Source organism: Armatimonadota bacterium (genome assembly GCA_028871815.1).
Taxonomy (GTDB): Bacteria; Armatimonadota; Chthonomonadetes; order Chthonomonadales; family Chthonomonadaceae; genus REEB205.
Window position 1 is genome coordinate 230,686 of record JAGWMJ010000003.1, and the last position, 57,671, is coordinate 288,356.

The following is a 57,671-nucleotide window of genomic DNA, read 5'->3' on the forward strand; positions in this document are numbered from 1 at the left end:
ACCACCGCCTGGCCTGGAGCGGTCAACGGCTCTGCAGTGCCCTCCGTGATCGGCGCCACAGGCACCGGCGCCTGCTTCCCGAACCCAGGCAGCGATGCTGGCGCTTCCACGGGCGCCGTTTCGATGCCGAGGTGACTCAGCCACGTCTTGGCGTGACCGGTAGTCACCGCCCACCAGGCGCCGTATACGATTCCTCCAACAGAGACCAGCGCCACCAGTGTACGCACGAAGGAGAGAAGCTCGTTATTCCCGCCACTCTCGGCCGGGGCCGGGATGCTGGTGTTGGCCACTTTGGCCACAACGTGGGCTCCGGGCGACAGCGTCTGCACATCGGACCAGGTGACTTCGATCGGCCCCAAAACCTTGGCGGCGGCCGGATGGTCCAGCCCGATTGTCTCGGTCAGGCTGACCGGTGAGTTCGAGCCATACTCCACGGTCACGGTAACCGGCACATTCAGCGGCACATTCCGGAATCGGGCGATACCGTCGTCGGAAGCTGTGAGCACCGTGCTCTCACGGACTTTTGGGCTGGACGTACTCAAGGTTACGCGAGGGCCAGCTACCGGAACACCGCCTTCCTGAACGGAGGCCAATACGGACCGGCACTCCTTGAACGCCGACTCCGCTAGAACCACGTTCGCGCCGGCCAACACCTGCATCCGCGCCACATTCCCGCGGGTCACATCGCAAACCTCCAGGTCGGCCGCTTTGTGCGGCATCGAGAGCACGATATTGCTTGACGAGGAGGCCGGCAGTGGCAGAGAGGCGGGCGCGGTTCCGGCATCCGATGCGCCGCGCACGAACCGGTATGTAAACTGTCCGGGTACATCCACCTTGACGTGCAGCGGGTATTTGCCGCCGGCAGAGGCCGCGACCTGGGCACGAACAGGGCCGGGCACGTTGACCAGGATGCCAGCTACGAAGGCAGCCGCACTCAACTGCATCTTGATGGTTCGGTTCATAGGCTCGATCTCATTCGCGCGATGGCACAGCCGATAGAAGCCGTGATATCCTCCGGAGTCATTGACGTTTCACCATACGATTCTGACGCGATATCGCCCGCAAGGCCGTGCAGATAACAGCCCAGGGCCGCTGCGGCCGCCATGCGTGCGTTTGATGCCTCAGAGCTTCCGCTCATCTCGGCCTGCGCCAGCAGCGCCACGATCATCCCGGTCAATGTGTCGCCCGAACCTCCCCTGGCCATACCAGGGTTCCCCGTGACGTTCACAGACAGCGATCCTTCCGGCTCCGCGATTATCGTATATCGCCCCTTTAGCAGCACCACGGCGCCGTATTCCCTGGCAAGCTGCGCAGCGGCGGCAAAACGATCTGCCTCCACAACCGATATCGTGCTGTCCAGCAAGCGCGCAGCCTCGCCGGGATGTGGCGTCAAGAGCGTAGAACCGGCGCGCCGCGGCAGCGGCGACCGACCTTCGCGGTGCATCTGTGCCAGGCAGTTCAGCCCGTCGGCATCCAACACGATCGAGCCCGACCACTCCGTCAGCAGACGCTCCGTCACCGCGTTCGCGCCGGGTCCGGTGCCGATGCCGGGGCCGAGCGCCAACACGGCGCTGGGCCGCATTGCACCGAGAACTGCGTCGGCTGCCTCTGCCGCCAACTGCCCTTCGGCCTCGGCGAGCGGCACCGTAAGCGCGGCCTCGAGCCCAGCAGCGACCACCTGCTGGATGGAACTGGGTGCGAATACGGTCACGAGCCCCGCGCCGGTCCTTAGCGCCGCGCGCCCCGCCAGACGCGGAGCGCCAATCATCCCCGCGCTCCCGGCAACGATAGCCGCCCGGCCATAATCTCCCTTGTTTGTGTTGGCGTGCCGGTCAAAGAGGCATTGCTGCGCCCAGGCGAACGCAGGCGCTGCAAACTCGCCTATGTCGAGACTTCGTACCCCAGTCTCCGGAACGAGCCGGTCCCAGCAAATACCGATCGGATCAACCAGCACGCGGCCGGCGTGGTCGGCCCCGGGAAAGAGAAACATGCACCGCTTCTTGAATGCAAAGGTAATCGTAGTGTCAGCACTCACAGCGGCGCCCGGGGTGTATCCGGTATCACACTCCACACCGGATGGAATATCGACCGACAGAATGGGACAATCCAAAGCCGTGACGCAACGGATCGCGTGGGCGATCTCGTCCCGCGGCGCGCCTACCGCTCCCGTGCCGAGGAGCGCGTCCACAGCGAGATCGCACCGAGAGAGCTCAGCGCCGGCGCATACTTGAACGCCGCAGGCATGCGCCGCCTGGTACTGCCGCGCGGCGTCGCCGCGCGGTCGACCAACGTCCGCAGCAAGCACTATCCGAACCCCGAACCCGGCGGCCGCAAGATGCCGCGCAGCCGCAAGGCCATCGCCCCCATTATTGCCTGGTCCGCAGAATACGGCGATTTGTTGACCGCGCTTGACGGAGACCATGTCGCGTGCAGCGCGCGCAACAGCAGCACCGGCGTTCTCCATCAGGATCGCGCTGCTCATGCCCTGTAGTTGCGCAGCCGCCGCGTCGGCATCGCGCATCTGCTGCGCCGTAGCGACCTTCACAGTGAGGTAACTCCACCAATGCGATAGCGCAGGTACAGTTCGCTGCCATCCGCATACACAGACAGCAGGTCGAGCGACACTACCCGCCCGGGTGGCAGGCCGGCGCCAGCCATAATCGAAGGAATGCCGGAACCTCCCTTGAGTTTGGGCGAGATCGTCAAGAACAGTTCGTCTGCCAGCCCAGCCATAATCAGCGCGCTGTTCAGGGTTGGGCCGCCCTCGCACAGCAATAAGCGGCGGCCATATGTCTGGCGGAGTATACCGAGTAGTTGGGTGAGATCCACCTCCCCGGAGCCAACCTCCAGGACATCTGCACCATTGCCGACGCACTGCCGTACCGCGGCAGCCGCCTCCTCGGGCGCAGCCACCAACGCCAGCGCGGATCGCCGCGTGAAGAAGGGGTTGCCGGCCGGCAGGTTTGCTGATCGCGTCACGGTAACGCGCAGCAGCTCCGGCGGATAGAGAACGGGACCGGCGCGCAGCGTGGAGGCGCCCACCAGCACCGCATCGCACTGCCGTTGGAGGCGCCGAAACAAAAGCTGGTCGGTGGGCCCACCAACGCCCTTCGCGGTTCCACCGGGCTCGCCAATAACGATCTTGCCGTCCACTGTGGCGGCCATGTTGATGAAAACCGCCGGACGACCTTTTGCCGGCTCACCAAAATCCAGTGCCTCATAGAGTGCGTCCGGCGAGCCGGCCGGCCGGGTAACGTCGAGCAGGCGTGCGATACTCACGGCGCGCACCGTAGTGCAATTGGCGCAAACGGCCTATGCAGAGGCGAGCGCGTGACTTCGCGAAGCCTGCAGCTGGCCGGCCGACCCCAGGTATTCGTTGCGGCTGGCGATGAACTTTGCATATTCGCCCATGAATATCTTTCCCGGATCTCGCAGGTCGAAGCCGGCGGGCTTATCGCGGAAATACTCGCGATGAACGCGCGTCCACACCAGCCGGCCATCTGTATCGATATTCACCTTACAAACACCGAGCTTGGCGGCAGGCAGGTACTGGTTTGGATCAACACCCCGCGAGCCATGGATCGCCCCGCCGGCTGCGTTGATGCGATCCACTTCCTCCTGAGGCACGGAACTGGAGCCGTGCATCACCAGCGGCACGCCGGGCAGCCTCTGCTGGATCGCCCGAACGCGGTCAAAGTGGATGGCCTGGCTGCCGCTGAACTTGTATGCGCCGTGGCTGGTGCCGATCGCGCAGGCCAGTGAGTCGCAGCCGGTCAGCTTTACGAACTCCTCGGCCTCGGCGGGATCGGTAAGCAGCGAGTTCTTCTCGTCCACGTGGATATCTTCTTCCACGCCACCCAGCATACCGAGTTCCGCCTCCACCGATATGCCTCGCGCATGCGCCGCCTCAACCACGCGCCGGGTTATGGCCACGTTCTCGGCAAACTCCTCGTGAGAGGCATCAATCATCACCGACGAATAGAAGCCGCTGGCGATGCAATCCATGGCGCTTGCCTCATCACCGTGATCGAGGTGTACGGCGAAGAGTGCATCCGGCCAGATCACCTCCGACGTGCGTATGATCGACTCAAGCAGCATCTTGTTGGTGTACGAGCGCGCACCGCGGGATATCTGTATGATGAACGGAGCCTGCGATTGGATGGCGCCCTCGAAAAGACCGACGGTCTGCTCCAGATTGTTGATATTGTAGGCGCCTAGAGCATAGTTGCCATACGCGTGTTCAAATAGCGTATGGGTGGGAACAATCACGATATTCTCCTTACAGAGCCGAAGCCGGAGCGGTGCAACCGACCGGAATGCGGCGGACAAGCGCGCGAACAAAACCTTCGCGCGCACAACATTATAGCCGATGGCGTGCGGTGCGAACGCCCGCAGGTCAGTACTGCGGCACGGAGGGATCGATCTCTTCGCTCCAGGCGAGGATGCCGCCCCTGAGGTTTTTGAGCCGCTCGAAGCCGAGCGCTTTCAGGCGGAACAGTGCGTCGGCGCTGCGCTTTCCGGAGCGACACTGAAGGATGATCTCGGCGTTCCTGTCCAACTCACCGGCGCGTTCCTCAATCTCGCCCAGTGGTATCAGGATGGAGCCTGGAATACTGGCAATCTCTACCTCATACGGTTCGCGTACGTCCACAAGCGTGAACGGCTCATTTCGATCCATTTTCGCCTTCAGCTCGGTTACCGAGATCTCCTCCGCCACGTCGGTTTCCAACGCAGGTGACTCCTCTCCACGGATTCCACAGAACGCTTCGTAGTCGATCAATTCGGTGATGCTGGCATTGTCACCGCAGATCGGGCAAGCCGGATCCTTTCGGAGTCTCAACGTTCGAAACTCCATGGCCAGCGCCTGAAACAGCAACAGGCGACCGATCATCGGCTCACCCATGCCGACTATGAGTTTGATGGCTTCATTCGCCTGCAGGCATCCCACGATACCTGGAAGCACGCCCAGCACCCCACCCTCCGCGCAAGACGGCACCATCCCAGGTGGCGGCGGTTCTGCGTAGAGGCATCGGTAACATGGCCCACGCGATGCCCAGAATACCGACACCTGGCCCTCGAAACGAAAGATGGAGCCGTAGACGTTTGGTTTATCCAGCAGGACACAGACATCATTGGTCAAATAGCGCGTAGCGAAGTTATCCGTGCCATCCACGACGATATCGTAGTCGCTGACAATTGCCATCGCGTTGGCAGACTCAAACCGTGCATTGTGGTGCACGACGCGCACATTTGGGTTTATTCTATGGAGCGCATCGGCGGCGGATGCCAGCTTCGACCGACCAATGTCTTCGGTAGAGTGTAGAATCTGGCGCTGCAGGTTGGTAAGATCGACCACGTCGAAGTCGACAATGCCTATTGTCCCAACTCCCGCGGCGGCAAGGTACAGCGCAACGGGCGATCCGAGGCCACCCGCGCCGATACACAGTACGCGCGCAGCTTTCAGCTTTCGTTGCCCGGCGATCGTTACCTCGGGCAGGATGAGATGCCGACTGTAGCGAAGCAGCTCCTCCTGGGAGAACGAAACCGATGCAGCTCTCTCGGGTGAGATCACCGGTGGTGAATCGGAGAGTTCTTCGGCTCTCAAGTCGGCCGGTTCCGCGTTCGGTCCGGCGCCTGCGGTAAGTGTTGCGGTCTTCGGCATCTTATCCCTCACCCGGATCCGGGTTCTGCGGCGGGCTGCCGCTTACAATGGCTTCCTCCACAAACTGTCCGGCGTCGTCCAGCTTCCAGGCCGACAGCTTCTCACTCGCTCCGCGCGCCACGGCCACAATCGCGTAGGTGTACCATGGCGCCGCGTGTACGCGGTCGTACTCCGACGGCTGGGAAGGATGGTCGGGATGGGAGTGGTAGAACCCTATTATGGACCATGCCGCCTGAACTTCTTCCTCCAGCAACGCACGCAACTGCTCCGGGTCGACCAGGTATCGCCGAGCGTGGCCGTCTTCGTGCACGTTGCGGAGCCGGCGCGTATCGCTCACCCGATCTCCGGTGGGCAGGCTTTTGCCCAACAAGGCGCCACAGCACTCGTTGGGGTACTCGGTCTCCGCGTGCTGGCGGATCGCCGCCTCCATCTCGGTGGGCACAACCAGCATAACGGCTACTCCTCCTGCCAGAAGCGGTCGGAAAGGTACCGCGCCCCGCCGTCAGCCAGCACGGTCACGACTACGCCGGCTCGCAGCTCCAGCGCCAGCTGCACGGCAGCGGCCAGATTGGCGCCGCCGGAGGGACCGACCAGGACGCCTTCGGTGTGAGCCAGGCGGCGCGCCATCGAGCGCGCCTCCTCGGTTGAGACGGACCGCTCCTGCGTTACCAGAGTTGGGTCATAGATACCCGGAACGATCGATGACGGCAGGTGCTTTATACCTTCCAGGCCATGGAGCGGCGAATCGGGCTGCACGGCCACAAGCTCGATCGCCGGATTCAGCTCACGCAGGCGCCGCCCCGTACCCGTAAAGGTACCCGTGGTACCCAGACCGGCAACAAAGTGCGTGATCCGCCCGGCGGTTTGTCGCCAGATCTCAGGAGCCGTGGTGCGGTAGTGCGCTTGCCAGTTCGCCGGATTGTTGTACTGATCCGGATAGAAGTACCGGTCCGGATCCGAGGTCGCCATCGCCCGGGCCCGCAGCATGGCGCCATCCGTTCCCTCTCCGGGATCCGTAAGGATCACCTCGGCGCCATATGCGCGCAGCAGGCTCTTGCGTTCCTCGTTCGCATTCGCCGGCAGACACATCGTGACCCGGTAGCCGCGCGCAGCCCCAATCAGGGCATATGCGATGCCGGTATTGCCCGATGTTGCATCCAGAATAGTCTTGCCTGGCGTCAGTTCGCCATCACGCTCGCCCTGGAGAATAATGCTCCAGGCTGCGCGATCTTTGATGGAACCGCCGGGGTTGAACCACTCAGCCTTGGCGTATACGGCCGCCTGGCAGTCCGGCGGCAGAAGCGACTGAAACCGGAGCAGCGGCGTGTTGCCGATCAGGGCGGTGATCGGCGCCCCGAGCTCCATCGGTTCGGACGGCATGCGCTCGCAACGGATGCCGTGGCTCGTAGTCGTGTTTGTGGTGGGCCGATGCAATGTTTGGGCAGCTGCCATAGGGCCTCGCTCTGCAATTCTGACTAATATTATGACATTAGTCTGGTTTATTACGGAACAGGCCGAAGCGGAGTTCCGTGATCGTCGGCTCCGCACCGATCATGTCATCTTGACTTGAGGCAAGCGCCGTGACTATAATGGGCAGTTCGGCGGGGTGTAGCTCAGTGGTAGAGTGCTCGTCTGGGGGGCGAGTGGTCGCTGGTTCAAATCCAGTCACCCCGACTTTTTATTCCTCACATCGTTCGTTTTGTCGCTCGTTACGGGGGCTTAGCCGGTTCAGCCCGGTTCAATCGGCAAGTCGAGCTTTCGCTATCCCCAGCCTGCGGCGCCAGGTCTGCCTTCGACCTGACACGTTGACAAACTCAGATCTCGTCGCTCCTTTCGTCGCGGCCAACCCTGACCCGATAGTTTGTTCGGACGATCTATGCCGGAACGGCCACTCGACCGACCCGATCGGAGACTACTGCGGAGGTGTGAGGAAGTGGGAAGACTTGTGTTCGGAATGATGCAATCGCTGGACGGCTATGTTGCCGGCGCGGCGGGCGGGCCTGGATCGGATGGCTACGCGGCGGGTCTTGCCGCTCGTCTGGAGTTGCCGCCACCCGGCGAGTCTCTCTTTCGGCACCTCAACGATCAATTCCGTGCTGTTGCCGGCTGTTTGTTCGGTCGTCGTATGTATGAAGTGATGCGGTACTGGGACGACGACCAGCCGGAGTGGGACACACTCGAGCTTGACTTCGCGGCGGCATGGCGGGCGAAGCCGAAATGGGTGGTATCACGGTCGCTGAAGTCGGTTGGCAGAAACGCTGCGCTCGTGGCGGGCGATCTCGAAGCGTTCGCGCGCCGGCTGAAGACGGACGTTGAAGGCGACATCGATGTCGCAGGGCCCGAACTTGCGGCGAGCCTTACGGATCTCGGCCTCATCGACGAGTACCGTCTCTACTTCCGTCCGTTTGTACTGGGCCGCGGCAAGCCGTACTTCGCACGCACCACGCCGCCCCTCCGGCTCGTCACGGCCGATACCGCCGGCGAGGATGCGGTCAGGCTGACATACGTCCCTGTTTGATCCCGCTCCCTGGTAGACACATGGACAGGCTGCGAGCACGGAAATGTGCAGCTGCACCAGCATGAGTGATGCCCATGCGGTAAGCATGTCGGTTCCACAAACCTCCATCCGGCCGCCTGCGAAACGGGCAAGAGCCCTCTTGACGCTCCGAAATGAGCTGCCACGCTTACCAGAGCTCACGAACGTGATTTCAGGAGGTGGCCGTCGCAAAACAGATCCCTACGACACAGTGCGATAGCTTCAAGGAGCAGTGCGTTTCGACCAGCGGCGAACCGAGTTTAGATGCCGTCCGCGCCGTCATTACCACCGTATCCAACTGTTCCACACAAGCCGAGCAATACCCGGAGGCAGCACGGCAGTTGTCGGTAGCTGAAGGAGAATGCGTACAGCGGCTGGAAGATGCAGTCCGCAGACGCCGAGCCGCAAGAGGAGACACCCAATCGGAACCAGGAGTTCCGTCTTTCGATGCGCGTCCGGCGGCAGGTCTGCAAGACCTGGACGCGCGCTGGGACAAGTTCTGGTGTTAACCAGTCGCCACAACTTTTTGTGAGAGACCCGCGGTGGCGACGCGCTGCGTAGGCCGGCCGGCGAGCCGGCCAACAGCCACGTACTGACCGGTGTTCACCGACTTTGCGGCATAGAGGGGAGGGTCTGCGGAGATGGCAGCCACTCAGAGCGTCTTTCCAGCATTGGCAGCCGGCGACCTCTCGGCAGTCCGTCACCTGCTGGAAGAGGACCCGGGGCTGGTTTGGGTCCGTTATTCCGCGCAGGACGGGGACCTCATGACACCGCTGCAGTATGCAGCCTCAAACGGGCAGGTGGATGCTTGCCGTTTGTTGGTGGAGTTTGGCGCAGAGGTATATACCAATCCGATGAACACCTACCCGCCCGTAATGCTGGCGGCGTGGAACAAGCAGCCCGATGTTGTACGGTACTTTCTTGAGGAGATCCCGGACAAAGCCGAAGGCACGAATGGTTTGGGGGTTGCGATCAACCTCGCCGCCCGCCAGGGCTGGATCGAGCTCGTCAAGGAGCATATTCAACGCGACCCGCTTTCGGTCCATCAGCGCGGCTGGATCGGCGACTCTCCACTCCACTGGCCATCGCACAACAACTATCCGGAGATTGTGTCGGTGCTTTTGGATGCTGGAGCAGATATTGAAGCCGATGAGATCAATTGCTACGGCGGTAAACCGCTTCACTGGGCTAGTGAGCACGCGCCGGACTCGGTTCGTGTGCTCCTGGGCCGTGGAGCTGCGCCAAACAGCCGCAACCAGAAGGCCGACTCAGGCTTCTTCGGGATGACGCCGCTGATCATGAACGCCACGCAGCGCGATGACTGCGCCGAAGTCACCGAGTTGCTGATCGACGCCGGCGCGGACATTGCAGCCGTGGACGCGAAGGGCAAGACGGCACTCGAGCATGCTCGGGAGCGCGGGCTGCAGCGGATCACTGCCGTACTTCTGGCCCACGGCGCGGCCTGAGGCGGCGTTATCCGGCACGCAACTGGTTGAGCCGGAGCGACCCGGCCCGCCAATGGCAGCGGCGTCCGCGCCGCGAACGCGGCCATGCTCCCACCGTTTTGCCGGACCGATACGCCACACATACGTTGGACCTGTGGGACCGGTGCGACCTATGGCCCGGAGGCAGACCCGGAGGGACCCGCGTCTGCCCGATGGTAGTTGGCTAATCAGCGGTGGATGGTTCCGGGCCAGTTCCCTACTTCGGTACGCGCGCTACAACCGCATCGGTCGGGTCCTTGCCGACGTTTGTGGTCACCTGCAGGTTCAGCAGTCCACCTGCCGTCACGTCGTAGGTTGAGACGGTATTGGACGCGGTGTTGGTACCAAATGCCAGGGTATCGCTGGGTTCTATAACGAGCGAGTTGGTACCACTTCCACCAGCCAGAGTGGCCGGCTTCAGCGCAAGCAAGGCTCCAGTGGCCGGTAAGCCGTACTGGTAGAAGTTGTTGCCTGCCGGATTAGCCACGAAAACGAGAATGCCGGTCGTGTCGATCTCGATATTGGTCGGATTTGTGCTGGCGGGCAGCGTGGTGACGTTTGACACGCCCAACGTACCGGTCGCCAGCCCGTACAGCGACACAGACCGGTCGCCGCCGTTCAATACCAGTACGTGCGCGCCGTTGGGATCCACCACCACCTGGGTTGGCCCCACGCCGGTCGGCATCGAATTGATCGCCGTCACGCTGCCGTCGGCGTGAACGGTCCAGGTCGATACCGTATTCGCACCCGTGGCCACCGTGACCAGATAGTTTCCGCCGGGATCCAGAGCGAGGCTCGATGAAGCCACACCTGTCAACGTTACGGCCGGACCAAGCACTCCACCCGTTTGGATGCTGTAGACCAGCGTGGCGCCGCCGGCGGATGCGAATACAAAGCGGTCCTGAGGATCGACCGCCAGGCCGGTAACGGCGCCCTGCGCCACGGATGTTGTAACGCCGGCAGAAAGCACGCCTTTCGCGCCAACCGTATAAGCGGTAATCCCTGATGCGCCGCCACAGAAGAGGTATTTGCCGGCCACGTCGGTTGCCAGAACCGTGCTCCCGGCGGAAGCCGGAAGCGTTGCCGGCGTGTTTGCCGTCAGCGAACCATCGCCGTTGATGGTAAATTGAGAAATCGTCATGTCACCGGAGTTCAGGACGTACAGATACTCCAGACCGGTAAGGCTGCTGGTGCTGCCGCCGCAACCGGCAAGACCTACCAGTACAGCCAGCGCCATCCAACCTGCTAATCGCCGCATGCCTTACCTCCGTAGAAATCTGTAATTCAATGGGTGCGTGCCGGATTATACCCGTCCGGCATCGCGCCGCCCTGAACTGAGAGGATATCCCCGATGTCACAGAACCACGAACTGGAACTCACCGACGAGGAGTGGCGCCGCCGGCTCACTCCGGAACAGTATCATATCCTGCGCGAGCGTGGCACCGAGCTGCCAGGCACCGGAGCCTACGTGAAGCTTACGGATCACGGCGACTACACCTGCGCCGGCTGCGGGGCCGTGCTGTTTTCCTCCAGAGAGAAGTTCGATGCGCACTGCGGTTGGCCCAGCTTCTTTGACACCGTAAATCCCGATCTGCTCGATTTCGTGGAAGATTCCAGCGCGGGGATGCTGCGTACGGAGGTGCGCTGCCACCGCTGCGGTGGTCACCTGGGCCACGTGTTTGAGGATGGCCCGGAGCCGACCGGCCAGCGCTACTGCATCAACTCGGTGAGTCTCTCATTCACAAAACGCGAGGAGTAGGCGCTGCGCGTCAGGCGTACTACTCCGGCGGGATCCACGCTCCGCCACGACACTGCTTGAGGTAGTTGAGCGCGTGCACCTGACCTGTAATCTCGAGTTCGTCACGGTAGACGGGGTCGTGCCAGCCCTCGATGTCGATGCTGCCCATGTACCCGCCCATGCGAAGAATGGAGATCACGTCGGTCCAGTTTGTATCGCCAAATCCCGGCGTTCGATGCCACACGTACTCCACGCCGGACCGTATTCCCTGGTCGCGCACAATATCCCAGGCTACGGTAGCGTCCTTTCCGTGAATGTGGTAGATGCGGTGCACCCATTTGCGCAGTTGCGGTAGAGGATCGATGAGCGACGCCATCTGATGGCACGGCTCCCACTCCAGTCCGATAGCCTCGGACGGCACCTCATTGAAAAGCATCTCCCAGGCACGCGGCGCGTGGGCAATGTTCCAGCGCGGACGCTCCCAGGATCCGCCCATGTCGCAGTTTTCGAACGCGATCCGAACGCCCTCGCCCTCGGCCACACGCGCCAGGTGGCCCCACACCTCCTTGTACTTCGGCACGCTTTCGGGCAGGGGCCGATCTTCCAGAGCGCCGGCAAAGCCGCAGACCATGCTGCAGTTGAAGCTGCGCGCAGCGCGGATACATGTCTCCCAATCGCGCGCTGCCTCCTCTTTCTGCAGCGGATTGCCGAACATGCCGATGCTGCTGATTACCGCCTGATCGCCCACGGCGTCGAGCGCAGCCGGCGCACACGCAGCGAGGTCCAGACCGCGCAACACGTCCCAGACCGTCAGCTGGAATGACTCAAAGCCGTGCGGAATCAAACTCTTGATGTACGCCGGATCGGGTGTCATGCGCGCCAGGGTGCCGATCCGGATATCTTTGTGGTCTGCGCGACTCATCATCTCTCCTTTGGAACCGAACGGGAAGCTGTGGCCACCAGTTCGCCCATTCGCAACCGGGTTTCCTGCCGATGCACGTGGTGGTGCGCAGGGAATTATCGTGCCAACGCGGAACAGGGCTGAGGCTGAACCAGCAAGCGAAGGGAACGAAAATGGGCATTCTCAAGGCGCACACCGGCAACGGCAAGGTCCATCTCGGCGAGATCGATCCTGGCTTTCATGACGGATTGGACCGTGCGTCATGCGCGGCTGCAACCGCCGTACTGCACGCTGAATTGACCGAGATCCAGGAGTTGATGTACGCTGCCGGGCTTACGGGAATGCTGATCGTGCTGCAGGGTCTCGACTCTGCCGGCAAAGACGGCACGATTGCGCATGTGATGAGCGCGGTGAACCCGCAAGGCTGCCGCGTTGCCGGGTTCAAGGTGCCCACTCCGGAAGAGGCCTCGCATGACTTTCTGTGGCGGGTTCATCCGCATGCGCCGCCCCGCGGCGTCATCGCGATCTTCAACCGGTCACACTACGAAGATGTGCTGGCCGTGCGCGTGCACAACCTGGTGCCAACGGAAGTCTGGCGCGCACGCTACGCACAGATCAACCATTTCGAGAACCTGCTCGTCGACTCGCAAACGGTCATCCTCAAGTTCTTTTTGCATATCAGTAAAGAGGAGCAGAAGGAGCGGCTGCTGGAGCGTGAAAAGACGACCGAAACTGCCTGGAAGCTCTCTGCCGGCGACTGGCACGAGCGAACGTTTTGGAGCGACTACCACCGAGCGTATGAGGAGGCGATTGAGACATGCTCAACGCCGCACGCGCCCTGGTTCATCGTGCCTGCGGATCACAAGTGGTTTCGTAACTATGTGATTACGGAAGCAATTGTCGAGGCGTTGAGGCCTTACCGCCCGTCATGGGAGAAGCACCTGAAACAGGTGGGAGTCGCGGCGCGCGAGGAGCTCCAAAAGATGCGACTTGCCGGTGGGGCGGACGCCGACGGCATCGCTCCGGACAGCGGAAAGAGAAAGACGGAGTAGCCCTCCGGGCCGCTATCCGGCGTCATCGTTCAGCAGGCGGCGGCGCCAGATATCGAGCTGAGTCAGCGCCTCCATTGGCGTCATGGTGCCGGGATCCAGCGCCTTCATCTCTTCCAGGATCGGATGCGGCTCGGCCTCAAACAGTGTAAGCTGAACGCGCCTTGGCGCAGGCTGTGGCGCCTGTGCCCCATTGCTTCCAGCGCCCGGTTTGCTCTTCTCCAGCCAGCGCAGCACCTCGCGCGCTCGCTCGATCGCCTCCATGGGAAGGCCCGCCATGCGCGCCACCTGGATGCCGTAGGAGCGGTCGGTGCCACCTTCTACCACGCGGTGCAGCCAGATGATCATGTCACCTTTCTCTTTTACGGCAACCCGGTAGTTTCGCACCCCGCTGTTCTGGGCGGCGAGCTCGTTGAGATGGTGGTAGTGTGTGGCAAACAGAGTTTTGCAGCCGACGCGGAGCAGATACTCCGCAACCGCCCAGGCGATGGAGAGACCGTCGTACGTGCTGGTGCCGCGCCCAATCTCATCCAGCACCACCAGGCTCCGACCCGTGGCGTTGTTCAGGATGTTGGCCGTCTCATTCATCTCCACCATGAAGGTGGATTGGCCCGACGCAAGCTCATCGTGCGCCCCAACGCGAGTAAAAATGCGGTCGACAATTCCGATCCTGGCGCTATCCGCCGGCACAAACGAGCCGCACTGGGCAAGCAGAACGATGAGCGCAGTCTGGCGCAGATAACTGCTCTTACCGCTCATATTTGGGCCCGTGATGATAAACATCCGTTGATCCGGCTGCATCAGGCAGTCGTTGGGTATAAACGAGCCCTGTTCAGCCAGCTGCTCAATAACCGGATGGCGCCCGGCCTTGATGTCGACCGACTCCGATTCGTCGACCTCCGGCATCACCCACCGTCGACGCACAGCCGCCTCCGCGAAGCAGGCGGTCACATCCACCGCCGCCACAGCGCGCGCAAGTCCGAGTACCTGCTCTGAGCTCCGAGCAACGGAGTCGCGAACAGATGCGAACAGCAGCGCCTCCAGCTCCACGCTTTTCTCCTCGGCGCCCAATACGTGCGCTTCGTACTCCTTCAGCTCCGGAGTGATATAGCGCTCGCCACCGGCGGTTGTCTGCTTTCGGATGTATTCGGCTGGCACCTTTGCAAGGTTGGCGCGCGTAACCTCGATGTAGTAGCCGAAGACGGCGTTGTAGCCAACCTTCAGCGAGCCAATCCCGGTTCGTTGACGCTCGGTTGTCTCCAGGTTGGCAATCCAGATGCGCGCATCCTGACCGCCTGTTCGCAGCCTGTCGAGTTCGGCATCGTATCCCGGCCGGATAATCCCACCCTCCCGAAGGCCCGCAGGCGGCGACTCCACAATCGCGCGGGCAATCAACGCCTCGGCTTCAGTCGGGCGCAAAAGCAGCTCGCGCTGTGCGGCCAGCAGAGGCTCAATCGGATCGGCAAGCAGCGCGCCAATGTCGGGCAGGCGTGCCAGACCGTCGTGCAGGGCAATGAGGTCGCGGGCATCGGCGAGGCAGGCCGAGGTGCGGCTCATCAGCCGCTCCAGATCGCCAACGCCTCGCAACAACCGGCGGATTTCCGTTCGAAGCAGTTCGTTTCGTGCCAGGTGATTGACGGCGGCATGGCGCCGGCGTATCGCGGCAACGTCCAGGAGCGGCTCGTCGAGCCAGCGGCGCAGCATACGCCCACCCATCGGGGTAAGCGTCTCGTCCATGACGCCGATCAGTGTGGCCGCGCGCCCACCGTCGCCCATTGGAGCTGTGATCTCCAGGTGCCGCCGCGCGGCGCCGTCCAGCACCATGTAGTCGCGCGTGGAATACGTGCCCAGGTTCCTGATATGCGCCAGAGCCGCAGCCTGTGTTTCGCGCAAGTAGCGCAGCACCAGGGCACAGGCGTCCAAACCGGCCGTAAACTCTTCGCAGCCGAATCCGCGCAGCGAGGTCGTGCCAAAGTGGTTGAGCAGCTGCTGCCGGCTGCTGTTACCTGGCGCTGTCGCGCGGTCTCCACCTGTAAGCTGCAGGCTTGCGTCGCTAGTTCGCCGTATCGCATCGAGCACGGCCTCCGGCGTCTCAGCCGGAACCAGGATTTCGGCTGGACCCAGGCGGGCGATTTCGTCCAGGAGTCGCGTCTCGCGTTCGCCGCCGGTGAGCTCCGTGGCCAAAAACTCACCGGTCGAAACATCCACAACACCAATGCCGGCAACCGGATCGCCGACGACGGCGGCCACGAGATAGTTGTTCGACCGCGCCTCAAGCATCGAGTCTTCAAGAACGGTGCCGGGCGTTACAATCCTGGTGACTTTGCGTTTGACGAGGCCCTTGGCGTATCGCGGGTCCTCCATCTGCTCCATAATCGCAACGCGGCGACCTGCGCGGATCAAGCGGGCGAGATAGCGTTCGACGGCATGGTAAGGCACACCGGCCATGGGAACGCGCGTGCCACCGTCTTCGCGCCCGGTGAGCGTAATCTGCAGATCGGCGGCAATCAGCACGGCGTCTGGACCGTAGGCCTCGTAGAAGTCACCAACCCGCATCAAAAGCAGAATGGAAGCATTTTCGGCACGGGTAGCAAAATACTGCCGCATCAGCGGCGTGTTGCCGCAATAGTTTTCCGGCAGCTCTTCCGGCGCCGCATTCGGCTTTTGGGTCATGGCTGCAGTATACGTTTGCCGTGCCGGGGCGTCAAGGCGAGCCAAACTCATGCGCAGCAAGGGCCGATCAGGAAAGCCCTGGTCGGCCCTTGTCGATCTGCGCACTACTCTGAAACGTCACGCTTAACGGCTTGTGTGGACTCTGCCCCCTTCGAGATTCTGTTCGATAAGTAACACCGAACGAAGATATCGACCTTGTGCTGTTCACCGTATATTTGCCCGGGGGCGCCTGCATTGCTGCCGGCGCTGATCCCCCGGACTGTTTGGTGAGACAGTCCTTTAGAAAGGAGGTGATCCAGCCGCACCTTCCGATACGGCTACCTTGTTACGACTTCGTCCCCCTCGCTCCCCACACCTTCGGCGGCTGGCTCCTTGCGGTTACCCCACCGACTTCGGGTGCAGACAACTCAGGTGACGTGACGGGCGGTGTGTACAAGGCCCGGGAACGTATTCACCGCAGTTTCGCTGACCTGCGGTTACTAGCGATTCCGACTTCACGCAGGCGAGTTGCAGCCTGCGATCCGAACTGAGAACGGATTTTTGAGATTGCCTCCACCTCACGGCTTCGGATCCCTTTGTGTACCGTCCATTGTAGCATGTTTGTAGCCCAGGGCGTAAGGGCCATGCTGACTTGACCTCGTCCTCACCTTCCTCCGAGTTACCCCGGCAGTTTCCCAATAGTTCCCGGCATTACCCGCTGGCAAAATGGGATGAGGGTTGCGCTCGTTGCGGGACTTAACCCAACATCTCACGACACGAGCTGACGACAGCCATGCAACACCTGTCTCTCTGTCTCCTTGCGGAGAAGGCCACTTTCATGGCATGTCAGAGGATGTCAAACCCTGGTAAGGTTCTACGGTTATTGACGTATTAAACAACATGCTCCACCGCTTGTGCGGGCCCCCGTCAATTCCTTTGAGTTTCAACCTTGCGGCCGTACTCCCCAGGCGGGATACTTAATGCGTTAGCTGCGGCGCCAGAGGAGTCGATACCCCTGACACCTAGTATCCATCGTTTAGGGCTGGGACTACCGGGGTATCTAATCCCGTTCGCTCCCCCAGCTTTCGCGCCTCAGCGTCAAGAGTGCCCCAGGAGACCGCCTTCGCCAGTGGTGTTCCTACCGATATCTACGCATTTCACCGCTACACCGGTAATTCCATCTCCCCCTTGCACCTTCAAGACTGCCAGTATCCACCGACCCTCCGGAGTTGAGCTCCGGGCTTTCACAGCAGACTTGGCAACCCGCCTACGCGCGCTTTACGCCCAGTAACTTCGGACAACGCTCGCCCCCCACGTATTACCGCGGCTGCTGGCACGTAGTTAGCCGGGGCTTATTCATGTGGTACCGTCATTTGTTTCTTTCCACATAAAAGAGGTTTACATTCCGAAAAACTTCATCCCTCACGCGGCGTCGCTGCGTCAGGCTTTCGCCCATTGCGCAAGATTCCTAATTGCTGCCCCCCGTAGGAGTCTGGGCCGTATCTCAGTCCCAGTCCGGCTGACCATCCTCTCAGACCAGCTACCCGTCGAAGCCATGGTAGGCCGTTACCCCACCATCAAGCTGATAGGACGCAGGCCCATCTGAAAGCCGATTGCTCGATTTATTCACAGTGGCATGAGCCACCGTGGACACATCCGGTATTAGCAGCTCTTTCGAACTGTTGTCCCGGTCTTTCAGGCAGGTTGCCTACGCGTTACGCGACCGTTCGCCGCTAGATTACACTCCGCCTTGCGTTGGAATATAATCCCGCTCGACTTGCATTTCTTAGGCACGCCGCAAGCGTTCGTCCTGAGCCAGGATCAAACTCTCCAATAGATTATCGTGAAACACGATACGGCGCCGTGGCGCCACATCGCGAATCGCTATCGTACGTTTGGATCCCCGCTCGGTTTTTTGAAGTTACTTATATTTGCAGATTCTGTCGTTGAACAGAGTCCACACAAAGCGTCAAACGTGACTTTTCAAAGTTCGATCAAACCGCTGGAGGTACTGTGACCGCCCCACCGGCAAGAGAAGAGGATACCGGATGGAAACGGCTATGTCAATGCCTTGAGCCACTTTCTTTGAGAAAATCCGAAAATAGTTTGCCGCGAACCCTCCGGGAGCCGACATGGCGGGCCGCTAGCGGCGTTGCTTCACGCCCCCCGGCCGGGATTGAACCGGGTCATAGCCAGCTCAAAGCCATGCTGAATCGCAAACTCCACGGCGTCGGCAGCCAGCTCACACGCTATGTCCATCTCTGCCTGCTCTTCTTTGCGGAACCGGGAGAGCACGTGCTGAACCAGGTCCGCCGACCGGCTGCCCCCTACGCCGATGCGGATCCGCGGCACACTTTGCGTATCGAGTCGCTCCATCACATTCTGAAGCCCGTTGTGCCCGCCGGCAGAGCCCTGGCTTCGGAGCCGCAGCTTGCCGAGCGGCAAGTTCACGTCGTCCATCACCACAACAATATGGCTGAGCTCCACGTGGTGGTACCGCACGGCTGCAGCCACGCTGGTTCCGGAGAGGTTCATAAATGTAAGGGGCCGCAGTAGAACCACCCGGGCGTCACCGATCCGTCCAACGCCGACAGCGCCCTGAAACTGGCGGCGCGCCACCGCAATGCCGTGCCGCGCGGCAAGCTGCTCGATCACCTGAAAGCCGACGTTGTGACGCGTGCCGGCATATTCCCGCCCCGGATTGCCGAGACCGACCACCAGGAACAGTGGCGTCGCATCGGCGGAGGGGACCGGCGCCTTTTGGAATCGTTGAAAGATGGATGGCATTGCGGGGTTGAAGCGATAGCGGCGCCACGCGAAACATGGTACCCGCCGGCCAGATGGCGGCCACCGGATGGAGATGCGCTAAGCGCGGAGCCCGGAATCATCGAGAGCAACAGCCGATATCGGCGAGCGGAATCCGTCGAGCCCGGCGCCGAACCGGACGGCGGGACTCAAGGCATGGCCGAGCGAGCAAAACCGCGGTAAAGACCGCACGCCGGACGCGAACCGGAGCCGCTTGCGAGATTGGACACGGCCTTTGATGAACGAAATCATGCCGAGGCAACTATGCCGATGGCACAACGGCGCGATATCTGGCACTAATCGTGAGTGACCGGTGGGAGATGCCCAATGAATTCAGTACTGGAAACGGAACACCGTTGCGTGCGATGATCCCCTACCGAGCGGGCCGCTCCGCCGCGCTGCAGCTGCTTCTTGCCAGCGCTGCGGCGGCCGTTTTCTCCCTGGCGACCTGGAGCAGCATCCGCCATGCCGATCGGCTGAGGGACGAGATGCGCGCCACCAGCTCAGCGCGCGACGCGCTTCAGCAAGTCACTTCAGCGGTGGATGACGCCGAGAAGGGCGAACGCGGGTACCTGCTGACGGGCAGGCCGATATTCCTTAATGCCTACTACGACAGTGTAAGCCAGGTCGAGCGACAGCTTCAGAGGGTTCGGCTGCTCGTGCGCGGCGACCGGAGCTTCGCGCGCTTGACCGCGGCCATCAGCGGTCTCGCTGCGGATCGGCTGCGGGAGCTCCACCAGACCATACAGATCAGCCGATCCGGCGACCGCGCGGCCGCGGCGGCCGTGGTGAATGGCGGCGCGGACAACGGGACGATGGATGCGCTCCGGTCGCAAGTGACAGCTGCGCGCGACTATCTGCAGAATTCAATTTCGGACCAGTCCACAGCCGCCGGCCTGCAGATCCGTGTGGCCGGCGCCATAGCGCTCGCCGTAACCCTGCTGACGGTCCTGATGTTTACCGCCGCCTCGATTCGGTTGATGGGCAGTCGGCGACGTGAAGTGCGGGCGATCGCCAACCTGGCTGCCCTGGAACTGCGCGCCGAGGCGATGCTTCGGAGCATCGGTGATGCCGTTATAGCCGCAGATGCTTCCGGCCGCGTCACGCTGATGAATGCCGCCGCCGAACGTCTGACCGGATGGAGCATGGAGGAAGCAGCCGGCCGCTCCATTACGGACGTTTTTGTAGCAACGGATGATCAGAACAACCTTCCGGCTGAGTCGGCATTTGACCGTATCCAGCGCGCAGGAACGGTGATCGGCGTCTGCAACCACACGGTTCTGCACACAAGAACGGGAAACCGGATACCCATCGACAATAGCGGCGCGCCAATTCGCGATGAGGACGGAAAGCCCAGCGGCGTGATCCTGTGTTTCCGTGACTGCAGCGAACGTGGCCTCGCGGAGCTGGCTCTGCGCCGCTCCGAAGAGCGGTACCGGGCCATGTTCGAGAGGAACCCAACACCGATGTGGGCGTACGACCGCGAAACGATGGCGTTTCTGGAGGTCAACGACGCAGCGATCCGCCAATACGGATACTCTCGCGACGAGTTCCTCGCGATGCACGTCAACAACCTGTGGCCCTCCGAAGTTGCCGAACAGTTCGCCAGGATGGCCCGCGAAGAGCCGGCCGGCTTTCGAGCCTCCGAGTTCTGCAGGCACCGACGCAAGAACGGTGAGGTCTTCCACGTGGAGATCTGGTCGGATAAGATGGTACACGCAGGACGGCAGGCGGTTCTGGTGTTGGCAATTGACCGAAGCGAAACCGCCAGGGCACAGGCGGCGATGGAGGAGCTCAACCGAACGCTGGAGCAGCGCGTCGCATCACGCACCCGGGAACTTGAAGCCGCGAACGCCGAGCTCAGTGTGTTTATTGATGCGACAGCGCACGATCTGCGCGCGCCGGTGCGTTGGGTTCGTGGCTATGCACATGCCCTTTGCGCCGATTTTGGTGACGTACTGCCCGACGAGGTGATCAGCATCGTCAAGCGCATTGATCGTGCAGGCGGGCTCCTGGGCGAACTGGTCGACGGATTGTACCGGCTCTCTTTTGCCGCACGGGCGCCTATTCAGCCGCGGGTTGTGGATGTGAGCGGCATCGCACGCTCGCTCCTGAGCCAACTGCAGCTCGCCGAGCCGGAACGCCGTGTGGAGTTTCACGTCCAGCCCAACATCGAGGCGTATGCCGATGAGGAGATGCTCACCGTGGCATTGACCAACCTGATCGGAAACGCATGGAAGTTCAGTCGCGATTCCAACCCCGCAATCATCGAAGTGCAGTCGCTGCAGACGCGCGACGATATGGACGTTATCGTTGTGCGCGACAATGGAATTGGCTTTGAAAGCGCCAAGGCGTCGGAGGCGTTCGAGCCGTTCAAGCTGGTTCATCATGGCGGCTTTGACGGTAGCGGCCTGGGCCTGGCCACGGTAAAGCGCATTGTGGAGCGCCACAACGGCGCCGTGGATGTGGTGGCGTCTCCCGGCAGTGGAGCGGTTTTCCAGATCACGCTGCCGAAATCACCGGTGGTACCGGCGGAGCTTCAGGTAGCGTAGTCAAACCGTCTAGCTCTGCGTGGTCAGGTTTTTGACTCGATAGCCTGCCACCAGCGCTGCAAGCATAACGGTGAATATGCCCTGCACCACCAGGTAGGTTCCCCACGACCCGGGGGCGGGAATGCCCATCTTCAGCCACGCCAGCGCGGTCGTCCATGCCGCCACGACCACAAAAAGCGCTGCCGGGCGCCGGCAGGTTGCGGCAACGTGGACCGCGGCGGCAATTGCTGCCGCCAACAGCACCGCCGATCCCACGCCGGCGCTGAGCAGGTGGTGCTCCTTCACCCAGTAGCTCTTTACGTTCCAGATGGTAAGCACTATCGGCATCACGGCGCCAATTGCCAGGGTCAAAGCACGCCGCCGGTACGAGATCAGTAACAGAAATGGCGCGGTGAATATGAAGGGCGCGGCGCCGATAAACCCTGGCAGGTTATCCATGCCGTCGGTCACCATATAGAACACCAGCAGATCGAGCATCAGCAGAACCATCAGCCAGGCGACCGGCGTGGTGTGATCCTGCTCCACTTCGGGAGCGGCGATCTCCTCCTGCGGGCAGCTCCACCAGGCCCAGCCCAGTACGATGCCGGCGATCAAGCCGAAGCCGCACTCCGCGACTTTCCACCAGTCCCACCATCCCGAGGTCAGCGTGCCCAGGTGCGCCTGACCAAAGTTGTAGGCCAGCACCCCAATCAAGAAGCCGGCGCCTCCGCCGATGGCGCCAAACACGCCAAGCCTTACGGTAACTTGATCTCGGCAGCGAGCTGCCAGCGCCAGCAGTACTACAAACACGCAGCTGATACCCGCCCAGCCTTCGTCGCGCGGCCGGCTGCCCGCGTGGCCGCTGAAGTAGATCAGTTTCGGCTCATTGATGAAATGGTACAGAATCATCCCGAGAATCAGCGCCAGGTTGAAGCCCAGCAGGAGTTCTCGCATCTTGTACTTGCGGCTGCTCAACGACATCCCGATAAACAGCCCACCGAGCCCGCCCCACTCGGCGCCCTTGATGAGAATACCGAGGCAGCCCCACAGCATCGACCCGGGATGCGTGGCGACTGCAACCGTCTGCATATAGGTCTCTTCGCCGCCGATACCAAATCCCAGCGCCCCGGCGGCGGCAATCGCCCAGAACTGCGTTGCCCCGTACCGGCGGCGCGAGGCAAGCGCCAGTGCCATGGCAACCAGCGCGCCGGGCACCATCGCGCCCCGCGGTCCGCCGTACTGGCCGCGAAGCCCCCACCCCAGCGACATGGCGATGCCGGGCAGCAGCACCGCCAGCCAGCGATTCACCGATCCAGCAGGCTTATCCATGTTCATGGTGGCCTCCATGCTTCTGCGCGGTCCTACTGCCGACTGTGTGGACCGAATGTCCATTGGAAACCGACATAGGCCATCAGGTCGGCGCTGCCGCGGATGCTGCGCCCCGCAGAGAAGAGAAGGTGATGGCCGTCATCAAAGTTGTACTGGCCGCCAAGATTGAAATCGAATTGCGACTGCTGTCCGGTCCCGCTGGATGTTGAAGCAAACAGCTCACCGCCAAGCGTAAGGCGTCGATTCAGATCCTTCTGCAAGAGCCAGCCGCCAAACCACCAGTTGCGATTTCCCGCACCGGGATTGATCCAGTATCCGCCGCCGCCGTAACTGGTCCAGGCGCCCCAGCTTTTCTGGAACCAGATCGGCAGATATATCTGCAGGTGGCCGCTCCCTAATCCGCGGACCTGGTTCCCGGTGGGGACCTCCACCAATGGAAAGATGCCCGCCATTGGGCGCCGGCGGCCTTCCTGCATGAAGCGGTACTTCACGCCAACTTCGGTATCTCCGTAACCCCAGGCCATGGGCGCGGAGGGCGCCTGTGCGAACGCCATAGGCAGAATAATGTGTAGCTGGGTGTTCGGAGCCACACCGTTATTGATCTCGATGTGAGGCAGCGTTCCGAAACTCCCAGGCGGTCCGTGCTGGTACATCATCGAAACATACGCCTCCCAATGGTGGAGGCTGACCGGCTCGGGGTCGTCCGTAACAAACGGCGGTCCGTCAGCGGCGGCGCGCAGGCCAAACGCGCATGCGAACAGCGCCACCAGCGCCGCGGCTGCCAACCCACGATGAAACCTGGACTTCACGAAGATACCTCGGTCCGGCCAGCCGGGCGTTGTCTTGCCCGCTCGCCCGCAGATTCGCGGCAGCGGGCTGCGGTTCCTGCCGTGGGATCGAAGCGTTACTCGCCCGGTACCTGTGCCGCGAGCCGCTTCGGAGCCAACAAACGGTAGCTGCTTCTCATCAGGGCCGCCACCTCCTCCCAATCGGTTTCGCCAACATCCAGCCTTACGCCAACCCAGCCGTTGGGACCCACGTAGGGCGGAACAAAGAACACGGCAGGATCGGCGGCGACGAGCAATTGCTGTTCACCGGGCGCCGCTTTGAGCCATAGAGCGTACTTGCCGTCGTTATGGTGATTATCGCACAGCCACGCAAACGTTTTGCCGCGCACGCGGTAGGTGATATGCTGACCTGGGACAACGTCGGCCTCCGGCAGTAACTCACACGTACGCGCTAGCCTGGCCCGCGTTTCATCCTTGTCAATCATCACCGCCGGACGCCGTTACCGCCGGGCATCCAGACCACGCCAGCTGTGGGTCCATCCGCCGGGCGCTGTGCTCTCCACCATGAAGCGGTCGTCCTCCAGGCGCGATGTCAGCGGCGCGCCATTTTCGTCCACCGTATACCGGTCACCCAGAATGCCGCTGGCGATCAGGGCGGGAAGGGAGCTCGGAAGGCTGTTATATGCAAGACGGTACGCGTACACCGCCCGTCCGATCGCAAGGCGTACAAAGTGCGCCTCGTTTTCACCGCGATGTTCGCGAACGGCCTCCGGCGGCAGCCTCAGCCACCGTATCTCCTCCACCTGCAGCGAACCGCTCGCGCTGCCCAATGCCGTAAATGCGACCGTGTGGTCGCCGGGCGCCAGTTCCATCGTGCCCAGGAGTAGATCGACCTCGCCCTCCTCCTCGGAGTTAAGGTTAAGTTCCATCACCGGTGACGGATGTGCGCCGGTGATAACTGCCTCCCAGCGGCCTCCCGACGGCGCCGTGAAGGCTGTGAGGCGCACCGCGCAGCGGCCTCCCTGGGCAACATGAAACGGCAGTTCCAGCCTCTCACCAGGCTGTACCGGCTGCCAGCGTAACGACGGGCGTCCGCCAAAGAAGCCGGCCGTCTCCACGGTCGGCCCTTCTTCACCGCTAGCGACAGCCCCGCTCCACGATCGCACCAGGTGGTGGCTCTCCCAGGGGACCCTGCGTTCGGCCCAGGACGGCACTCCGCCAAAGCTGCGCGCCGGGCCGGTCTGGTACCAGAATGCCACGCTGGAGTAGAAATCGGGCCGCTCGATGTACCACGCTTCTTCGGGATCCTCCCGGTTCCCCTTGTGCTCGATCGTCACCTTCAGAGACTTTGTGAAGTGGACCGGATCCAGAACATGCCATCGGTAACAGACGCCGCTGTCGCCTGCAGACCAACCCTGCCAACGCGGTTGGCCAAACCAGGCGCCCGTGCGCGGCCGGAAGCCCCAGGCATCGTTGAAGTAGTCTTCCGTACCGGTGCCCTGGAGGCTCGGCACCTCCTCGCCATCAATATAGAAGAAGTCATCTCCCTCGCCAAACCAGCCATCCTGGGCCAGAGTCACCGAGAGCACCGTCCCCACGTATTGCCCGGCTCCCTCGATATCGGCCAGCAGGTAGTCGCGCCCCATAACGGCAGGATACTCCTGACGATAACGCGCATGGAAGCGCGGCGTGCCGGGCGGCAGCTCCGGTAGTTCCACCCAATCCACCTGCCAGTAAAGGCCCGACGACCGATCCGGATTATCGTTGGAGATCACGATTCTTGCCGATTTCTCGAACGGCATCCGCCAGTAGCAGGTGAGGCTGCCGCTTGGCGACACCTGGACCGGCACGCTCTCCACCGAAGCGGGCGTACCCTGCCCCACGGCGAAGAAGTCGGCAAGCGGCGCCTCCACACTCGGCTCCGCGGCTCCATCCCAATAGATGCGGAGCGTTATCGCATTCAGTTCGTTCATGCCGCCGGAGTGGCTCGTCATCCATATATGGGTGATCATGCCCGGCCCATTGAGAATGGGAAATTCGAAAACCTCGCCCGGCGCGAGGCGCGTCATGTCGAAATTGCCGTCGTTCCAATTCGGCTGTTCGTTGCTGGAGATACGCCGGTTGCGGCCCGATGAGGGCGCGGCAAGCTGGCCGAGAAGATCGTTAAAAAGGGTCATGGTGGGTCGCCGCGCCGAAAGTAAAACGCCGAGAGAAGTGCATGACAATTCGGCGCCGCCGGCGGCCATCCCTGCGCGCGGCGAGTGGGCGGTGGGTGAGGTCCACGCTCCGACGACGCCTCAATAATCTACAGCCTCGGAGGTTGCCCGCCCGACGCGCCGGCCTAGTCAGCTATTAACCGTGAATCAAAACATTCCCGGCGCACCAGACTTCTCGGATGCGCCGGGAATGTAACTCCCAACTCAACGGCCTGGCCGGGCGGCGGGCCTAGCGCACAAAGCCTCGCATCGCCCGGACAACGGCGATCTGGACGGCACGCTCCTCGTGAGGGGTCTTCGGTCCGCCGCTTACGGCGGTAACCAGCGGTGTGAAGAGCAGATCGGCGCCAGCCTTGACGGCGTTGAACTTTTCGTCGCTCCGCCCGGTAACGCCCTTGCGCACGTACGCAAAGCGCCCGGTGGAAGCGTTGGCGATCACAATATTGATAATCGCCGTGGAGACCGTTCGCGGACCGAGATCGACCCACATACTGCGAGAGTGAAAGTTAAAGGCAGGCGCCACAACATACCGGGCGCCAACCGCCCGGCCCAGCCTGGTAAGCTCCCTCAATGTCGCAGGATGCGCCGAGGTCGGCCGCGGCATCCCAAGGCGCCGCCACGCCTCGGCGGCCCGCGTGCGGGATACGAGCGTGAAGCCGCCACGCTGCATCATCTCATCCACCGAGCGTACCGCGACAACGCGAGAGCCGTGAGCGCCGCTGTTGCGACTGAAAACGATGGGATATACAACAGCCGTACCCCGATTTGGCTGCGCGCCGGCGACCGACAGGATAATGAAAGTCATCGCTGCCGCGAAGGCGCCGACGTAGACCATGTGCCTGGTTGTTCTGTTCATATCGCTCCCCATTTCTGCCCGCGCTCGTAACCGAACCGCGCCGCCACGCTTTGTGCCGGCGCCTGTCACAAGCGCCTCGGCATACTGTTTTCATCGGACAACACCCGTGTATTGACGCTCGGTGGTTTCCGTTGGTTCCTGCCCACGCACGGCAGGTCCGGTTGAGACCTACCAGCGATGGCCGCGTTTAAACACGCATCATTGGGATTTGTTCGCACGGTACATTGGCACAGGAATCGATGGCGGCTATGGGTAATTGCACCGTGTTGTATCCGTGGGCTCGAGGTGCTATCGAACCAGGAGTTCTATGATGTTTTTCGCGAGACTCGGACGCGTCCTTGTAATCCGGCTGATTATCTTCGCGGTGGTGGGTTTAGTAATCCTCGTCGTAAGAGAGTGCAGTCACCAGCCGGCGGGCTATTCAAATCAGTCTTATCAGACTACCGGCGCCGGCGGCCCGTAGTCACGAAGAGGCAGCTAAGCCCTCCAGGGAACGGAGGGCTTAAATGCGTCGGATTGGTGGACCACGCCCGGTGGTGATGAGCACGATGTCACCACCATCGCCCTTTAGCTCGCCCGTGGTTTGCTCGATTCCGGCCGATCTGGAGCGAGCGGCGTTGGCCGGACGATTTCCACCGGTGGCGCAGTAGGTAAGATGGTTGCGCCATGAAGTTCTCCGCGCCCATCTTCTTGAAGGCCGTGGTGGCCGCGTTTCCTCGGGATAGGCGGCCATCGGCTACCGAAGCCGCGAACCTGCTTTTGCCGTTCGTGGATCAGAACTTTCGCCAACACTCCATTAAGATGGATGTCTGCAACAACACGATCCGTATCCCAAGGCGCGTCCACTTCATCGGACTTAGTGAGGCAGAACTGGGACAAGAGCTTGCGCTGCTGCCGACAGTGCAATGCCTCCGCACACGAAGTACTGACGGATACGAACGGCAGGCCGCCTTGCAGCATATCCTGACCCTGAACGAACCCTGATCGATCCCTTTCGTGGTGCTTCTTGCGGGAGATTATGTCGTTGAGATCATCGACGACATCATGGCCTCGCTGCCGCTGTTAGACGCTGAGGCATACGTAGAATTCGTCCGGGAGAATCGAGGCGTGATGCGCCTGCTGCGGAGAAAGGCGACCAGTTATTGGGATTGCTACTACCGCACCGCCCATCCCAATCGACACACCTATCCGGGCCTCGCCTTCCTGGATCAACTCGCAGTCTGGGCGAGTTAGACCCGAAACCGGGGCGGCCGGAGGACGGCGAGGGCACAGCGCGGCCATCCGGGCCTCGCTGTGGATTGGAGTGATCGCGTTTTTTATCTGCTACCACAATCAACACTCTGGTTGCGATTCTCGAACTTCCCGTGATCAAGGCCCCTGGATGCTCCGGCTGTACCTCGAAGGATGACCCCTCCTGCATCGTCTTACACAAACCGAAAATCCCGCTCGAAAGCGGGATTTTGAACCTAACACCTGGTGGGTCGTCAGGGACTCGAACCCTGGGCCCGCTGATTAAGAGTCAGCTGCTCTGCCAGCTGAGCTAACGACCCGGGCAAGCTCATAACACGTGGAGCGGCCCGACGGTGAGTATACCTCAGGCGCGAAGCGTGCAAACATCGAGCGTCAAGGCGCTGCGCCAGGCGCGGCTGGCGCGCGCTCACCGCCCGGCCAGGCATCGGCGCCTTCGGCGGCCAGCAGCTGCGCCAACGCGGTATCCCGATCGTAATGAGCCGTCACATCGTTGGTCTGTGCCTGCGTAAGCGCCGATTGGGCATCACTGACTTCCAGAAGCGGTGACTGGTTGGGCGTGTTGGTGATGCCGCTCTGAAACCGGACCTGCGCAAGACGGTACTGATCCTGCGCCTCTACGAGCGCCGCATGCGTCACGGCAAGCCGATCGGCGGCGTTTCGGAAGGTCAACCATGCCTCCTTCACCTGCAGCGCGATCGTGTCCATTACGGAGGCTTTGGCCGTTGTGGCGGCCTGAACATCGTCATGAGCCTCGCGGGCCTTGCTGCGCGCCTCCCAGCCATCAAAAACCGGAAGGCTGATCTGAGCCACAATCGCCTGCTCGGTATCCTGCGGCGCGAGGCCGGCCGATTCCGGCGTGTATTCAAACGTATAACCGAGGCTGACCTGCGGAGCCAGTGAGGCGCGGGCGAGCTGCACTCCACGCTTTGCCAGCGCAATCTGCGTATCGGCCTGCGCCGGCTCCGGGCGCAGCCGGTACGCCGTGGATAGAGCCGTGTCAAAGCTCGCCGGCGCTTTCGGAAGCGCTGCCGCCTGGGCGAGCGTAAGGGGCGTGTTGGTATCCAGTCCCAACGCATTATCCAGCACCGATTCGGCCAGGTTGATGCCGTTTTGCGCGGCAAGATCGGCCTGTTGGGCGTTTGCGACATCGGTCTGCGCGCGCAGCACATCGAACTGCGTTCCAACACCGGCTCCGCGGAACTTCTGGGCGGTTGCCAGTCGCGTCTGGGCGTTCTGCCGCGCGGCGAGCGTGACCGCGCGCGACGCCTGTGCCCGCAGCATGGAAAGGTAGGCGCTGCGCACGGAGGCCGTCACCACATTCCTTACGCGGTTGATCTCGAGGCGCGCATCCAGCTGCTGCAGCTGGGAGGATTGCACCCGTGCCCGTACCAGACCCGCCACGTCGATCGGCCAGATCACGGCCAGGCCGGCCTGCGTCTGGTCCTGCCGTGACAGGGTTATGGCCAGCGGCGCCGCGCCCGGCAGCGCGAAACGACCGATAACGGGAACACCGAGATGCGTTTGCGACGCGTTGAGGCTCAGCTGCGGATAGAATCCCGCCTGTGCGGCTGCAATCCCCGCTCCGGATTTTGCGGCGGCGATCTCGGCCTGTTTCAACTGCTTGCTGTTGCTCAGCGCCGTGCTTATCGCCGCGCTCAGCGAGAGTGAGGTCGGCGCGGGATGCGAGCCGGGTTGGGTGGTCGGCGTTTGGCTGACGGCCGGCGCCGAAAGGAGCACTGCCGCCTGGACTGCGGCTGCGATGCGTACTAGGTGAAGGCTTCGATGGGGTTCGATCATGCTTGGAAAGAGTTCCTCACGACGGTGTGGTTTCGGCGAAAGCTGTGAGCGTTTCTGCCACAATCAGGTACGAATGGCGGGCCGGTGGCTTCTTCAACACCGCCATGCCGATCGACGATCGCGGGCGCAATTCGTGGTTACGACGAGTGTACCGCCTTCGGGCGGCTCCGCGCGGTTTACCATCATTCGGTGGCGCGGCCGGCACGGCGGTGCGTGGCTGCTGGCGCGGCGGCAGCGGCAGAAATGGATTCTTATGCCAAGGTTCACGGGCGGGCTCGTGACGGTGTACTCGGAGAACATCTCCCGAGCCATGGAGTTTTACGGGAAGATACTCGGCCTCGATGAAACGTACCGTTTTCCCCGCGAGGGCGGACCCGAACATGTGGAGTACCGGTTAGGTGAGATGACGGTTGCAGTCAGCTCACCGGCCGGCCTGGCTTCTCACGGTATGCCGCCGCCGTCGCCGGGACATCCGTTTGAGATCGGCATGAAGACCGACAACGTGGACCAGCTGATCGATGAGCTGCGCAGCCAGGGCGTGACCATCGTCAGGGAGCCATTTTCCAGCGCAGCCGGTAACCGTACCGCGTACTTTGCCGACCCCGACGGCACCTGGATATCCGTTTACCACAAACTGCCGAAATAGATCGGGCTGCGCGCGCCGCGGCGCCATGAATCGTGCCGCTGCCGAATTCGCCTTGACAAACACGGCAGCGAGCGGTAGACTGTTATTTGCGATGCGGGGTGGAGCAGTCCGGTAGCTCGTCGGGCTCATAACCCGAAGGTCGTCAGTTCAAATCTGACCCCCGCTCCCATATGCGGTGTTACCGCAGGCAAAACTGAATAAGTCAATCGCTCCCTCAATCCGAAGGGAACGTGAACCGGATGCCCCGGCAGTAGACATTTACGAAGATGTCTGGTGCCGGGGCTTCCGCGTTTCGGAATGCGGACGGGACGGCCGGCTTTTTCGCTCCAGGAGATAAAGGAAATGTACTGGATATTCAACGAGACCATAAACAAGATTCGTGAGATTACCGGCCTTCCGGCGCCGGACGATAAGGGTTGGATCCATACCGCGTGTCCGGTGTGCGGCAAGGCCAACAAGGTTTCGCTCTGGGCTGATCCACCGCGAACGAACCTTACCGTCGCGTGCTGGTGCGAGCACGCTGACATAGTAAAGGGGCTTGGGCTAGAGCAAACCAGAAGGTTGGAGGTACTTGGATCGCTAAGGCAGGATCAGCCCGCCAAACGGCGTTCATAAACCGCGCCAGCGTCCCACCGGCGTTAGTCGACAGTCCGTCGAAACGCGTACAATCTTACGCGCACGCCTGATCGGTATGCCCGCCGACATCAGCAATTGCGCCACCGCAGCTCGCTGGGGAGCGCAATTCCTGATGTCTGAAGGTGTTACGGCCAGGCGAGCCTGTAAGATCGCGGGCCCCTCTACGGCGGCGCCGTATCGCAAGAGTGCGCCGGACAAGGACAGCGACCTACGCGAAAGGCTGTGCCAGGCCCGGCGGCCGAGCATGGGCTACCGCATGGTGGACGCGCTTGTTCGGTCGGAGTTTGCGCCGCTGAACATCAGGCGGGTTCACCGGATCTGGAGGGAGGAGAAGCTCGGGCGGATGAGGCGCTATCGCAAGAAGCGCACTGGCGAGAGCGCTCCAATCAAAGCCGACGCTCCGAATCAAGTCTGGTGCATCGACTTCCTGTTCGATACCTGCATGAACGCCACGCGGCTCGAGATTCTGGGGGTCAAGGATGAGTACACGAAGGAATGCCTGGCACTGGAGATCCGCTCCCGGTTTCGGTTAAGGACGTTAAGCGCGTCGTTGAAAAGCGCTTCGAGGAGTACGGAACGCCACGGTTCCTTCGGTCCGATAACGGCGGCGAGTTTTTGGCCCGCACGCTCGTCGTGTTCTTGTCGGCTCGCGATACGAAGCCCTATTTCATCAAGCCAGGGTCGCCATGGCAGAACGGCTTTATCGAGAGCTTCAATTCTCGGCTGCGTGCTGAGTGCCTGGACGTAGAACTGTTTCACAACCTTGCGGACGCCGGGATCAAGCTGGCGGTATATCGCCGGTCGTACAACGAGGAGCGTCCGCATTCTTCGATCGGGTATGTGGCCGCGGCCACTTACGGCGCGTGCTGCCGGAATGCCGGTCGGGCTACGCCCTCCCTCCATTCCGGAAGCGAAATGTCTCAACCCACTGCGGATTCTAGCTAAGGTGTCTTCACCAGTGGGGGCAGACCACCTCCACCATAGGTGTCGAGAGGATTCTAGTTCACACGTCTTCAAATCCTGGGGGCAGACCACTTCGGCGCTCTTCAGAGGACTGACCAACGGTTTGCGGGATCACCGAAGGGATTCACAAATTGCCGCACTTGCGCCTGTCGTGGTAACAGGAACTGTCGAGCCCACCATTGAGTCACCACCTTGATCTTGAACAAGTCGCAAGGCACGCTAATTGCACTCGCATGTTCGCTCGCCCGAAATCAGAGTAAGCTTAGTCATGTGAGTGTTCTATTGAGCTAAGGGGCGACCTTCTTTCGCGACGCCGCTCTGTATGTATCCGCTTGCTGATCGGCAAGCGGATCAGGATAGAGCCTACGATCGAGGAGTTCGAGGAACTTTATTTCGTGCTTCGGCCTTGGAGACAGTTTGCCACCGACTTCAATAAGCTCAACCTCAGTCGCCTCACACGCCTTGCGAAACCGATCTGCCGAGAGACCGGATATATCGTTTCGCGCTCGGATCGCTGCGAAAAGGCGCCTACCGCGAGCGGACACCTTAACGAACTCGATAGCGAAGTCTAGGCTCAAAAAAGGGACTGCTGCTGCGACAGCATGCACATGACCGGGCGCTACCTTTATAAGCTCGGCTTCGAGATCCGCGATCCATTCGAACTGCGTGGGCCGAAGTATTGCCACCGTATCGGGAAAGATAATAAGGTCGAAGTCCGGGTCGAGCTTAAAGACGTTGTCCGTAATGAGATCAAGTTGCCCATTAAGGATATGCATCAGCTTCTTTCCGATGGTTCGCTTGAAGTAGCTCGCCCTCCGGACACCGACGCACTCGTTCTTGTGCTTATCACGGAGTTTTGCGAAATAGAAGTCAAGCTTGGAAGGGTAACTCAAAGCATCAGCGGATACGGGAATATTTTCCGCAGTAATCAAGCTCTTCAGCTTCGCGGCCACTGGGTCATCTACTGAACACTTCACGGGTGCGATAGATCCGTATTGTTCAGCACAGTCGAAAGTCTCCCACGTACTTGGTTCGCCAAGCTTGTCCAGGGTGTCCTTGAGCATCTGCGTAAGTTCGTTGGTCACGGCCGGTGTCACCGGTATGTGATAATGTCGGTCCTCGCCTGTCAACAACGCCACTGCGAACTCAGCATACTCGATTGAAGAGGTGTCTATTAGCACAGGTCTACTCACTTTTCGTATTCAATGAAGACGGTGTCGCTTAGCCGTCTAGCGGTTATCCTCTGGCGGGTACGCAAGGAGCGGCGCTTAGTCAGAAGAACGAGTGTATTTCTACCGCTCGCTGCATTAGAGGTGCCTTCGGTTTCGATCGTATAAACTCTGTAATCCGCTAAGGCGAAGACCAGATTCATGTAGTGGAGATTCATATGGGTGAATAGGAAAATGACGAATACCAGCGCGGCTAGCTCCGCCATTACATCTCGGACACTCGCGTAATTGTTCTGATAGAGAGGCATCACCATTGCGAAGAGGTAGGCTATCAAGTGGTCCCGATGGTCGGTTGCTGTTCCTACGACGAGCTCCTTGAAGTCCTGAGATTTTCCGGCGATATAGACCCGAAGTGCTAGAACTCCAGCAGGGAGTACGACAAGGATTAAACACAACGAAACATAGAGGGGATCGGCAATTAGTGGCTTCCCATCTATAGCAGGAACGCCTCTGATGGCAAGGAACACGAATAAGGGAGCCATGCTGCCGAGCACCATGAAGAAGCGGACAAACATTAATCCCTCTTTGGGCCGGATGGTTGTAGCACCAGGGCTCATAATAGTCTGTCCGTTTCGGGCTATGCTTCGTGTCAAGTTATTCACGTATCAGCAGTCAGTTGGTCCAACAGCACGCCGCGCCCATTGAGCTTTGCTGCGTGGTCTCACCGGCCGGCGGCGCTTTCCGCATGGTTGCTCCGCGCCAAGACATCCGTCGCATGGCCAGCGTGGGCACTTACGGTCTCGAGCACCAATGGTGCCAGCTATACGGGCTGCTTGTAGCCGTTGGGTGGCACTGGCCAAGCTGTACCGTTCGAACTCACGCGAATGCGCTGTAGAACGCCTCGGCAGTGAACTTAGTGAACTCCTCTGTCTTCTCGGGGCTGCGCGTAATCACTTGCCATGGCTCCAATCGAGCAATCTCCGTCTGGAGGTCCCTCGCCGTTTTGGGGGTGCAACCGAGAATCTCCTGGACTGACGCGCTCGCTACCCCGTCACATTGAAAAATAAACGTGAATTCCAGGAGCTCCTGAAAGTTGAAGAACTTCTGCTGATAGTCGTTAGGTGACTGGCTGGCGAAGAAAACGACGACTCCCTTTGAACGCCCTTCTCTTATGATTCGTTGCAGGAATATGTTGTTTTGCGCTAGGTAGTTGTGCGCTTCATCAATTACCAGGACAGTTCGAATCATGCGTCGGCCGTCCGTGATCGGGCTGTCGGGCAGGGCCGCCATCTCCTTGTAGAGCCGCTCGATAACCAGGTAGGCGACGAGTTCTTTCAACACTGGCATGGCGTGGACATCGACAAGAAACGAGCGGTTTGACAGCCGATCCATCGGCGGTACATCGCTGCCGTGGCGCCAGAACAGGTCGAACTCGGAAAGATCGCGTAGCACTTCTATAAGGCTATCGTCTTTCTTTCCTTCTTCATCGTAAGATGCGGCCGCAGCTTCGAGAATGTCAGGAAAGTCTGGGTACGGGGCCGTTGAGTTTGTGCGCTTGGCGTATCCGGCTCTGATCGCTTCCGTAAGAGCACCTTTTTGGACTACTCCTAGCTTGCTGTTAATGGACGCGAAACTCTCGGCCTTTTCACGGGCTGACACGCTGATCGATTGTTCGTCATATGCAGGGAGCACGAACGGATTGATTGGTAGTCCTTGCCCACCCTGCAAGAGGCGAAACGGCTGAACTCGGGCAACCTCTAAGAACCGAGCGTTATCGACAACGTCGCCTTTGTAATCGAAGTAAATCAAGTTGGTCTGGTAATTCGACTGAATTCGGATATCTGACAGAATCTTTAACAAGAACTGCGTCTTGCCGACTCCGGGTTTGCCCATAATCGCAAGGTGCGAATTAGCGTGTTTCGTTGTGTTATTGAGCTCGATTACTAGCTCACCTTGCTGGAGAAGCCGCCGGCCAACGAAGATATCGAGTCCACGGCCAGAGTACTCGCGGATGCCTGCGAACTCGACTTCGTCTACTAAGCGCCTCAGCAGGGCGTCGCCATTTCCCCCAAGCTCTTGGAACATCTGAGCGAGAATTGCGGCGCCGCTATCAATGTGGCTCTTGAGAAGCGACCGATTGGAGAAGAACTCCTCTTCGGTTAGGTCTGGCGTCTGATGTGTAAACGAAACCAGCGTGCGCAAGAAGACCTCATCTTCCCCGATAAAGGTCGGCCGCTTCATTTCGCCGCCACCAAAGCTCGTACTACGGGAAACTCGAGCGCCATCTTTCAGCAGGGACAGTGCAAAGGCAATTCGGGCAAGCGTCACCTTCTCCAGCTTTGTTTCGAGTCGCAAAGCACTGAGTACCTCATCGGCGTCGCTCGACGTGTATAGCCGGTCAGCCATGATTCTCTTCCCAGAAATACCCTTGCTTGATCGTGGACAATTCTTGGCGTTGATCGAATTCCAACCGTGCCGCGCCGGTCAGTCTCGGCCTTAGCGCCTTGTAATAGGCTTGGTCTACTTCCGTGTCCGTGGAGAGGATAATCACTTGCTCACCAGCATTGGGAAAGTAGCTATTGACAATATTGTCGCGGTGTGAGCTGTCCAGGCGCGATAACGGGGTGTCGATGATAATCGGTAGTTTCAGCTCGCTTGTCTGCGCAAGGCCCCATAGCAGCGCGATTGCGAATACTTCCTTTTCGCCTGCCGACAACGCTGACTTTCGTATCTCGTGCCCATTGCGGTCCGTAATGTGAACCTCATATGTCTCATCATCGATCGTGATGTCCTTTATCAGGCCACTGCGGCTGGACAGCCTCCGATACATCTCTAAGGTCTTCTCCTGGAGAACATTCACCTTGTTCTTGCGAAGGCGAACCACAAATTGGTTAAGGACGCTAGCAATGGCGTCGCACTCGGCTAAGAAGTCTGCTTTCTCCTTTGACACGTTGTGCCTCTCGTACAGCTTGGCGATCTCAACATCGAGCTCGCTAATTCGCTTATCGAGCGTAAAGATGTCTTCCTCTTGGAGACGTAGTTGCTCAGTCTTGCGTCCGATTTGCGTCGAGCAGCTTTCCATGGAGGACTGAAGGTCGTCGTACAAGTTCTCTTCAGTTCGAGACAGGGAGCCGCCTTCGACAACGCCCGCAAGTTGCCGCACCTCGGCTTGGAGACTTGCCACCTCCTCCAGCAGCGGCTTCAGCAGGAATACGTCGCTGCGTTCTAAAGTATCGATCTTATTAAGAACCCTGGCCGCATCACGCTCCGACAGACCAAGCACTTTCGGTGCGTCCGCCCGAGGGTCTCCCTCCTGAAGAAGGCACAAGATTCTGCGCTCCAGTTCCGCCATACGTGCTGGGGAAAGCGTTTCCGTATAGATGGGTTCTGGTTCCTCAACAACGCGAACGATTCTCTTGGCCAGCGAGGCGGCATTCTCTTTGATAGCTTCGCCGCTGGCGGATTCGCGCTCCGCTTCTATTTGCCGACGCAGTCCGTCGAAAGCCTTGCCGGCGATGCTAAACGGCAGTGCCTTTTCGCATAAGTCGCGAACCTCGGTCTCGACTTGCGCAAGCCGATTAGCGGCGATTGCCCGTCTCTTCTCCTGTTCACGAATAGTCTCTCGGGATTCCGGCGCGATGTTGAATGTAGCTTCGAACCTCCTCTTGTCCTCTCTGAGTTGGCTCTTGAATGCGTCCAACTCACTACGAATATCGTCCACTTCTTGGTGCTTCCGCGCCAACTTGCTCTGCTCTCGTTTGGCTTCCGTCTGCTTGAATTCTAAATCCTCGTCGGAAATCTCGACGAAGCCCTTCCGTTCTTCCTGCTTTATGTAGCCAATATCGCTTGCCAGACGGTTGATGTACTGAATTCCTAATGCGGCCTCAAGTGACGATTTCAAGCGAACTTCAGAGTGATCGTCAGCTGCTATTTCCTGGATCTTCTCGCCGTCGAAGAAGAAGAACTGGGTAATGCCTGGTGGGATTGCGGCGCGGATGAAGTCCTGCCAAATCTGTTGGTTTTGGCTGGAAACCCGTTTGCCATCGCGTACTACTACTAGGCGCTCCACGAGGTCGCGCGGCTTCGGATCGGTCACCGTACCTGCGGTCCATGACCGCTTTACAATCAACTCCGAGTGGTCGTCCATCTCCATAGAAAGCTCGAAAGCGATATCGGCATTGCCCTTCGCCTTTTCCCTGCGGTTGATGTTCCGGAAGATGTCGTCAACCTTGCCGCCATACAGGCAGTAGCTTACAGCTTCCATGATGGAAGTCTTACCGGCTCCGTTCATGCCACCAATGAGGAAGATACTATGGCCATCATCACCTGATGGAAATTCTATATCCGTCTGGAGCTGAAACGACTTGTAGTTTTCGATGGTTAGCTTACGGAACTTCATGTCTGTTCGCTAAGCTCCCAGACGCCCTTTGGTGAGCCCTTCTTTAGGATCCCGTCTTGTACCATCCGCCATCTTTCCCAATGGGTATTGTGTCGCCAAACGATGCCCGCGGTATCTCGTAACTCTAGGTCGCGCGGCAAGAGATGGCCTTCGAGCTGCTTGGCCATTTCGTCGATCACGACTTGGCTGCGCGCACTTCCTCCGTGCGCACGCAGAGCAATGATAATCTGTTGCCGCAAGATGGCAAAGTCCGTCGTTGGCTCTTTCGATCGATGACGGGTCGGTGTACTTGCGGATTCTGGCTCCCGGGACCGTGATCGTTTGTCGGGAAGGCCGGATGTTGGGCGGCCAGGCATCGACTCGGTGCCCTCATTCGTTCTATAACGTAAGTCGTTTAGGGTCGCCTGCAAACCCGTCGCTAGCTCCGCCAACGCTCTAACCCTGTCTTCGTGGAGTTCGATTGAGGCAATTAGCCGAGTCTTTTCTGAGCGTAACGCATCGGGCACCGATACCTCAGACTTCTGCAACCGCTCGATCGTCTTCGCAATCTCTCTTAACTGCGCTTCTTGTTCCTTAGGAGTTGCCTCGTTGCGACCGATGACGAGTTGATCAATTACCTGACGGATTAAGTCAATCAAGCGCCCAGGGTCTTGTGCAAAGTCCTTGATAGTTGCGTCTGACGTCAATGGGATGGCTCTACTTCGCGAGACGGATCGCTACGAAGAATGTCTCGCAATGCATCGTAGACACCGGTCCGCCGATCTTTGAATTCGTATTCGCGAACGGTGTCGAGCAGCTTCAACACTTTCTCCTGGCTCACGCCGTGCTGCTCGCAAAGTTCTTTCAAGAGCTGCCTATCATCATAGGAGAGATTCATTCTGCTGTTGGCGCCTCCACGGTGAGTTCCTCGACGCGAAGTTTGGCTTCCGCTGGGCGTCTCGGGGACTCTTACTGCTTCGTCAGACTTTCCCCGACCAAGGCTCCAATCCCTTCTTGGCTTATGGCCGGAAGTATTGGAACGACAAACCTATCTATGTCTGTCGCGTAGGTTTCCGCTTGAGCGCGCACACTTGCGTACATCTGTGTTTGGAATTGGCCGATGACGGCTGGAACACGAGTAATCTGTCCCCACTGGTGAAGACACCTTAGCTAGAATCCGCAGCGAGTTGAGAGACTTCGCTTCCGAAATGGAGGGACGCTGTAGCCCGATCGGCGCTTCCAAACCGCGCGGGCCGTAGCAGGAGCTACGTGCCCGATCGAAGAGTGCGGTCGCTCCTCGTTGTACCATCGGCGATATACTGCCAGCTCGATCTCGGCGTCCTCAAGGTTGTGAAACAGTTCGACGTCCAGGCACTCAGCACGCAGCTGGGAATTGAAGCTCTCGATAAAGCCGTTCTGCCACGGCGACCCCGGCTTGATGAAATAGGGCTTAGTATTGCGTTCCGACAGGAACACGGCGCGCGTGCGCGCCAGGAACTCACCGCGGTTATCGGACCGAAGGAACCGGGGCATTCCGTACTCCTTGAAGCACTTTTCAAGGACGCACTAAACGTCGTTTGACCGAACCTGGGAGCGGATCTCCAGTGCCAGGCAATCCTTCGTGTACTCATCCTTGACCCCTAGGATCATGAGCTGCGTGCCGTTCATGCAGGTATCGAACAGGAAGTGGATGCACCAGACATGATTGGGAGCTTCGGCTTTGATTGGAACGCTCTCGCCGGTGTGCTTCTTACGATAGCGCGTCATCCGCCCGAGCTTCTCCTCCTTCCAGATCTGGTGAACCCGCTTGATGTTCAGCGGTGCAAACTCCGACCGCACAAGCGCGTGCGCCATGCGGCAGCCTATGTTCGGCCGCTAGGTCTTGCGCAGCCTTTCACGTAGGTCGATGTCCTGGTCCGGAGCACTCTTGCGATACGGCGCCGCCGTAGAGGCGCCTGCGATCTTACAGGCTCGCCTCGCCGTAACACCTTCAGACATCAGGAATTGCGCGCCCGCAGCTCGCTGGGGATCGTCCACCCGTTTTCTCGAAAGAGCTTCCTTACCGCGGAGATCTCAAACTCAGGCTCGGCAACCAGGAGCCCGAGCGCTTCGTTCTCCCTCTCGAGCTCCCGCAGCCGCTTCACATCATCGTTCTCCATGCCGGCGTATTTACGCCGCCAGCTGTGGACCGTCGCATCGCTCACGCCGTGCGTTGCAAGGATCGTCTTCATCGGCGCGCCGGCCTTCAGCTCGCCGAGGACCTTTACAATCCGGTCCTCGGTGAATATCGATTTCTTCAAAATGATCCTCCCTCATAGGTGTCGAGAGGATTCTAGTTTGCGCGTCTTCAAATCCTTGGGCAGACCACATCTTCCCCTATTGGAAAGGCGATCTCAGTTGGAAACTGGAAGGATTTGTAGTTTTCAATTGTCAGCTTTCGCAGTTTCATTCAAAGCCCTCGCCAACCGTCGTTAGACAGACTGCGAAATAGTTTGCGTTACGACAGGAGATATTGGGAAACGTCGACTGCGTTACCTCTTCCCGGCTGCCCCAATAAGAGCCGTGGATTGTCCTCGTAAATGCGGACGTGCCAATAGTCTTTCTTACCGCCGACCGTCTTATCCATGGATTGGACCAGGGTCCTTAGAACGGCAAGCGGAATAACTACAATCCTGTTCGCGGAGCCACAACCAAATGCTGCATATCCTGCTGCAGCCTTCTGAAGAAAGTCGAAGTGTTTTTTCTGAAATCCATACCAGTACTGCAGGTTTGGATAGGTTTTGGAAACACCGCATGTAAAGCGCTTTTCATCGCCGGCGCTTCGGTATTGAGCTAAGGTAATCTTGGTAAGCGATACGTCGAAGTGTTCCGCAACTGCCTCCATGACCTGGGGATGAAAATTGGCCACATCCGTAGTTTTGGAAACAATGGGCCAACCACTCTGCGTCTCCCCGGTGGCACCGGACGTCCTCTTAGGAGTCTAAATCGTTGGACCGATGCGCCGACCGCCGATGTCTTCAAGTATGCTCTTTAGGCCACCCGACAAAGACGCCAAGGACTTACTTGCTTCTTCATTGACTGCAAGAGCCGCAGCCAAGCGAGTCTTTTCCGCTCTCAACGCCTCAGGCACCGTCACGCCTGCCTTCTCCAGTCGCTCAACAGCCTTTGCGATTTCCCGGAGCTGTGCTTGGCACTGTACCACTTCGCCGGTTGGTGAATTGGTACGTAACTCATCGCACACTTGGCGGCAAAGCTCGACGAGGAGATCTGGGTCTTTGACGTACTGTTCGATGTCGATTGCATCGGTCATACCGGCTGCTCCGCTTGTTCGGTCGGCTTACTCCTCAAGATTTCCCGTAACTCATCATATACACCGGTCCGCCGATCTTTGAATTCGTATTCCCGAACGGTGTCGAGCAGCTTCAACACTTTCTCCTGGCTCACGCTGTGTTGCTCGCAAAGTTCTTTGAAGAGCTGGCTATCATCATAGGAGAGATTCAATCTGCTGTTGCCGCCTCCACGATGAGTTCCTCGACGCGACGTTTGGCTTCCGCTGGGCGTCTCGGGGACTCTTACTGCTTCGTCAGACTTTCCCCGACCAAGGCTCCAATCCCTTCTTGGCTTATGGCCGGAAGTATTGGAACGACAAACCTATCTATGTCTGTCGGGTAGGTTTCCGCTTGAGCGCGCACACTTGCGTACATCTGTGTTTGGAATTGGCCGATGACGGCTGGAATACGAGTGCCTTGCACGCAGCGTCACTTCCAGGTCGCATTCTGAGAATGTTGACTCGGTTGCTAGGGATGGTCTGCCCCCAACGCTAATGGCCTTCTAGCTACAATCCGCGGTTGGTTGGGCCATGCCGATTTGGAAGCTGAGGGGCGCCGTAGCCCGACCGGCTCCCCAAACCGCGCACGGGCGGCAGCAGGAGCTACGTGCCCGGTCGAAGAGTGCGGACCCAGCTCGTTATACCAGCGCCGAAACGGTTCGTTACTAGAGGACCCTACTTTACGCGCCTCCAGGTCCTGCGGGCAAACCAGCCGCGCGCGTGCTTCCAGCCGCCGCCGGTATAATCTGCCAAGCGGCGCTCACCGTGGCCGGCTCGTAACGCCATGGTTTGCGATCCGGCATTAGTCGGGCATTCACAGGCTCCGCGACCGGCACTTCTCGCGGGTCACGTTCCAACCGACGAGGCGTCACAGTAGTCCGCCCGCCCCACCCGACCGGCGAGTTGCGAGGAGGCAGAATGAGCGAAGAGTTTCCAGGCGCGGTGCCCGAGATACGTGTTGATAATCTGGCCAAAGCCGCGGTCTACTACGAGAAGTGCTTCGGTTTCCAATGGGACTGGGGCGTGGAGGGAATCGGCCAGGTCTCCAGAGGAAGCTGCCGGATATTCCTGACCGACAACGCGTTTCGTGGCACGAATACCACCGGAGAGCCGGCCGTAATCTGGCTCAACCTGAGCAGCAAGGCGGAGGTCGATGCGCTGCACCAGTCGTGGCGAGATAGCGATGCACAGATCGTTCACGAACCCGAATCAAAGCCCTGGAACCTGTACGAGTTCACCGCCAGGGATCTTGATGGCAATCAGTTCAGGGTCTTTTACGATTTTGCGTGGGAGCTTCCCAACCGTGGAGGCCGCAAGGATGATGACGTGGAGCGCGACGAAGCGCGGGCAAGGTTTTGAGAGAGCAGCCATAATCGCGCTGACCCGGCGCAGCAGCGGCAGGAGCCTTTCCGGGTCTCGTCCAATTGGATGGCGAACGCTTTGAGGTTACAGGGACTATAGCCAGGCAGAGCAGGTAATCCAATGCCATCAGAACCGGAAGTCACGTCGACCCCTCATCAATGGTATATGCGGCCCGTGCTCTTTGTTGCCGATGTGAACCGGGCACTCGGTTTCTACGTCGGCAAGCTCGGTTTCGAGAAACCGTGGCATGAAGGTGATGGGACCGGCGGAGTCTGCCAGGTTGACCGTGGCGGATGCGAGATCATCCTTTGCCAGCATGCAACCCGGAAGGACAAGGCGCGCTTGTTCTTGTCGCTGACGCCCGAGGCAATCGAGGAACTGCGAAGCGAGTTGGCCGAACGCGGTGTGCCCAGCAAGAAATCCTGGTGGGGCTATCCGGTGCTTCAGATTGACGATCCCGACGGAAACGAACTGCTTTTCCCGGTTTCAGAGTGAGCGACGGTAAAGAGCGGTCGGCCTCCGTGAGTCTGAGCCGACACGTTTCAGGTCCCGTTTTGCGCCTTCCCTGCGCACGACGGCGTTACAGCCGGACGGTCGGGCGTTCTGCCGGACTCGACGCCGCCGGGCGCGAGGAATCCACGACCAACCGGGACCGTCCATCGCCGGAGCACCGAGCGACCAAGTTGCGACACCGGCCGGCAGCTTGCCGGCGGCACTGACGGTAAGTCGTCGACACCAGGCTGGGCCGCGCGCTCAATCCGGCGACCACAGGATACTTCCACGCGGTGTGGGCGCCGAACAGCCTGTCGGACCGAGCTCTCCGATGCGGCGAGACCCCCCCCCGGCGCACCCGTTTAGAAGTGGTGAAACAGCAGCTCTGGGCTGCTTGTACCGCCCCCCACCCCTGTCACGCCACCGCCCTGCACCGCGACGCTGCCGCTGTGATCCGCTTCGTGAACCAGCAGTACATGACCCGTGTTGTCGATGGTTACTGCGCCTGTGGCGCCTGCGTTCCAGTGCCCAACCGTGGTGACCGATGATCGCAGCCCCAGCGCCGTGTAGGTTCCGGAATCCATGGTCTTGTAGTGCGTCAACTGTACGGCTGGTCGCCACGCCTTGCCGTCATAGATTGCGATCCACGTCTCGCCATCATCCAACCCATTCGCATTCAGCTCCATCACGACGGCCATGGTTCCGGCCGGGCCCTGGCCGGCCTGGAATCCTCTGATCGGAAAGTGTACCGGTGTCTCCGTCTTCAGAACGGTGTACTGGCCGGTTCCGGCAACATAATCCCGCACGCTGTGCTCCTCACCGCCTCCGAAATCGACGATGATGTGGTTTCGGCCCTGCGCATCGACCAGCAACCAGGGTGGGTATGTCTCAACCGTCGAGGTGGGCAATGTTACCGCGGTAGTTTGCTTGCCGCCTTCCACGATCGCGATCCGGGTCTGGCCGAATGGCTCGTTATTGGCAGTAGCTTCCGCCACAAAGTGCGGAGCGCCCGACGCATCAAAATAGCCATCGAGCAGAGATAGACCATCACAGGCTTTGAATGCGCCGGCCGGAGTAACCGTTGTGAGAAACACCTCCCTGGGGGCGGAGTGCTGATTGCCATCGAGATCGACCTCTGCGACGCTGCCGGTGCCCATTGCGGCCTGGTGCTGCGCATACTTCGTGCCCGCCTGGAACATCAGCTCCGGATGAAATACATCGGTATTGACCGAGTACGCTACGTGGACCTTACCCGTGGGATCGGCTGCCGCAAAGAAGGAGCCGATGCCAATCCGCTGGTTTTGCGGATCTGCGAGCGGTGCGTTAATCGGCGTGATCGGCCCCCATTGTCCGTTGCTCAGAGACCGATAGAACAGGTTGCATGCAACATAGTCTGGTCCACGGCTGGATGGCAGCCCTGTGTTGGGAGTTGCAATCGCGCGCCACACCACGTAGACCCGGTTTTGCCCGTCGACAGCCAATCGGCACGGACCAACCATATGTCCAGGCATATCCTGAGAGAGGTTCACCGGCGCCGACCAGCTCTTACCGCCGTCGGTGCTGGAGCGATAGAATACGAAGTCTTCCAGTCCCGGATTGGTGGCTTCAACGAACGCTACGTGGATACTTCCGTCGCGGCCCGCCTGCACCTGCGGGGAGCCGACTTCCTTGTTGTACGTGGTGAGCCTGGCGTCGGCCGGCTGCGGCGCTTGACCCGACTTCTGCTGAAGCGCCGCGCTGCCCGACACGTGACCTCGGCAAGCTGCGCCAAGGCTGCATACCGCGATCGCCGCGATACAGGTCAATTGGAGTTTCGTCTGGGCTAGTCCCCAGCGGCGGAGCTTGCCGGCAGCCATCGGGCCGAAATCTGCCTGGGTGACCGGCTGCTGGTCCGCAGGGCAACGGAAAGCGGGCTGACCGGTCCCCGCGGGTCCAACGTTCGAACGGGTGAGTCTCCGCTGTGCCAAATGCGCGTCCTCCTGGGTGAAGATGGACGATAATACCTGATCGCACAATGCGAATCGGCATCCGGCGCATCGCTGCCATAACCATCCCGGTGCGCCATGGCGGAGCGGTATGGTCCGGCAAACAGCCTACGTGCACCGGGTTTCCGCGCCGAACCGCCCTACCGGGTGTTAACGGCTACCACGGCATGAGCTCAGGCGGCACTGCGGGTCGTTCAAGCCTGCAGTTGAGCCTCAGTTATCCGGCGTCTCATCTCCCAGAAGATGGCGCACGGAGTACATCTGGCCGGTGTGGTAGCCAACGTGGAACACCAGATACTCCAGGAAGCCGCCATACGTCCAACCATCCGGCCAGCCGGGAGCCGACGCGCTGAGATCCGGATTGAGTGCCCGGAAATGTGCAACGGACTCTTCGTGAATGCGCATCAGCTCGCTGCACACCTGCTCCGCGGTCATCTGGAGCTGCTGTTCAGAGGGATGCTTGTCCATCGTCGTCGAGTAGTAGCCAAACCGCTCGTCGATCAACGGGCTGCTCACCGCGCATCGCGCCAGGTCGGGCTTCATCGCCACACCGTTGGCTTCCGGATCCGATTCGCCACCACTTCCCGCCAGTCGGATCGCCTCCCAGTAGGCGACGTGGCCGGCCAGCTCACCTACCGAGAGCAGTCCGGCCGCGGGCCGCTTCCATACATTCTCGTCGGCAAGGCCCTCGAACGCGAACTTCATCTCGTAAAAACCCTGATCCAGCAGCTTCAAGTAGGCCTCAACCATCTTCTTCCTCCTCAGACGAACTCGTCCGCTGATCGCTCGCACACGCGGCTCCGCCAATAGCGTCTCTGCGCTCCAAACCGGTTGGAAGCGGTCCTAAGCTTACCGCGCGAACGCGCCATGTCACTCTGCAAAGCCCTCTGGCATCGCGCCACTCGCAGCAATTCGACCGCGCCGCATCTCGAGCATTTCCCTTCGGAACCGGCATCGATCCCGGTCTGGCCGGCGTAGAATCAGTTCAGGCAGACAACTGACCGGCGACACAAGTGTCCCATCCATGGAAGTACGACCGGACAGGGCTTTCATGCGGTACTTTTCATAGCGCTAACACGGCCGTGCGGGTAAATTGCCGGAACAGACTCCCGGTCACGACACAGAGGAGAGATTTCATGTCCATTCAACTGGGCGACACCGCCCCCGACTTTACGCAGGACTCCACCGCGGGCCCGATCCACTTCCACGACTGGGCCGGCGACAGCTGGGTGGTGCTGTTTTCGCATCCGAAGGATTTCACGCCTGTCTGTACTACGGAACTTGGCGCGCTCGCCCGGCTCAAGCCGGAATTTGACAAGCGTAACGTCAAGGTCATCGGCCTCAGCGTGGACGGCGTGCCCGATCACGTGACGTGGTCGCGTGACATCGAGGAGACGCAGGGCGCAGCCCTCAACTTCCCGCTTCTCGCCGATCAGGACCGAAAGGTCTCCACACTCTACGGCATGATCCATCCCAACGCGGATAACACTATGACGGTGCGTTCCGTTTTCGTCATCGGACCGGACAAGAAGGTCAAGCTGACGCTCACATACCCGGCCAGTACGGGTCGCAACTTTGCCGAGCTGCTCCGCGTGATCGACTCCCTGCAGCTCACGGCCAACTACAAGGTGGCTACACCGGTAGACTGGAAGCAGGGCGAAGATGTGATCATCGTCCCAGCCGTGTCCAACGACGAGGCGGAACGGCTGTTCGCCAAGGGCTTAACACAGATCAAGCCTTACCTGCGGACCACTCCACAGCCGGACCTTTAAGCGGGCGGTTCTCTGGGGCCAACCGGAACGTCCGGCGCAGCGCGGCAGTGCTGCTGCGCCGGCGTTCTGCCGGTCATGCCATCCCGTTGTGGGCTTCGTCGATAGCGGCCCGTAAATTCTCCCACCGGGCGCCGGGAACGGTGCAGTCCGCTCCCAGCATGAAGCGGCCGGAGGCGTCGCGCAGCGCCTGCCGCGCTTCAGCACGCACCTGCGCCTCGGTCCCAGTCGCCAACGCCCCGTTGCGGTCCATGCCGCCGAGGAACGGCCGACCGAAAATGCTTGAAATCTCCGCGCTGTGCAGCGTCCTGCCACCGACTACGGGATTGCAGTTGACTACGTGGCCGGGATATTCCAGAAACGGCGTCAGATCGTCGTAGCCACCCACCGTGTCACGGTGGTAGTCACAGATGTGGAGGATGTTGAAGGGACACTGTCGCTCGATCTCTCTCATCACGGCAAGGTCGAATGGTTTCACAACTTCGCTGAAAAGGGAGCGGTCCGCAAAACGCCGGCTCTCGCCACCCTGCGTGGAGTGATAGAAACCATCAACTCTCAACCGGATGCACTCACGCACGAAAACCATCAGGCTCTCGGTAACAACCTCCAGTCCACGCCGTACCGCGTCGCGATCCTCCGCCAGGTGCGCCACCAGCTTCGCGCTGCCGCCAACTTGCCCGGCGCACATGAATGGCGAATAGAGCGTGACCACAACGGGCGCCTCCGCCTTAAGCGCCTCTAACAGGCCGCGTACAACCTGAGTCTGCGGCTCGAAGAATGCCCTGTCCAGCGGTCGAATAGCCGCCCAATCGGACGGACGTTCGATCCGCTGGGGCGGGAACGGCCGCTCGTACTGTATCTTCACAAAATCCATGCCGGTAAACCGGAAAAACTCGATGTGCTTCTCGATCGCCGGCGTGCCCTGGTGGCACGAAGAATCGAAGTGGCAGAAAAACGCAGATGGAACGTATCCCTGCCGTGGATCGCCAGCCGGTCCTCCATCCAGCAGACCAAAAACAGCCTCTCGTCGGTTCACGTCGTTCTCCTTACCGGCGGTTGTACCATTGAAATTGCCGTTCCAGTTACTTCCACACCAGCCTTCTCAATGGCGTAAATCGGAGCCTTACCGGCCCCAGCAAGCCGGCCTCGGGCAGCGTCGAGTTCTTCGCCCACAACCTCCACGTGGTAAAGGTGAACCTGCCCGAGGGTGACGGCTTATCATCGAGCAGCCACTGCGGCCACGCGGCCAGCGTTCCGTTTGATTGGCGCGGACTGTCCTCCGGAAGCTGTTCGTCGCCAATCATGCGGTTCGGCCATAAGTCGGCAACCCGGATCTCGAGCCGGTTTGCCCCCGCGCGCACCGCGGCGGTTATATCCCTGGAGTACGGTGCGTGCCACAGGATGCCCAGATCCTTGCCGTTCACGGTCACCCGTGCCATGACGGCCACATTCCCCAGGTCAAGCGTGATTCTTCTATTCGCTCTTACCACGCGGGCCGGGATCTCGAAGGTCGTGCGATACGTGGCAATTCCCGAGAAGTAGCGCACGCCCGGCGCCGGATAGTCGCTTAGCGAAATGAGCCTGTTGAGACGGATGTGACCCGGAGCGCCTGAGTTCGGTGGAAACCAGACATCCCACGGCCCACGCGGATACAGCGTAACCGGCCGATGGTGGATCGTAAAGACAACACGCTTACCTCGTTCGGTCGTCAGGGTGTAACGGCCCGGTTCTGCAGCTGCAGCCGACAGCGCGCCGTTGGCTGCGAGGTCCAGGTCCAGAGCGGGAGCGGCATCCGCGGGCTGCTCGAACGCAACCGTCTCAGGATCGGTAGCCGTCGCGACCAGCCGCTTTCCATGAATCGCGTACTCCACCGTCAGCGTCTTCAGCACATTGACGGCCGGATCACCGCCGGAAGCCAGATTTGCAACGACGAAAGACCTGTGACCAGACGCCACAAGCCGGGCTACCTGCACTGTGACGTCTTTCGTTCGCGCCGGATCACCGGCTGGTCCCCAGACAGCGCGGATGACGTGAACCGGCGTGGCGTAGACCTCCTTCTCCGGTGTTATCGTCACTCCGTTGCGCTTAATACTCACAATGTGAGAACTGAGTTTGCGTGTAGCAGGACGGAACACGACGAAGATAGACTGAGCGGCCTCCATACGCAGGCAAAGCCGTGTTGACGTTCTGGAGGTCTGATACACGGCTGCAAGCCGTCGCACCCCGGTCTCCGGATCCCATAGCTCCGGACGCTTACCACCGATCCGGAATTCGCAGTCGGCATTAACCGCGCGATGGCTGCGGTTAGCGATAAAGTAGACATCGAGGTTGCCGATAGTTCGGTGCGTAAAGTCCAGGTTGCGGTTCGAGCCGAAGTCAGGTCGTATCCCATGTCGCATCAGGTCGGCTTCGATGGAGCCTGCGTCCGTTATCTTTCCGCTGCCCCACAGCCTGTCGGCGGTCCGCCTGATCTCGGCATCGCAGTTCGGATAGCCGTCGAGGCCCGGAGACGCGTCAGGTCTCGGACCGAAGACAACCGCTCCGTGGTCAACCAGCGTGGCTACGCGCTGCAGGAGCGCGGGTGTCATCGTGGTGACGTCAGGCAAAACGAGCAGCCTATACGTCATCCCGTCCGGCAGCACAAGCCTGCCGTTGCGGATCGTTACTCGATGCAGAAGTGCATCGGCGGTGCAGATATCGCTTCGATAGCCGTGTTGATCCGGTCCGGTTGGTGGTGAGAAGCTGTCAGGTGCGCCTTCCGGTTCCAGATAGAGGATATCGGCTACCGGAAGTCCCTTTTGAAGCAGATACTGGCACCGCGCCAGGTATTCGTGCCACGGTTTGGAGAGGTTCCACCACGTCTGCGTGCGCTCGTAATGCAAGCCCCAAGGGCCCATCGACATGCCCGGGGCTCTATCCGTCCACGGCTGCATCGCAAACCGGTGAATCACAAACTGGTTTACGCCTCTGCAGAAAGCCCAGTCTCCCAGCGGCTTGATCGCTCCCGGCCAGAGGAGCCATTTCTCGGCGTCTCCCGCGGTAAAAGCCTCCGCGCCCACAATCCGTCTGCCATACAGATGCGCCGCGGATACCATTTCGGGCGTGACGGCCGCCATAAAGTTATTGGGCGACGACCAGAACTCAGTCATCGGCTCATCGGCCATACCGCCATACCGTACGTCGTCGAAAACCGCGTTGCCGTAAGCCTCAACGGAGAGGCGGATGCCGGCGCTGTGGGCCAACTTCCGCATGGCGCCGGCGTAGTTCTCCGCAAGCAGGCCGGCGATGGTCTGTCGAAAGTCCCACAGGAACCGCTCGGACTGTTCCAGGCTCCCCACAACACGACCGGTCAGCACCGGCAGGTATGGCGTCAGATCGTAGCCTCGCCGCCGGAGGAACTCCTGCGGGAATCTGGCCGTCCAGTTCTGTGAGCCCATCTCCCAGCTGTCGATGTGCATCGACACCAGAGATTTTCCGACCAGATCGGGCGAGTCATGGATCAGCCTGCCGATGAGTCCGTTGAATGCAGCGGTCGCCCCTTCCTTGCTGAGCTTGTCGCACTCCAGTCCGCGACCCGTGGCGGGCGCCGGCGCGTTGACTGCGCCGGTTGGCGTGTAACCCATACGCAGCAGCGTCCACCGACCGGCTGGCACGCTCCAACGGATGCGGCCATTGGTCTGCATGAGCGGTGTGATCATCCGAATGGCGTTCCGCGGAACGATATCCGATTGCGGTAAGCGCGCATAACCGGATGCCGGCGGAATGTCCTCCCGTACCAGGCCGGTCTTTCGAGCCAGGTGCGGAATTCTGTAATTCGCTGGTGTGGGATAAGCGGTTACGGCGATGTCTCTGTAGTATCCGTCGACCGTAGGCGGCTGCTTCAGCACGCCATCAAATGTGGTCGGTCCGGTAACGGGCGTCTCCGTCCACACCACTCGCTGCATGGCGAGGTCCGGCGTGATCCATGGCCCGCCACTCCCGCACCAGCCCGCATCGTCATTCATGTCCACCTTGAGACCCAGGCGTTTGGCCTCTGAGAGAACGAACCTGAAGAGCGCACGCCACTCGGGGCCGGCGAATGCCACCGGCCCGACCGGCACGCCCTGATCCACCTCCATGATCAACACACCGCCGACTCCGACGCGCTTCATCGCCTCCAGGTCGGTCGTGATTCCGGCCTTCGTAATGTTTCCATTTAGCCAGAACCAGTAGACCCACGGTCGCGCCGAAGCCGGAGGTGACTTAAAGTTGGCCGCTAGTTGGCCCGCTGCCGTTCCGCGCACCGTTAAGAGAATGATCAGCGCGATGGCAGCTATTCCAGCGCTGTGCCAGCCCCTGGCAAGTTGGCCACTCGATCGTTGCATAATTGTTAACTGCATATGGCGGCCGCAAACCGGCCCGTGGTGGAGACTGGTACGCAGTATGGCCCGTTGCGGGAAGGAAGCCGTCCGCCATTTGACGGATTGTCGAGAAAGCGTGGCGGGATCGAAGCTTTCCCATCCTTACCCGCGCATCGCGGTCGGTACCGGAGGCGCGGGTGCGTCACGTGGCGACCGGGAAAGGTAGTGGAATATGCACCAACCCAGCGTGCCGCGGCAAGCGCCGGCATGGCGCGATTTCTACCGCGCTGCTTGGGGAGTTCAAAGGCTGGTACTGATGGCGGGCCTGCTTGGCCTCATGCTGGGGACGACCAGCGCGTGCGAGGCGCAGGAACCGTACCTGGCCGGCTACCTCATCATCCCCGTGGCGCAGAATGTGGATCGATCGTACAACGCCGGCTACTCCATCTATATAGCCGCATGGCCGCTGCTTCGCAATTATCCCGGCCATCGGTTTCAAACGGGCCTGCCTGGCACCTGGATGTTCGCGCAATACGACGGGGCGGCGCCAAAGAACATGTACTCCGACGTTGAGGGAGGGCTTGGGTGGTGGACCGATACGCGCTTTCCCACGGCGACGCCGAAGTTCATCATGGGCGGCGTGGGACCAAACTTCTCCGAAATTGCCAACGGACCATCGCACGGCGCCGGAACATGGGAGAAACCGCGGGGACTGTACGGTGTCGCGCAGTTAAGCCCCTGGCTGCTCTTTCCAATCGACGGCTTGAACCTCAAGCAGGGAACCTGTGGGCAGCTGTTTGGCTACGGTTACCTGAAGCTTCCCCTGGCGGACGCGAAGTCGACCACCGACGGCGCCCAAACACCGACCGGCGGTCAGTGCTGGACCCTGTTCCTGAATACCAGCAACTTCAAGGGGCCGGCAGCATTCTTCCTGCCCTATTTCTGGTCGCACGCCACGGTGAAGGACCGGCGTCTTGCCGGCCTGCTGCTCGACAGCCGGCCATCCGACCCGAACCGTCAGATCCAGATGGAGACGCAATACATACCCTGCCAGGTCGCAAGAGCGCCGAATGGTGACGACTACGCGCGGATCGATCCAACCTCATTCCCTCGCAGCCGCGACGGCCGTTCCGTGCTGGTGCATCAGGATACCGACTACAGCTCTGCCGCCCTCTGGAATTCGGTTCAGGCGTGGTTCGCCGGCGGAAAGCCCAGTACCGGGGCAGTCAACGCGAATGGCGCGCAGATTCGCACATTCCCGGGCCGCGGACGGGCAACCTGGGAAATCCGGATCCCGCGGGCAGATGGCACGGAAAGCCGCGCGCCCATCGACTGGAGAGGCTTCGCCACGCCTGCTTCCATAAATGCCGACACATTCGGCTACAGCTGGAACTATCGCTGGGTCAACAAAACGGCGACGAGCGCTGGCGCCCTTGCCACGCTGCCCGAGTACTTCCACCTTGTGAACGCCGCCGATGCGAAGAAAGCGCGGTGGGAGCCTGTTGCTGCCGCGAACGTGCCGGCCGGCACCGGGCTGAAGCGGCTGACGTGGAAACGTGCGGTAGAGAGCCCGCCGAAACCGTACACGACACCGAATGCCGCCAACAGCGCATGGAAAAGGCCGGGACCCGCGGCGGGGCCCTTTGAGGCGCACCTCGGAGATGGCACCACTGTAACCTATTACTGGTATCGATTTGCCGACCAGCCTGCCATGCTGAACGCAGGTTTGACCGCGGCGGAGCGCGAACGGATGCAGAAGCGCATAGAGATGATCGAGCGTGCGTGGCCGAAGAGTCGCAACTATCTCGCGCCGCCCGCAGCCGGCAAGCTCGCGGCAATTGATCCAGCGCTGATTGTGCGCCCACCAAAGGGCATGGAAATTGGATACGTACCGATCGCCACCAGGCAGGCTTACGCCAGGCCGTGAGTGATCTGGTCACAGGGTATTGCGGACGCTCCCTCGAAACCTGGTACAGCCGACGGGCCCGCCAAGGAAAACCGAAATGCGCCACGATGCTACGCTATTGGTCGCTCTGACGTTTGTGCTGTGGCCGGCCCGGACCGTCGCGCCGGCAAAGACGGCGTTTGATCCGCTGCTGCAGCGCCTTCACCTTACGGCTGGGCAGGCTCAACTGGATCCGGCACGGTGGCGCGGTGGCGGACGATATGCGCTCCCAGCCTTCAATCAGGTATGGGACAACTGGCGGCTGCTTGATCCATACGCCGTCAAATCGGGCCGCGAGGCCCTCAAGGCAGCCGGCAGCTTCCGCCGTCTGCTGCATTGCGGTGCCCAGCAATCCGGCATCGAACCCGCACCACCCGCGCCGATCGTAGATACCGATAATAACCTGGTAGGCGCCATCACTGAGATGCAAGCCTATCTTGGCGCACCACTGAACCCGGCCCAGGTGAGCGCGCTCCGTATCAGCGCACGCAGCGTGCCGCCCGACGTGCGAGCCGCTGCCGTACGGCTTCTGAAAGCGGTGCCACCCGCGCTGCAGGCGCGCTGGAGGGCATTCGCAAAGTTCGGCGGTGAACAAGCCATTGCAGCCGTGTACGACCGAGCCATCAGCTTTGGAATCGACTTCGATCCGGTGGACACCGACATCCTCAAGTTGGTGGACAGCGTGGATCTGAAAGCGCTGGTGGAGGGCGCCGGCGGCCTGGCCACGGCAATGGACGCGGCGGGCTCGCTCAAGCCGTCAACGCGGAAGTTCCACTTTGAGTGGACCACACCGATTGGAAAGATAGCACTCAATGGCGCAGCCGACGACCTGTATGACGCGGCGCCGTACCTCATTATCATCGACACGGGAGGCAACGACACCTACCGGTTTGGGCCCGGCGCGCGGCGCCTGCAGAATCCGATTTCGATGATTGTGGACCTCGCCGGAAACGACACCTACACCAGCAGTACGCCAGGAGCATTCGGCGCCGGCATACTGGGTTACGGTTTCCTGCTCGATTGCGGCGGGGACGACACCTTCACGGCGGGCGACGTGGGTCTCGGCGCCGGCATATTTGGCGTTGGCATGCTGATCGATCGCGCCGGAAACGACAAGTACAACCTCCATCGAATGGGTGAAGGCGCCGGAACGTGCGGCATCGGCGTGCTGAGCGATCTGGCGGGTAACGATACATACACCTGCATGCAGTTGGCTCAGGGATTCGGCGGCGTGCGCGGCTGCGGAGTGCTGGTCGACCGAACGGGAAACGACACCTATACGGCCGACGACACCCATATCGAGTATCCATCACCGCAGACAGCCGACCACAACGTAAGCATGGCGCAGGGCGCCGGTTTCGGACGGCGCGCCGATCCCGGGGATGGTCACTCGATGGCTGGAGGTGTGGGACTGCTGGTTGATGGCGCCGGCAACGACAAATATAGTTGCGGCGTCTTCGGTCAGGGCGTAGCCTACTGGTACTCGCTGGGTATGCTGGTTGACTTCGGAGGTAACGACAGCTACAAAGGCGTCTGGTATGTGCAGGGAAGCTCGGCGCACTACTCGGTTGCGGCCCTTTGCGACCTCGGTGGCAATGACACGTACACCGCAACAATCGCGCAAAGCCAGGGACAGGGCCATGATTACAGCATCGGCCTTTTGCACGACTATTCCGGTGACGACGTATATACATGCCCTGGCGGATGTTGCGGATCCGGCCGCTGGAACGGCATCGGACTGTTTGAGGACGCCACGGGCCATGACGTGTACCATACTGGGGCAGGAGCGCTGGGGCAGGCAGACGACTCGCGCCCGGGCAGCAGCTGTCTGGGACTGTTTGTCGGCTCCAGAAACGCACTGTTCCCGGCCGGCAGTATAGCAAAGCCGGGCACGCTGTGGATGGCGCCGCCGGACAAGGCCCACCCCCTCGCGCACGCCGCGGGCATGGCGCGATAGATGGCCGGCAATGCCCCGCTAGACCATTACCGCCTCGCCGCAAACCTGGCATGAGGCCGCAACGGGAAACGGAGATAACGCGGATACGGGCGAAAACCCCACGTCCGCTGTAGATGGATGGCGAACTCCGATATGGCTGATTTTAATGACGTTCGGCGCATCGCACTCTCGCTGCCTGAAGTCAGCGGCGACATGGCGTTCAGCGTAATGCGGTCCGGGCGCAGCCGCGGATTCGCGTGGGTTTGGCTGGAGCGCATCGATCCCAGGAAACCGCGCGTGCCCAATCCTGAGGTAATCGCGATCCGAACGCCCGACCTTGCGGAAAAGGAGGCGCTGCTCGCCGCGGACCCCGATATCTTCTTCACAGAGCCTCACTATAACAACTATCCCGCCATCCTGGTCCGGCTCGCGAACATTCCGATCGAAGAGCTGGAGGAGCTGCTTGTTGAGGGTTGGCGGTGCCGCGCCGATAAGGCGCTGGTGCTGGCTTTTGACGCCGCACGCGCCGACGGGAATGTCCGGCAGTAGACCGGGAGCGCCAGGCGTCGACCGGCCAAAGCCACATCAGGTGGACTTGACCTTGCCGGTCAGCAGCCGCCCGCACGGCCACATGCCCGCCTTTTGCAGCGTTCGTCGCGACGCCAGGTTATCGGCGTTGCAGCGTGCAGAGGGCGTTTTGCCGCGCTGCCACGTCTCGCGCTTCACCTCCTGAACGAGGTAGGAGCCATAACCGCGGCGGCGGTGCGCCTCAGCCGTCGCCATAAAGATGTCGCCGTAAGGCTCGTTGTAGTGGTACAGCGCGCCACCCCACGCGGCGCTCTCGCCGTTCACTTCGATCAGCCATTCGCCATGCTCTTTTTCCCCATCCGTGGCAGCGCGGCGGAATGTGCCGCCCGGCGACGGCAGGCTGGTGGTGAGCGCATCGTAAAACAGTACGTTCTCAACCGATATCGCCGGCACGCAATCCAGAAACATGAGCAGCATCAGCGGCAGATTCGTTTGTGCCTCCATCTCGGTGGCGCCACTGGTCTGCAGCAGCTGCCGGAATATGGGCGCAGCCTCTGCCCGCAGATGCGGCAGCAGATAGAACTCCATCAACCTGCCCGGATCATACTTGTTCCAGATTCCGGCATAACCGGCTGGCCTGCCATCTACGGCAATCTGCCAGGGGTCCGCCAGTTTACGCGGCAGGGCGGAATAGTGGATGATCTGGCATCCAGCCTCGTGCCGGTACAGCTCCCGCATAGGTTGGACCGCTTCAAACTCCACACGTTCTACGGTGACGTCCAAGATCTACCTCCTTATCCGTCCGGACCGCTACCCGAACATTGCTCCACCAAGCGTACGGCTGATCCGGACCAACTGACCCTACCCCTGGCCGCGCTGTGCGTGGTTTAATCCTCGCAGCGCTCATTCGGATGCCGCGTCATTGTTCTGGCAGGTCCGATGTCGCGGCCGGCTGCCCGCAGCGGCCGACGTTCCGGTCAGCGCGAAGCTGCCGCCAGGTCGGCCCAATGGAATGGGGCCAACGGGCCGCCTGGCGCTCAACCTGCCATAAGGTACAAAAGGCCCGCGCTATAAGGCCCAAAAGGCAACTTTAGCGCCTTGGACACTTCGCGCAGCCGCGCTACACTCGCGGCATGGCTTGGAGCGATATCGAGTCTCATACCGTGGAAGCCGGCGATGTGCTGGAATTGAGCGCCCTTGGCACATGTTGCGCGCCGGGGCTCTATGTGGTGCTGAGCGCAGGGCCGGTCTGCTGTCTGGCGCCGATGCGTGCCGACGAGACCGGCATGCTTCGCCCGACAAACGACCTGCAATACCTGCCCAAAGAATCGATTCCGCAGTTCCTCTCGACATCCCTGCTCGCGATGCATTGCATGACCTTGTAGTTCCAGCCCTACGGCGTGAGCCGGAACAAGTCGATTGCATTCTGGAATAGCCACCGGTCGGCGATGGTTGTTGCCTGCTTTTCGGTGATGAAACCGGTCTCCTGCTCCAGGCTGAGCACCCCTTCGAGTTCCCTTCTCGCCTGCCTTGCGTAGGCTGCCGAGGCTTGCGGCCACCACGCGTCACCGCCAAACCCCAGCACCTTGTTGAGCGGCACAGAGTGCAGCAGGCTGCGCGCTACATCCCTGGTTCGGTAGGGATTGATACTCCAGGCCCAGCAGAAATCTGCCCAGGCATTCGGCATGTGCTTCACCAATGCGACCAATTCCTCCGTATAGGGCCAGCCGGTGTGCATCAATACGAAGTCCGTCTCCGGGTGCTCGGCCACCAACTGCCACAGGCCCTGCGGTTCGATCCACTCCATCGGCATCGGTCCATTGCCCGCGTAGTAGCCCGTGTGAATCTTCAACGGAAGCTTGTACTGTGCCGCCAGTTCAGCGCCACGCGCCAACATGGCGTCGCCGAGAACCAGTTGGTCACCCGCGACAGCGACGCCGGTCAGGATCCGCCCCAACGCGGCATCTGCCTCGGCCCGTTCGCGAGGCTGCCAAAGCAGTGTCCGCCGATAGGCATGCTGCGTCTTTACGGCCACCGCTGCTGAGGCGTAACGCGAAAAGAGGCCCTCCGCGGCCGCTTCCAGCGACGCCAGATCGTTCACAGGGATGCCGGTCTCATGCTCCAGGGCTACCACATCGACTTGCCCGCAGGCGAGGTCGCACCACGACAGGTCGTACAGAAAGAAGCCGGGCCCTGAAGCATCCTCCTCGCACTTCCAGCAGAAGTCGTCGATCTGAACCGAATGCAGTCGCGCCGTGTCACGCAGCACGCGCAAGCGCGTTCCAGGCCGCGCTTCGGTCGACAGCCGGCTCTGCGCTTGTGCCAACGCGGCGCCGGTTAACTGCCGAACGCCATACGCTTGCCAGGCAATACTTGCCGCCGCCTCGCCGTATCCGGTTAACCTGCAACGTTCCCAGAACGCAGCCACGCCTTCGAACCGCGCCGCAATGTCTGTGTCGCTCTTGTCGAGGAGGCGATCCACGGCCGCGCGGGGCGCGCCTGCCGACACCAGGTCATGCACCACGTAGTTGTCGAAAATGCTCTGCAGAATATCCGGCGGATTTGCCAGATACCGCTGCTCGGAATGCAGGTGCTCGTG

The 57,671-nt window shown here is 60.7% G+C and carries 52 protein-coding genes, 3 tRNA genes and 1 rRNA gene (2 of these 56 only partly in view); 19 read left to right on the top strand and 37 right to left on the bottom strand.

The genetic code is table 11. From position 1 onward, the window contains the following. The 7 genes from KGJ62_05455 to KGJ62_05485 all read right to left on the bottom strand — a co-directional run. A protein-coding gene (locus KGJ62_05455) for an FHA domain-containing protein (GenBank protein ID MDE2126019.1) crosses the window boundary here: on the bottom strand, window positions 1-962 show its 5' portion. 307 nt of this gene lie to the left of the window's left edge; only the first 962 of its 1,269 coding nucleotides appear in the window; its start codon is at window positions 960-962; its stop codon lies beyond the left edge, outside the window. Next, on the bottom strand, window positions 959-2,545 hold the full coding sequence (locus KGJ62_05460) for an NAD(P)H-hydrate dehydratase (protein ID MDE2126020.1): 1,587 nt from the start codon (window positions 2,543-2,545) through the stop codon (window positions 959-961). Before KGJ62_05460 ends, KGJ62_05455 begins: the two co-directional genes overlap by 4 nt. Further along, the gene (locus tag KGJ62_05465) at window positions 2,542-3,279 is read right to left on the bottom strand and encodes a RibD family protein (GenBank protein ID MDE2126021.1); all 738 of its coding nucleotides are present in this window, start codon (window positions 3,277-3,279) and stop codon (window positions 2,542-2,544) included. The genes KGJ62_05460 and KGJ62_05465 overlap by 4 nt, the downstream gene beginning before the upstream one ends. Window positions 3,280-3,312: 33 nt before the next feature. Continuing rightward, a complete protein-coding gene (locus KGJ62_05470; GenBank protein ID MDE2126022.1) occupies window positions 3,313-4,269 on the bottom strand; it encodes a class II fructose-bisphosphate aldolase in 957 nt (318 codons plus the stop codon). Between the two features lie 127 nt (window positions 4,270-4,396). Further along, complete coding sequence (moeB, locus tag KGJ62_05475) at window positions 4,397-5,662, bottom strand: molybdopterin-synthase adenylyltransferase MoeB (protein MDE2126023.1); 1,266 nt, start codon at window positions 5,660-5,662, stop codon at window positions 4,397-4,399. A gap of 1 nt (window position 5,663) precedes the next feature. Further along, window positions 5,664-6,113 (bottom strand): M67 family metallopeptidase, encoded by a 450-nt coding sequence (locus KGJ62_05480; protein ID MDE2126024.1) that lies wholly within the window; start codon window positions 6,111-6,113, stop codon window positions 5,664-5,666. Window positions 6,114-6,118: 5 nt separating this feature from the next. Further along, window positions 6,119-7,042: a PLP-dependent cysteine synthase family protein gene (locus KGJ62_05485; protein MDE2126025.1), complete on the bottom strand. Its 924-nt coding sequence runs from the start codon at window positions 7,040-7,042 to the stop codon at window positions 6,119-6,121. Between the two features lie 222 nt (window positions 7,043-7,264). Here KGJ62_05485 and KGJ62_05490 point away from each other — a divergent pair. From KGJ62_05490 to KGJ62_05500, 3 genes are all read left to right on the top strand, one after another. Beyond that, window positions 7,265-7,336: transfer RNA gene (locus tag KGJ62_05490), tRNA-Pro, on the top strand. Between the two features lie 259 nt (window positions 7,337-7,595). Then, complete coding sequence (locus KGJ62_05495) at window positions 7,596-8,180, top strand: dihydrofolate reductase family protein (GenBank protein MDE2126026.1); 585 nt, start codon at window positions 7,596-7,598, stop codon at window positions 8,178-8,180. A gap of 659 nt (window positions 8,181-8,839) precedes the next feature. Continuing rightward, entirely contained in the window at window positions 8,840-9,664 is an 825-nt protein-coding gene (locus KGJ62_05500) for an ankyrin repeat domain-containing protein (GenBank protein MDE2126027.1), read from the top strand. Between the two features lie 235 nt (window positions 9,665-9,899). Here KGJ62_05500 and KGJ62_05505 read toward each other — a convergent pair whose 3' ends face one another. Further along, entirely contained in the window at window positions 9,900-10,940 is a 1,041-nt protein-coding gene (locus KGJ62_05505) for a beta-propeller fold lactonase family protein (protein MDE2126028.1), read from the bottom strand. 93 nt (window positions 10,941-11,033) lie between these two features. Between KGJ62_05505 and msrB the strand changes: the two genes are divergently transcribed. Continuing rightward, on the top strand, window positions 11,034-11,441 hold the full coding sequence (gene msrB / locus KGJ62_05510) for a peptide-methionine (R)-S-oxide reductase MsrB (GenBank protein ID MDE2126029.1): 408 nt from the start codon (window positions 11,034-11,036) through the stop codon (window positions 11,439-11,441). 19 nt (window positions 11,442-11,460) lie between these two features. On the opposite strand, the gene KGJ62_05515 is transcribed toward msrB, so the two are convergent. Then, window positions 11,461-12,342 carry a sugar phosphate isomerase/epimerase gene (locus KGJ62_05515; GenBank protein ID MDE2126030.1) on the bottom strand — a complete coding sequence of 294 codons (882 nt, stop codon included), beginning with the start codon at window positions 12,340-12,342 and terminating at the stop codon, window positions 11,461-11,463. A 152-nt stretch (window positions 12,343-12,494) separates the two neighbouring features. Here KGJ62_05515 and KGJ62_05520 point away from each other — a divergent pair, with 152 nt between their 5' ends. Further along, window positions 12,495-13,373, top strand: a complete 879-nt coding sequence (locus KGJ62_05520; GenBank protein MDE2126031.1) for a polyphosphate kinase 2 family protein — start codon at window positions 12,495-12,497, stop codon at window positions 13,371-13,373. 12 nt (window positions 13,374-13,385) lie between these two features. Here KGJ62_05520 and mutS read toward each other — a convergent pair whose 3' ends face one another. The 3 genes from mutS to pth all read right to left on the bottom strand — a co-directional run bounded on the left by mutS (window position 13,386) and on the right by pth (window position 18,749). Further along, window positions 13,386-16,043, bottom strand: coding sequence for a DNA mismatch repair protein MutS (mutS, locus tag KGJ62_05525; GenBank protein MDE2126032.1), 2,658 nt, complete (start codon window positions 16,041-16,043; stop codon window positions 13,386-13,388). A gap of 283 nt (window positions 16,044-16,326) precedes the next feature. Beyond that, a 16S ribosomal RNA gene (locus KGJ62_05530) occupies window positions 16,327-17,859 on the bottom strand. Window positions 17,860-18,179: 320 nt separating this feature from the next. Further along, window positions 18,180-18,749 (bottom strand): aminoacyl-tRNA hydrolase, encoded by a 570-nt coding sequence (pth, locus tag KGJ62_05535; GenBank protein MDE2126033.1) that lies wholly within the window; start codon window positions 18,747-18,749, stop codon window positions 18,180-18,182. 443 nt (window positions 18,750-19,192) lie between these two features. Between pth and KGJ62_05540 the strand changes: the two genes are divergently transcribed. After that, window positions 19,193-21,379 (top strand): PAS domain S-box protein, encoded by a 2,187-nt coding sequence (locus KGJ62_05540; protein ID MDE2126034.1) that lies wholly within the window; start codon window positions 19,193-19,195, stop codon window positions 21,377-21,379. 9 nt (window positions 21,380-21,388) lie between these two features. Here the strand turns inward: KGJ62_05540 and KGJ62_05545 are convergent, their stop codons facing one another. From KGJ62_05545 to KGJ62_05565, 5 genes are all read right to left on the bottom strand, one after another. Continuing rightward, a complete protein-coding gene (locus KGJ62_05545; GenBank protein ID MDE2126035.1) occupies window positions 21,389-22,693 on the bottom strand; it encodes a hypothetical protein in 1,305 nt (434 codons plus the stop codon). A gap of 26 nt (window positions 22,694-22,719) precedes the next feature. Further along, complete coding sequence (locus KGJ62_05550; protein MDE2126036.1) at window positions 22,720-23,496, bottom strand: hypothetical protein; 777 nt, start codon at window positions 23,494-23,496, stop codon at window positions 22,720-22,722. A 95-nt stretch (window positions 23,497-23,591) separates the two neighbouring features. Further along, window positions 23,592-23,960, bottom strand: a complete 369-nt coding sequence (locus KGJ62_05555; GenBank protein MDE2126037.1) for an MmcQ/YjbR family DNA-binding protein — start codon at window positions 23,958-23,960, stop codon at window positions 23,592-23,594. Window positions 23,961-23,975: 15 nt separating this feature from the next. Beyond that, the gene (locus KGJ62_05560; GenBank protein MDE2126038.1) at window positions 23,976-25,652 is read right to left on the bottom strand and encodes a DUF2961 domain-containing protein; all 1,677 of its coding nucleotides are present in this window, start codon (window positions 25,650-25,652) and stop codon (window positions 23,976-23,978) included. A gap of 268 nt (window positions 25,653-25,920) precedes the next feature. Continuing rightward, entirely contained in the window at window positions 25,921-26,547 is a 627-nt protein-coding gene (locus KGJ62_05565; GenBank protein MDE2126039.1) for a hypothetical protein, read from the bottom strand. 506 nt (window positions 26,548-27,053) lie between these two features. Here KGJ62_05565 and KGJ62_05570 point away from each other — a divergent pair. From KGJ62_05570 to KGJ62_05580, 3 genes are read left to right on the top strand one after another with little or no spacing between them, the layout of a single operon-like run. After that, on the top strand, window positions 27,054-27,197 hold the full coding sequence (locus KGJ62_05570) for a hypothetical protein (GenBank protein MDE2126040.1): 144 nt from the start codon (window positions 27,054-27,056) through the stop codon (window positions 27,195-27,197). A gap of 16 nt (window positions 27,198-27,213) precedes the next feature. Then, window positions 27,214-27,531 (top strand): hypothetical protein, encoded by a 318-nt coding sequence (locus KGJ62_05575; protein MDE2126041.1) that lies wholly within the window; start codon window positions 27,214-27,216, stop codon window positions 27,529-27,531. 12 nt (window positions 27,532-27,543) lie between these two features. Then, window positions 27,544-27,780, top strand: coding sequence for a hypothetical protein (locus KGJ62_05580; protein ID MDE2126042.1), 237 nt, complete (start codon window positions 27,544-27,546; stop codon window positions 27,778-27,780). 241 nt (window positions 27,781-28,021) lie between these two features. Here KGJ62_05580 and KGJ62_05585 read toward each other — a convergent pair. Continuing rightward, a tRNA-Lys gene (locus KGJ62_05585) sits at window positions 28,022-28,097 on the bottom strand. Window positions 28,098-28,170: 73 nt separating this feature from the next. Then, the gene (locus KGJ62_05590) at window positions 28,171-29,595 is read right to left on the bottom strand and encodes a TolC family protein (GenBank protein ID MDE2126043.1); all 1,425 of its coding nucleotides are present in this window, start codon (window positions 29,593-29,595) and stop codon (window positions 28,171-28,173) included. Window positions 29,596-29,848: 253 nt separating this feature from the next. On the opposite strand from KGJ62_05590, the gene KGJ62_05595 reads away from it, so the two are divergent. The 3 genes from KGJ62_05595 to KGJ62_05605 all read left to right on the top strand — a co-directional run bounded on the left by KGJ62_05595 (window position 29,849) and on the right by KGJ62_05605 (window position 31,625). Then, on the top strand, window positions 29,849-30,241 hold the full coding sequence (locus KGJ62_05595) for a VOC family protein (protein MDE2126044.1): 393 nt from the start codon (window positions 29,849-29,851) through the stop codon (window positions 30,239-30,241). 92 nt (window positions 30,242-30,333) lie between these two features. Then, a tRNA-Met gene (locus KGJ62_05600) sits at window positions 30,334-30,410 on the top strand. 522 nt (window positions 30,411-30,932) lie between these two features. Beyond that, a complete protein-coding gene (locus KGJ62_05605) occupies window positions 30,933-31,625 on the top strand; it encodes an IS3 family transposase (protein MDE2126045.1) in 693 nt (230 codons plus the stop codon). A gap of 502 nt (window positions 31,626-32,127) precedes the next feature. On the opposite strand, the gene KGJ62_05610 is transcribed toward KGJ62_05605, so the two are convergent. From KGJ62_05610 to KGJ62_05665, 12 genes are all read right to left on the bottom strand, one after another. After that, window positions 32,128-33,021: a hypothetical protein gene (locus KGJ62_05610; protein MDE2126046.1), complete on the bottom strand. Its 894-nt coding sequence runs from the start codon at window positions 33,019-33,021 to the stop codon at window positions 32,128-32,130. An 8-nt stretch (window positions 33,022-33,029) separates the two neighbouring features. Beyond that, on the bottom strand, window positions 33,030-33,626 hold the full coding sequence (locus tag KGJ62_05615; GenBank protein ID MDE2126047.1) for a hypothetical protein: 597 nt from the start codon (window positions 33,624-33,626) through the stop codon (window positions 33,030-33,032). A gap of 259 nt (window positions 33,627-33,885) precedes the next feature. Next, a complete protein-coding gene (locus KGJ62_05620) occupies window positions 33,886-35,415 on the bottom strand; it encodes a DndE family protein (protein ID MDE2126048.1) in 1,530 nt (509 codons plus the stop codon). After that, complete coding sequence (gene dndD, locus KGJ62_05625) at window positions 35,408-37,408, bottom strand: DNA sulfur modification protein DndD (GenBank protein MDE2126049.1); 2,001 nt, start codon at window positions 37,406-37,408, stop codon at window positions 35,408-35,410. Before dndD ends, KGJ62_05620 begins: the two co-directional genes overlap by 8 nt. Continuing rightward, complete coding sequence (locus KGJ62_05630) at window positions 37,405-38,094, bottom strand: hypothetical protein (GenBank protein ID MDE2126050.1); 690 nt, start codon at window positions 38,092-38,094, stop codon at window positions 37,405-37,407. The genes dndD and KGJ62_05630 overlap by 4 nt, the downstream gene beginning before the upstream one ends. Further along, complete coding sequence (locus tag KGJ62_05635; protein MDE2126051.1) at window positions 38,091-38,285, bottom strand: hypothetical protein; 195 nt, start codon at window positions 38,283-38,285, stop codon at window positions 38,091-38,093. Before KGJ62_05635 ends, KGJ62_05630 begins: the two co-directional genes overlap by 4 nt. A gap of 272 nt (window positions 38,286-38,557) precedes the next feature. Next, complete coding sequence (locus KGJ62_05640) at window positions 38,558-38,920, bottom strand: transposase (protein ID MDE2126052.1); 363 nt, start codon at window positions 38,918-38,920, stop codon at window positions 38,558-38,560. A gap of 33 nt (window positions 38,921-38,953) precedes the next feature. Continuing rightward, the gene (locus KGJ62_05645; GenBank protein MDE2126053.1) at window positions 38,954-39,241 is read right to left on the bottom strand and encodes a hypothetical protein; all 288 of its coding nucleotides are present in this window, start codon (window positions 39,239-39,241) and stop codon (window positions 38,954-38,956) included. 143 nt (window positions 39,242-39,384) lie between these two features. Then, complete coding sequence (locus KGJ62_05650) at window positions 39,385-39,687, bottom strand: transposase (protein MDE2126054.1); 303 nt, start codon at window positions 39,685-39,687, stop codon at window positions 39,385-39,387. Between the two features lie 197 nt (window positions 39,688-39,884). Then, window positions 39,885-40,295: a hypothetical protein gene (locus KGJ62_05655; protein MDE2126055.1), complete on the bottom strand. Its 411-nt coding sequence runs from the start codon at window positions 40,293-40,295 to the stop codon at window positions 39,885-39,887. A gap of 72 nt (window positions 40,296-40,367) precedes the next feature. After that, window positions 40,368-40,697, bottom strand: a complete 330-nt coding sequence (locus KGJ62_05660; protein ID MDE2126056.1) for a hypothetical protein — start codon at window positions 40,695-40,697, stop codon at window positions 40,368-40,370. Then, entirely contained in the window at window positions 40,694-40,888 is a 195-nt protein-coding gene (locus tag KGJ62_05665; GenBank protein ID MDE2126057.1) for a hypothetical protein, read from the bottom strand. Before KGJ62_05665 ends, KGJ62_05660 begins: the two co-directional genes overlap by 4 nt. Window positions 40,889-41,633: 745 nt before the next feature. Here KGJ62_05665 and KGJ62_05670 point away from each other — a divergent pair. Both KGJ62_05670 and KGJ62_05675 read left to right on the top strand, forming a co-directional pair. Next, window positions 41,634-42,074 carry a VOC family protein gene (locus tag KGJ62_05670; GenBank protein ID MDE2126058.1) on the top strand — a complete coding sequence of 147 codons (441 nt, stop codon included), beginning with the start codon at window positions 41,634-41,636 and terminating at the stop codon, window positions 42,072-42,074. 123 nt (window positions 42,075-42,197) lie between these two features. Further along, window positions 42,198-42,572 (top strand): VOC family protein, encoded by a 375-nt coding sequence (locus tag KGJ62_05675; GenBank protein ID MDE2126059.1) that lies wholly within the window; start codon window positions 42,198-42,200, stop codon window positions 42,570-42,572. 359 nt (window positions 42,573-42,931) lie between these two features. Here KGJ62_05675 and KGJ62_05680 read toward each other — a convergent pair whose 3' ends face one another. Together KGJ62_05680 and KGJ62_05685 are read right to left on the bottom strand one after the other, a co-directional pair. Beyond that, entirely contained in the window at window positions 42,932-44,425 is a 1,494-nt protein-coding gene (locus KGJ62_05680) for an exo-alpha-sialidase (GenBank protein MDE2126060.1), read from the bottom strand. 342 nt (window positions 44,426-44,767) lie between these two features. Next, a complete protein-coding gene (locus KGJ62_05685; protein MDE2126061.1) occupies window positions 44,768-45,304 on the bottom strand; it encodes a DinB family protein in 537 nt (178 codons plus the stop codon). Between the two features lie 386 nt (window positions 45,305-45,690). On the opposite strand from KGJ62_05685, the gene KGJ62_05690 reads away from it, so the two are divergent. Further along, window positions 45,691-46,326, top strand: a complete 636-nt coding sequence (locus KGJ62_05690; protein ID MDE2126062.1) for a peroxiredoxin — start codon at window positions 45,691-45,693, stop codon at window positions 46,324-46,326. A gap of 73 nt (window positions 46,327-46,399) precedes the next feature. Here the strand turns inward: KGJ62_05690 and KGJ62_05695 are convergent, their stop codons facing one another. Next, complete coding sequence (locus tag KGJ62_05695) at window positions 46,400-47,359, bottom strand: hypothetical protein (GenBank protein MDE2126063.1); 960 nt, start codon at window positions 47,357-47,359, stop codon at window positions 46,400-46,402. 46 nt (window positions 47,360-47,405) lie between these two features. Then, a complete protein-coding gene (locus KGJ62_05700) occupies window positions 47,406-50,687 on the bottom strand; it encodes a hypothetical protein (GenBank protein ID MDE2126064.1) in 3,282 nt (1,093 codons plus the stop codon). 313 nt (window positions 50,688-51,000) lie between these two features. Between KGJ62_05700 and KGJ62_05705 the strand changes: the two genes are divergently transcribed. The 3 genes from KGJ62_05705 (at window position 51,001) to KGJ62_05715 (ending at window position 55,093) form a co-directional block, all read left to right on the top strand. Then, complete coding sequence (locus KGJ62_05705; GenBank protein MDE2126065.1) at window positions 51,001-52,590, top strand: hypothetical protein; 1,590 nt, start codon at window positions 51,001-51,003, stop codon at window positions 52,588-52,590. A gap of 76 nt (window positions 52,591-52,666) precedes the next feature. After that, on the top strand, window positions 52,667-54,565 hold the full coding sequence (locus KGJ62_05710; GenBank protein MDE2126066.1) for a hypothetical protein: 1,899 nt from the start codon (window positions 52,667-52,669) through the stop codon (window positions 54,563-54,565). 132 nt (window positions 54,566-54,697) lie between these two features. Next, window positions 54,698-55,093, top strand: a complete 396-nt coding sequence (locus KGJ62_05715; protein ID MDE2126067.1) for a hypothetical protein — start codon at window positions 54,698-54,700, stop codon at window positions 55,091-55,093. Between the two features lie 36 nt (window positions 55,094-55,129). Here the strand turns inward: KGJ62_05715 and KGJ62_05720 are convergent, their stop codons facing one another. Then, window positions 55,130-55,855: a GNAT family N-acetyltransferase gene (locus KGJ62_05720; protein MDE2126068.1), complete on the bottom strand. Its 726-nt coding sequence runs from the start codon at window positions 55,853-55,855 to the stop codon at window positions 55,130-55,132. A 380-nt stretch (window positions 55,856-56,235) separates the two neighbouring features. Between KGJ62_05720 and KGJ62_05725 the strand changes: the two genes are divergently transcribed. After that, window positions 56,236-56,457, top strand: a complete 222-nt coding sequence (locus tag KGJ62_05725; GenBank protein MDE2126069.1) for a hypothetical protein — start codon at window positions 56,236-56,238, stop codon at window positions 56,455-56,457. 8 nt (window positions 56,458-56,465) lie between these two features. Here KGJ62_05725 and KGJ62_05730 read toward each other — a convergent pair whose 3' ends face one another. Continuing rightward, a protein-coding gene (locus KGJ62_05730) for an amidohydrolase family protein (protein ID MDE2126070.1) crosses the window boundary here: on the bottom strand, window positions 56,466-57,671 show its 3' portion. The gene runs 51 nt beyond the window's last position; only the last 1,206 of its 1,257 coding nucleotides appear in the window; the start codon falls outside the window, past its right edge — the gene reads right to left on this strand; it ends in the stop codon at window positions 56,466-56,468.

Excerpts from the sequence above, each read along its gene's own strand:
- moeB (MDE2126023.1), bottom strand. The coding sequence starts at position 5,662 with ATGCCGAAGACCGCAACACTTACCGCAGGCGCCGGACCGAACGCGGAA.
- KGJ62_05480 (MDE2126024.1), bottom strand. The coding sequence starts at position 6,113 with ATGCTGGTTGTGCCCACCGAGATGGAGGCGGCGATCCGCCAGCACGCG.
- KGJ62_05485 (MDE2126025.1), bottom strand. The coding sequence starts at position 7,042 with ATGCCGTCCGAACCGATGGAGCTCGGGGCGCCGATCACCGCCCTGATC.
- KGJ62_05500 (MDE2126027.1), top strand. The coding sequence starts at position 8,840 with ATGGCAGCCACTCAGAGCGTCTTTCCAGCATTGGCAGCCGGCGACCTC.
- KGJ62_05505 (MDE2126028.1), bottom strand. The coding sequence starts at position 10,940 with ATGCGGCGATTAGCAGGTTGGATGGCGCTGGCTGTACTGGTAGGTCTT.
- msrB (MDE2126029.1), top strand. The coding sequence starts at position 11,034 with ATGTCACAGAACCACGAACTGGAACTCACCGACGAGGAGTGGCGCCGC.
- KGJ62_05515 (MDE2126030.1), bottom strand. The coding sequence starts at position 12,342 with ATGAGTCGCGCAGACCACAAAGATATCCGGATCGGCACCCTGGCGCGC.
- KGJ62_05520 (MDE2126031.1), top strand. The coding sequence starts at position 12,495 with ATGGGCATTCTCAAGGCGCACACCGGCAACGGCAAGGTCCATCTCGGC.
- mutS (MDE2126032.1), bottom strand. The coding sequence starts at position 16,043 with ATGACCCAAAAGCCGAATGCGGCGCCGGAAGAGCTGCCGGAAAACTAT.
- KGJ62_05540 (MDE2126034.1), top strand. The coding sequence starts at position 19,193 with ATGATCCCCTACCGAGCGGGCCGCTCCGCCGCGCTGCAGCTGCTTCTT.
- KGJ62_05545 (MDE2126035.1), bottom strand. The coding sequence starts at position 22,693 with ATGAACATGGATAAGCCTGCTGGATCGGTGAATCGCTGGCTGGCGGTG.
- KGJ62_05555 (MDE2126037.1), bottom strand. The coding sequence starts at position 23,960 with ATGATTGACAAGGATGAAACGCGGGCCAGGCTAGCGCGTACGTGTGAG.
- KGJ62_05560 (MDE2126038.1), bottom strand. The coding sequence starts at position 25,652 with ATGACCCTTTTTAACGATCTTCTCGGCCAGCTTGCCGCGCCCTCATCG.
- KGJ62_05565 (MDE2126039.1), bottom strand. The coding sequence starts at position 26,547 with ATGAACAGAACAACCAGGCACATGGTCTACGTCGGCGCCTTCGCGGCA.
- KGJ62_05570 (MDE2126040.1), top strand. The coding sequence starts at position 27,054 with ATGCGTCGGATTGGTGGACCACGCCCGGTGGTGATGAGCACGATGTCA.
- KGJ62_05575 (MDE2126041.1), top strand. The coding sequence starts at position 27,214 with ATGAAGTTCTCCGCGCCCATCTTCTTGAAGGCCGTGGTGGCCGCGTTT.
- KGJ62_05590 (MDE2126043.1), bottom strand. The coding sequence starts at position 29,595 with ATGATCGAACCCCATCGAAGCCTTCACCTAGTACGCATCGCAGCCGCA.
- KGJ62_05595 (MDE2126044.1), top strand. The coding sequence starts at position 29,849 with ATGCCAAGGTTCACGGGCGGGCTCGTGACGGTGTACTCGGAGAACATC.
- KGJ62_05605 (MDE2126045.1), top strand. The coding sequence starts at position 30,933 with ATGCCCGCCGACATCAGCAATTGCGCCACCGCAGCTCGCTGGGGAGCG.
- KGJ62_05615 (MDE2126047.1), bottom strand. The coding sequence starts at position 33,626 with ATGAGCCCTGGTGCTACAACCATCCGGCCCAAAGAGGGATTAATGTTT.
- KGJ62_05620 (MDE2126048.1), bottom strand. The coding sequence starts at position 35,415 with ATGGCTGACCGGCTATACACGTCGAGCGACGCCGATGAGGTACTCAGT.
- dndD (MDE2126049.1), bottom strand. The coding sequence starts at position 37,408 with ATGAAGTTCCGTAAGCTAACCATCGAAAACTACAAGTCGTTTCAGCTC.
- KGJ62_05635 (MDE2126051.1), bottom strand. The coding sequence starts at position 38,285 with ATGAATCTCTCCTATGATGATAGGCAGCTCTTGAAAGAACTTTGCGAG.
- KGJ62_05640 (MDE2126052.1), bottom strand. The coding sequence starts at position 38,920 with ATGCCCCGGTTCCTTCGGTCCGATAACCGCGGTGAGTTCCTGGCGCGC.
- KGJ62_05645 (MDE2126053.1), bottom strand. The coding sequence starts at position 39,241 with ATGGCGCACGCGCTTGTGCGGTCGGAGTTTGCACCGCTGAACATCAAG.
- KGJ62_05660 (MDE2126056.1), bottom strand. The coding sequence starts at position 40,697 with ATGACCGATGCAATCGACATCGAACAGTACGTCAAAGACCCAGATCTC.
- KGJ62_05670 (MDE2126058.1), top strand. The coding sequence starts at position 41,634 with ATGAGCGAAGAGTTTCCAGGCGCGGTGCCCGAGATACGTGTTGATAAT.
- KGJ62_05675 (MDE2126059.1), top strand. The coding sequence starts at position 42,198 with ATGCCATCAGAACCGGAAGTCACGTCGACCCCTCATCAATGGTATATG.
- KGJ62_05680 (MDE2126060.1), bottom strand. The coding sequence starts at position 44,425 with ATGGCTGCCGGCAAGCTCCGCCGCTGGGGACTAGCCCAGACGAAACTC.
- KGJ62_05685 (MDE2126061.1), bottom strand. The coding sequence starts at position 45,304 with ATGGTTGAGGCCTACTTGAAGCTGCTGGATCAGGGTTTTTACGAGATG.
- KGJ62_05690 (MDE2126062.1), top strand. The coding sequence starts at position 45,691 with ATGTCCATTCAACTGGGCGACACCGCCCCCGACTTTACGCAGGACTCC.
- KGJ62_05700 (MDE2126064.1), bottom strand. The coding sequence starts at position 50,687 with ATGCAACGATCGAGTGGCCAACTTGCCAGGGGCTGGCACAGCGCTGGA.
- KGJ62_05705 (MDE2126065.1), top strand. The coding sequence starts at position 51,001 with ATGCTGGGGACGACCAGCGCGTGCGAGGCGCAGGAACCGTACCTGGCC.
- KGJ62_05710 (MDE2126066.1), top strand. The coding sequence starts at position 52,667 with ATGCGCCACGATGCTACGCTATTGGTCGCTCTGACGTTTGTGCTGTGG.
- KGJ62_05715 (MDE2126067.1), top strand. The coding sequence starts at position 54,698 with ATGGCTGATTTTAATGACGTTCGGCGCATCGCACTCTCGCTGCCTGAA.